The 55,453-nt window shown below is 69.4% G+C and carries 62 protein-coding genes and 3 pseudogenes (2 of these 65 cut by a window edge); 27 read left to right on the top strand and 38 right to left on the bottom strand.

The genetic code is table 11. From position 1 onward, the window contains the following. The 10 genes from LE181_RS02015 to LE181_RS02060 form a co-directional block, all read right to left on the bottom strand. Positions 1–382, bottom strand: partial view of a phage major capsid protein gene (locus LE181_RS02015; protein ID WP_225659353.1) — the 5' end (the start) only. 590 nt of this gene lie to the left of the window's left edge; only the first 382 of its 972 coding nucleotides appear in the window; its start codon is at positions 380–382; its stop codon lies off the left edge, out of view. A gap of 12 nt (positions 383–394) precedes the next feature. After that, a complete protein-coding gene (locus tag LE181_RS02020) occupies positions 395–904 on the bottom strand; it encodes a hypothetical protein (RefSeq protein ID WP_225659127.1) in 510 nt (169 codons plus the stop codon). Between the two features lie 108 nt (positions 905–1,012). Beyond that, the gene (locus LE181_RS02025) at positions 1,013–1,795 is read right to left on the bottom strand and encodes a VG15 protein (RefSeq protein WP_225659128.1); all 783 of its coding nucleotides are present in this window, start codon (positions 1,793–1,795) and stop codon (positions 1,013–1,015) included. Next, positions 1,792–3,186 carry a phage portal protein gene (locus tag LE181_RS02030; RefSeq protein ID WP_225659129.1) on the bottom strand — a complete coding sequence of 465 codons (1,395 nt, stop codon included), beginning with the start codon at positions 3,184–3,186 and terminating at the stop codon, positions 1,792–1,794. The genes LE181_RS02025 and LE181_RS02030 overlap by 4 nt, the downstream gene beginning before the upstream one ends. A 20-nt stretch (positions 3,187–3,206) precedes the next feature. After that, positions 3,207–4,946, bottom strand: a complete 1,740-nt coding sequence (locus LE181_RS02035) for a terminase large subunit domain-containing protein (RefSeq protein WP_225659130.1) — start codon at positions 4,944–4,946, stop codon at positions 3,207–3,209. A gap of 27 nt (positions 4,947–4,973) precedes the next feature. Then, the gene (locus LE181_RS02040) at positions 4,974–5,399 is read right to left on the bottom strand and encodes a phage terminase small subunit (RefSeq protein WP_225659131.1); all 426 of its coding nucleotides are present in this window, start codon (positions 5,397–5,399) and stop codon (positions 4,974–4,976) included. A gap of 301 nt (positions 5,400–5,700) precedes the next feature. After that, positions 5,701–5,994 (bottom strand): HNH endonuclease signature motif containing protein, encoded by a 294-nt coding sequence (locus tag LE181_RS02045; protein WP_225659132.1) that lies wholly within the window; start codon positions 5,992–5,994, stop codon positions 5,701–5,703. Between the two features lie 548 nt (positions 5,995–6,542). After that, positions 6,543–7,448 (bottom strand): class I SAM-dependent methyltransferase, encoded by a 906-nt coding sequence (locus tag LE181_RS02050; protein ID WP_225659133.1) that lies wholly within the window; start codon positions 7,446–7,448, stop codon positions 6,543–6,545. A 25-nt stretch (positions 7,449–7,473) separates the two neighbouring features. Beyond that, positions 7,474–7,668, bottom strand: a complete 195-nt coding sequence (locus LE181_RS02055) for a hypothetical protein (protein ID WP_225659134.1) — start codon at positions 7,666–7,668, stop codon at positions 7,474–7,476. A 784-nt stretch (positions 7,669–8,452) separates the two neighbouring features. Continuing rightward, a complete protein-coding gene (locus LE181_RS02060) occupies positions 8,453–9,085 on the bottom strand; it encodes a hypothetical protein (RefSeq protein ID WP_225659135.1) in 633 nt (210 codons plus the stop codon). Between the two features lie 154 nt (positions 9,086–9,239). Here LE181_RS02060 and LE181_RS02065 point away from each other — a divergent pair, with 154 nt between their 5' ends. After that, a complete protein-coding gene (locus LE181_RS02065; RefSeq protein WP_225659136.1) occupies positions 9,240–9,692 on the top strand; it encodes a hypothetical protein in 453 nt (150 codons plus the stop codon). Between the two features lie 28 nt (positions 9,693–9,720). On the opposite strand, the gene LE181_RS02070 is transcribed toward LE181_RS02065, so the two are convergent. The 8 genes from LE181_RS02070 to LE181_RS02100 form a co-directional block, all read right to left on the bottom strand. Further along, the gene (locus LE181_RS02070; RefSeq protein ID WP_225659137.1) at positions 9,721–9,915 is read right to left on the bottom strand and encodes a hypothetical protein; all 195 of its coding nucleotides are present in this window, start codon (positions 9,913–9,915) and stop codon (positions 9,721–9,723) included. Then, on the bottom strand, positions 9,912–10,211 hold the full coding sequence (locus LE181_RS02075) for a WhiB family transcriptional regulator (RefSeq protein ID WP_225659138.1): 300 nt from the start codon (positions 10,209–10,211) through the stop codon (positions 9,912–9,914). The genes LE181_RS02070 and LE181_RS02075 overlap by 4 nt, the downstream gene beginning before the upstream one ends. Positions 10,212–10,418: 207 nt before the next feature. Then, positions 10,419–10,826 (bottom strand): hypothetical protein, encoded by a 408-nt coding sequence (locus LE181_RS02080; RefSeq protein WP_225659139.1) that lies wholly within the window; start codon positions 10,824–10,826, stop codon positions 10,419–10,421. Continuing rightward, positions 10,823–11,800 carry a mucin-2 gene (locus LE181_RS02085; RefSeq protein ID WP_225659140.1) on the bottom strand — a complete coding sequence of 326 codons (978 nt, stop codon included), beginning with the start codon at positions 11,798–11,800 and terminating at the stop codon, positions 10,823–10,825. The genes LE181_RS02080 and LE181_RS02085 overlap by 4 nt, the downstream gene beginning before the upstream one ends. A 69-nt stretch (positions 11,801–11,869) precedes the next feature. After that, on the bottom strand, positions 11,870–12,289 hold the full coding sequence (locus LE181_RS02090; RefSeq protein WP_225659141.1) for a hypothetical protein: 420 nt from the start codon (positions 12,287–12,289) through the stop codon (positions 11,870–11,872). Next, complete coding sequence (locus tag LE181_RS02095; protein ID WP_225659142.1) at positions 12,286–13,182, bottom strand: YqaJ viral recombinase family nuclease; 897 nt, start codon at positions 13,180–13,182, stop codon at positions 12,286–12,288. The genes LE181_RS02090 and LE181_RS02095 overlap by 4 nt, the downstream gene beginning before the upstream one ends. Beyond that, entirely contained in the window at positions 13,179–13,301 is a 123-nt protein-coding gene (locus LE181_RS32045; protein WP_263868314.1) for a hypothetical protein, read from the bottom strand. The genes LE181_RS02095 and LE181_RS32045 overlap by 4 nt, the downstream gene beginning before the upstream one ends. Further along, positions 13,298–13,612 (bottom strand): helix-turn-helix transcriptional regulator, encoded by a 315-nt coding sequence (locus tag LE181_RS02100; protein ID WP_225659143.1) that lies wholly within the window; start codon positions 13,610–13,612, stop codon positions 13,298–13,300. Before LE181_RS02100 ends, LE181_RS32045 begins: the two co-directional genes overlap by 4 nt. Before the next feature lie 221 nt (positions 13,613–13,833). On the opposite strand from LE181_RS02100, the gene LE181_RS02105 reads away from it, so the two are divergent. The 4 genes from LE181_RS02105 to LE181_RS02120 all read left to right on the top strand — a co-directional run bounded on the left by LE181_RS02105 (position 13,834) and on the right by LE181_RS02120 (position 17,281). After that, positions 13,834–14,400 (top strand): helix-turn-helix domain-containing protein, encoded by a 567-nt coding sequence (locus LE181_RS02105; RefSeq protein ID WP_225659144.1) that lies wholly within the window; start codon positions 13,834–13,836, stop codon positions 14,398–14,400. Between the two features lie 114 nt (positions 14,401–14,514). After that, positions 14,515–15,033 carry an ImmA/IrrE family metallo-endopeptidase gene (locus tag LE181_RS02110; RefSeq protein WP_225659145.1) on the top strand — a complete coding sequence of 173 codons (519 nt, stop codon included), beginning with the start codon at positions 14,515–14,517 and terminating at the stop codon, positions 15,031–15,033. Then, on the top strand, positions 15,003–16,532 hold the full coding sequence (locus LE181_RS02115) for a tyrosine-type recombinase/integrase (RefSeq protein WP_225659146.1): 1,530 nt from the start codon (positions 15,003–15,005) through the stop codon (positions 16,530–16,532). Before LE181_RS02110 ends, LE181_RS02115 begins: the two co-directional genes overlap by 31 nt. Before the next feature lie 275 nt (positions 16,533–16,807). Beyond that, a complete protein-coding gene (locus tag LE181_RS02120; protein ID WP_225659147.1) occupies positions 16,808–17,281 on the top strand; it encodes a nuclear transport factor 2 family protein in 474 nt (157 codons plus the stop codon). Positions 17,282–17,506: 225 nt separating this feature from the next. Here LE181_RS02120 and LE181_RS02125 read toward each other — a convergent pair whose 3' ends face one another. Next, a complete protein-coding gene (locus LE181_RS02125) occupies positions 17,507–18,151 on the bottom strand; it encodes an NADPH-dependent F420 reductase (RefSeq protein ID WP_225659148.1) in 645 nt (214 codons plus the stop codon). 51 nt (positions 18,152–18,202) lie between these two features. Next, complete coding sequence (locus tag LE181_RS02130) at positions 18,203–19,015, bottom strand: inositol monophosphatase family protein (RefSeq protein WP_225659149.1); 813 nt, start codon at positions 19,013–19,015, stop codon at positions 18,203–18,205. Between the two features lie 114 nt (positions 19,016–19,129). Here LE181_RS02130 and LE181_RS02135 point away from each other — a divergent pair, with 114 nt between their 5' ends. Then, a complete protein-coding gene (locus LE181_RS02135; RefSeq protein ID WP_225659150.1) occupies positions 19,130–20,101 on the top strand; it encodes a LysR family transcriptional regulator in 972 nt (323 codons plus the stop codon). A 112-nt stretch (positions 20,102–20,213) separates the two neighbouring features. Here LE181_RS02135 and LE181_RS02140 read toward each other — a convergent pair whose 3' ends face one another. The 3 genes from LE181_RS02140 to LE181_RS02150 form a co-directional block, all read right to left on the bottom strand. Next, positions 20,214–20,696 carry an NUDIX domain-containing protein gene (locus LE181_RS02140; protein ID WP_225659151.1) on the bottom strand — a complete coding sequence of 161 codons (483 nt, stop codon included), beginning with the start codon at positions 20,694–20,696 and terminating at the stop codon, positions 20,214–20,216. A 99-nt stretch (positions 20,697–20,795) separates the two neighbouring features. Next, complete coding sequence (locus LE181_RS02145) at positions 20,796–21,032, bottom strand: NUDIX hydrolase (protein ID WP_225659152.1); 237 nt, start codon at positions 21,030–21,032, stop codon at positions 20,796–20,798. A gap of 5 nt (positions 21,033–21,037) precedes the next feature. Then, a complete protein-coding gene (locus LE181_RS02150; protein WP_372458216.1) occupies positions 21,038–21,736 on the bottom strand; it encodes an ATP-binding cassette domain-containing protein in 699 nt (232 codons plus the stop codon). A gap of 751 nt (positions 21,737–22,487) precedes the next feature. Between LE181_RS02150 and LE181_RS02155 the strand changes: the two genes are divergently transcribed. Continuing rightward, a complete protein-coding gene (locus LE181_RS02155; RefSeq protein ID WP_225659153.1) occupies positions 22,488–23,360 on the top strand; it encodes an alpha/beta fold hydrolase in 873 nt (290 codons plus the stop codon). Between the two features lie 69 nt (positions 23,361–23,429). Here the strand turns inward: LE181_RS02155 and LE181_RS02160 are convergent, their stop codons facing one another. Continuing rightward, a complete protein-coding gene (locus LE181_RS02160) occupies positions 23,430–24,017 on the bottom strand; it encodes a TetR/AcrR family transcriptional regulator (RefSeq protein ID WP_225659154.1) in 588 nt (195 codons plus the stop codon). A 118-nt stretch (positions 24,018–24,135) separates the two neighbouring features. After that, positions 24,136–24,531: pseudogene (locus tag LE181_RS32050) on the bottom strand (transposase); the annotation flags it as partial. Between the two features lie 19 nt (positions 24,532–24,550). Between LE181_RS32050 and LE181_RS02175 the strand changes: the two are divergent. From LE181_RS02175 to LE181_RS02195, 5 genes are all read left to right on the top strand, one after another. Then, on the top strand, positions 24,551–24,757 hold the full coding sequence (locus tag LE181_RS02175; protein WP_225659365.1) for a hypothetical protein: 207 nt from the start codon (positions 24,551–24,553) through the stop codon (positions 24,755–24,757). 294 nt (positions 24,758–25,051) lie between these two features. Further along, positions 25,052–25,282, top strand: coding sequence for a hypothetical protein (locus LE181_RS02180; RefSeq protein ID WP_225659157.1), 231 nt, complete (start codon positions 25,052–25,054; stop codon positions 25,280–25,282). Between the two features lie 19 nt (positions 25,283–25,301). Next, on the top strand, positions 25,302–25,847 hold the full coding sequence (locus LE181_RS02185) for an NUDIX domain-containing protein (RefSeq protein ID WP_225659158.1): 546 nt from the start codon (positions 25,302–25,304) through the stop codon (positions 25,845–25,847). Between the two features lie 559 nt (positions 25,848–26,406). Continuing rightward, positions 26,407–29,004 carry a DEAD/DEAH box helicase gene (locus LE181_RS02190; RefSeq protein ID WP_225659159.1) on the top strand — a complete coding sequence of 866 codons (2,598 nt, stop codon included), beginning with the start codon at positions 26,407–26,409 and terminating at the stop codon, positions 29,002–29,004. Positions 29,005–29,320: 316 nt separating this feature from the next. Further along, a complete protein-coding gene (locus LE181_RS02195) occupies positions 29,321–29,890 on the top strand; it encodes a GNAT family N-acetyltransferase (RefSeq protein WP_225659160.1) in 570 nt (189 codons plus the stop codon). A gap of 409 nt (positions 29,891–30,299) precedes the next feature. Here LE181_RS02195 and LE181_RS02200 read toward each other — a convergent pair whose 3' ends face one another. From LE181_RS02200 to LE181_RS02215, 4 genes are all read right to left on the bottom strand, one after another. Next, positions 30,300–31,565 carry an MFS transporter gene (locus LE181_RS02200; RefSeq protein WP_225659161.1) on the bottom strand — a complete coding sequence of 422 codons (1,266 nt, stop codon included), beginning with the start codon at positions 31,563–31,565 and terminating at the stop codon, positions 30,300–30,302. Continuing rightward, positions 31,562–33,583, bottom strand: a complete 2,022-nt coding sequence (locus LE181_RS02205) for an ABC transporter ATP-binding protein (protein WP_225659162.1) — start codon at positions 33,581–33,583, stop codon at positions 31,562–31,564. Before LE181_RS02205 ends, LE181_RS02200 begins: the two co-directional genes overlap by 4 nt. Further along, positions 33,580–34,044, bottom strand: coding sequence for an NUDIX domain-containing protein (locus LE181_RS02210; RefSeq protein ID WP_225659163.1), 465 nt, complete (start codon positions 34,042–34,044; stop codon positions 33,580–33,582). The genes LE181_RS02205 and LE181_RS02210 overlap by 4 nt, the downstream gene beginning before the upstream one ends. 400 nt (positions 34,045–34,444) lie before the next feature. Continuing rightward, a complete protein-coding gene (locus tag LE181_RS02215) occupies positions 34,445–34,606 on the bottom strand; it encodes a hypothetical protein (protein ID WP_225659164.1) in 162 nt (53 codons plus the stop codon). A 385-nt stretch (positions 34,607–34,991) separates the two neighbouring features. On the opposite strand from LE181_RS02215, the gene LE181_RS02220 reads away from it, so the two are divergent. Both LE181_RS02220 and LE181_RS32565 read left to right on the top strand, forming a co-directional pair. Beyond that, positions 34,992–35,513, top strand: a complete 522-nt coding sequence (locus LE181_RS02220) for a DUF6417 family protein (RefSeq protein WP_225659165.1) — start codon at positions 34,992–34,994, stop codon at positions 35,511–35,513. Positions 35,514–35,646: 133 nt separating this feature from the next. After that, positions 35,647–36,015 (top strand): annotated as a pseudogene (locus LE181_RS32565) (methyltransferase domain-containing protein); the annotation flags it as partial. A gap of 146 nt (positions 36,016–36,161) precedes the next feature. Here the strand turns inward: LE181_RS32565 and LE181_RS02230 are convergent. Further along, positions 36,162–36,326 carry a hypothetical protein gene (locus LE181_RS02230; protein WP_225659366.1) on the bottom strand — a complete coding sequence of 55 codons (165 nt, stop codon included), beginning with the start codon at positions 36,324–36,326 and terminating at the stop codon, positions 36,162–36,164. 163 nt (positions 36,327–36,489) lie between these two features. Here LE181_RS02230 and LE181_RS02235 point away from each other — a divergent pair, with 163 nt between their 5' ends. The 3 genes from LE181_RS02235 (at position 36,490) to LE181_RS02245 (ending at position 39,840) form a co-directional block, all read left to right on the top strand. Beyond that, entirely contained in the window at positions 36,490–38,307 is a 1,818-nt protein-coding gene (locus tag LE181_RS02235) for an MFS transporter (protein WP_505016584.1), read from the top strand. Between the two features lie 770 nt (positions 38,308–39,077). Continuing rightward, on the top strand, positions 39,078–39,362 hold the full coding sequence (locus tag LE181_RS02240; RefSeq protein WP_225659166.1) for a hypothetical protein: 285 nt from the start codon (positions 39,078–39,080) through the stop codon (positions 39,360–39,362). 169 nt (positions 39,363–39,531) lie between these two features. Continuing rightward, a complete protein-coding gene (locus LE181_RS02245) occupies positions 39,532–39,840 on the top strand; it encodes a hypothetical protein (protein WP_225659167.1) in 309 nt (102 codons plus the stop codon). 1,265 nt (positions 39,841–41,105) lie between these two features. Here LE181_RS02245 and LE181_RS02250 read toward each other — a convergent pair. Next, complete coding sequence (locus LE181_RS02250) at positions 41,106–42,044, bottom strand: helix-turn-helix domain-containing protein (protein WP_225659168.1); 939 nt, start codon at positions 42,042–42,044, stop codon at positions 41,106–41,108. A 171-nt stretch (positions 42,045–42,215) separates the two neighbouring features. On the opposite strand from LE181_RS02250, the gene LE181_RS02255 reads away from it, so the two are divergent. The 4 genes and pseudogenes from LE181_RS02255 (at position 42,216) to LE181_RS02270 (ending at position 45,059) form a co-directional block, all read left to right on the top strand. Then, entirely contained in the window at positions 42,216–43,121 is a 906-nt protein-coding gene (locus tag LE181_RS02255; RefSeq protein ID WP_225659169.1) for an alpha/beta hydrolase family protein, read from the top strand. A 202-nt stretch (positions 43,122–43,323) separates the two neighbouring features. After that, positions 43,324–43,812, top strand: a pseudogene (locus tag LE181_RS02260) (helix-turn-helix domain-containing protein); the annotation flags it as partial. A gap of 11 nt (positions 43,813–43,823) precedes the next feature. Further along, on the top strand, positions 43,824–44,060 hold the full coding sequence (locus LE181_RS02265) for a hypothetical protein (RefSeq protein WP_225659170.1): 237 nt from the start codon (positions 43,824–43,826) through the stop codon (positions 44,058–44,060). Between the two features lie 288 nt (positions 44,061–44,348). Then, positions 44,349–45,059 carry a hypothetical protein gene (locus tag LE181_RS02270; RefSeq protein ID WP_225659171.1) on the top strand — a complete coding sequence of 237 codons (711 nt, stop codon included), beginning with the start codon at positions 44,349–44,351 and terminating at the stop codon, positions 45,057–45,059. 178 nt (positions 45,060–45,237) lie between these two features. Here LE181_RS02270 and LE181_RS02275 read toward each other — a convergent pair whose 3' ends face one another. The 5 genes from LE181_RS02275 to LE181_RS02295 form a co-directional block, all read right to left on the bottom strand. Next, complete coding sequence (locus LE181_RS02275) at positions 45,238–45,699, bottom strand: hypothetical protein (RefSeq protein ID WP_225659172.1); 462 nt, start codon at positions 45,697–45,699, stop codon at positions 45,238–45,240. A 381-nt stretch (positions 45,700–46,080) separates the two neighbouring features. Beyond that, a complete protein-coding gene (locus tag LE181_RS02280) occupies positions 46,081–46,488 on the bottom strand; it encodes a TipAS antibiotic-recognition domain-containing protein (protein WP_225659173.1) in 408 nt (135 codons plus the stop codon). Between the two features lie 168 nt (positions 46,489–46,656). Beyond that, entirely contained in the window at positions 46,657–46,794 is a 138-nt protein-coding gene (locus LE181_RS02285) for a hypothetical protein (protein ID WP_225659174.1), read from the bottom strand. Between the two features lie 1,115 nt (positions 46,795–47,909). Continuing rightward, entirely contained in the window at positions 47,910–48,785 is an 876-nt protein-coding gene (locus LE181_RS02290) for a helix-turn-helix transcriptional regulator (protein ID WP_225659175.1), read from the bottom strand. Between the two features lie 153 nt (positions 48,786–48,938). Continuing rightward, positions 48,939–49,700, bottom strand: a complete 762-nt coding sequence (locus LE181_RS02295) for an SDR family oxidoreductase (RefSeq protein ID WP_225659176.1) — start codon at positions 49,698–49,700, stop codon at positions 48,939–48,941. 540 nt (positions 49,701–50,240) lie between these two features. On the opposite strand from LE181_RS02295, the gene LE181_RS02300 reads away from it, so the two are divergent. From LE181_RS02300 to LE181_RS02315, 4 genes are all read left to right on the top strand, one after another. After that, entirely contained in the window at positions 50,241–50,483 is a 243-nt protein-coding gene (locus tag LE181_RS02300; RefSeq protein WP_225659177.1) for a Tn3 family transposase, read from the top strand. A gap of 108 nt (positions 50,484–50,591) precedes the next feature. Beyond that, a complete protein-coding gene (locus LE181_RS02305; protein ID WP_225659178.1) occupies positions 50,592–50,816 on the top strand; it encodes a hypothetical protein in 225 nt (74 codons plus the stop codon). A gap of 202 nt (positions 50,817–51,018) precedes the next feature. Beyond that, entirely contained in the window at positions 51,019–51,807 is a 789-nt protein-coding gene (locus LE181_RS02310) for an alpha/beta fold hydrolase (protein WP_225659179.1), read from the top strand. Between the two features lie 352 nt (positions 51,808–52,159). Further along, entirely contained in the window at positions 52,160–52,543 is a 384-nt protein-coding gene (locus tag LE181_RS02315; protein WP_225659180.1) for a hypothetical protein, read from the top strand. A gap of 140 nt (positions 52,544–52,683) precedes the next feature. On the opposite strand, the gene LE181_RS02320 is transcribed toward LE181_RS02315, so the two are convergent. Together LE181_RS02320 and LE181_RS02325 are read right to left on the bottom strand one after the other, a co-directional pair. Next, positions 52,684–53,430 carry an MBL fold metallo-hydrolase gene (locus tag LE181_RS02320; RefSeq protein WP_225659181.1) on the bottom strand — a complete coding sequence of 249 codons (747 nt, stop codon included), beginning with the start codon at positions 53,428–53,430 and terminating at the stop codon, positions 52,684–52,686. 107 nt (positions 53,431–53,537) lie between these two features. Further along, positions 53,538–54,512, bottom strand: coding sequence for a GlxA family transcriptional regulator (locus LE181_RS02325; RefSeq protein ID WP_225659182.1), 975 nt, complete (start codon positions 54,510–54,512; stop codon positions 53,538–53,540). A 216-nt stretch (positions 54,513–54,728) separates the two neighbouring features. Here LE181_RS02325 and LE181_RS02330 point away from each other — a divergent pair, with 216 nt between their 5' ends. Together LE181_RS02330 and LE181_RS02335 are read left to right on the top strand one after the other, a co-directional pair. After that, complete coding sequence (locus tag LE181_RS02330) at positions 54,729–55,118, top strand: hypothetical protein (protein ID WP_225659183.1); 390 nt, start codon at positions 54,729–54,731, stop codon at positions 55,116–55,118. Between the two features lie 14 nt (positions 55,119–55,132). Further along, positions 55,133–55,453, top strand: partial view of an NACHT domain-containing protein gene (locus tag LE181_RS02335; RefSeq protein ID WP_225659184.1) — the 5' end (the start) only. Its footprint extends 3,006 nt past the window's final position; only the first 321 of its 3,327 coding nucleotides appear in the window; it begins with the start codon at positions 55,133–55,135; its stop codon lies beyond the right edge, outside the window.

Genomic DNA, 55,453 nt, shown 5'->3' on the forward strand with positions numbered 1-55,453 from the left:
GGATAGCCGCGCGGTCGAAGGCGCGGCCCAGTGCAGTGGGTAGATCGTGCTGGAGCTGTTCGTACAGACCGGCTGCATTGGTCATGGCGACCTCATGCGACACGGCAACGAGGACGGCAACCTTCTTGCCTCGCATCTTGCGCATGCCGATGCCGCTGCTACCCAGCGGCTTGGCGCCACCTTCGTCTACCCAGTCGGCCATGGGCACGTCGCCGGGGATGGGGATAGCGGTCGAGGAATTGAGGGGAAGGGGAACCTTGCGGGCGAGCTGCATGACGGCCGAGTTCTCCACCGCCTTGGTGAAGATCGGCCCGGTGATCTCCGGGGGGAGGAGCTGGGCGGGGACGCTTCCGGTCTGTATGGGGGCGACGGCGGTGGAAATGAGCGAACGTCCTTAATGGTGCAGGGAGTTATGGAGGATTCCGGCGAACATCTGCGCTGGGTCGGCTGCGGCCCGCTGGCCGGAGGAGCCCTGAGTCGGGTCCGGCTGCATCAGGGGCCGACCGGGGCCCGCGTCGGCGGGCGCAAGGTCGGACAGGAAGGCGTCGGCGTCCGCCTCCAGCTCCTCCCGCGTGGTGCCGATCAGCCGTGCGGCTTGCCCAGGTGTCAGCCCCTTGGCGTGGGCGACCTGCGCGCGGACAAGCTCCGCGCGCGCCTGGTCGGCTAGCCGTTCGGCCGCCTCGGCTCGTTCGGTGAGTCGCTGGGATTCGGACTTGCCGGCTTCCTGGAGCTGCTGCAGCTCGGCTGCAGCGGGCTCTAGTTCGGCGAGGCGCGCGGCGCGGCCGGCCAACTCGGCGGTAAGGCGCTCAATCTCCGCACGGGCGGCGGCGGGGTCCTCCCACGGATGCGGGTCAGCGCCCACGGAGGTCTCGTCCGGAACGGCGGTGGGGTCAGGATGGGACATGGGTGATGGCCTCCGGGCGGGCAAAAAGCCCCGTCACTGGGGCAACGGGGCTTGATGGGAGAGACAAAAGCGGGGCGGAAAGAGGCCCTGGGAACGGGACAGTGGGTGTCAGGCAGCCTGGCCGGGACCGCGGCCGCGGCCGTACTTCGCATCGAAAGCACGCCGGAAGGCTCGAAGCTTTTCGGTGCCGTACACGCCGTGCGAGGCGTCGTAGTACAGCTCTTCCCACTCAGCGACCTGGGGTTCGTCCTCGGACGCCCGGCCGCGGAAGACGGGTTCGGCCGAGCAGGCGCACCGGTCGTGGTACGGGTCGCCACTGCTCGTGCTGACCGCCCGCTTCCGATCGCCGTACAGGAGTCCGCGGATGGCAAGGAGGGCGCAGAAAGCGCAGCAATTCCCGCCGGTTACGCGCACCCATCCGACGGCTTCAGGGTCCGCGCGGGTGGCCTGCTCGATCGTGCGGCGGCCGGCCTGTGCGGCGAGCCGTTGTACGGCGGCAAGGTCGCGTTCCTGCTGCGTGCGGCGCCACGCCTCCACCGCCTCCGCCCCGTCCTCGTCACGCGGTCGGGATGCGGCGGTCCGGCGCACGGCGCTGCGGGCGGCGGTGATCTGCGCAACGGGTGGCGGGGCGGCCACCGTCGCGGTGAAGGAGCCCTTCACGTCGGCGGCCCGGCGGGCTTCGTCGTAGTAGTCGGCGGCGAGGGAGGCGGAGGCCAGGCCGTATGTGTGGACGATGCGCCCGACCGTTGCGGACCACGCCCGCTCGCTCTCCGGGTCCGGTGTCACGGCTTGGTGGCGCGCCCATGCCGTCAGGTACTCCGTCCGCAGGACCCGTGACAGGGCTTCTTGTCTGCGGCGGTGTGCGTCGGCGAGTGCCCGAAGGATCTTCATGCGGCGGCCCGGTCGTCAGCGGTACCGGTGCGGCCGTCGCCGGTGAAGGTGCGGGCGATCTGGTCCAGGGCGTCCCGGCCGACGCTGCGGGCCCGGTCGGCGGCGATGCGCTGGCGCTGGGCCCGGTCGATGCCGGCGCGCTCCAGCGTGATCTCCGAGTCCGCGGGCAATATGCCGGCGGCCACCAACTTGGTGGTGGCGTCGGCCTGGGCGGCCACCGTCGGGGTGGAGGGGTCGCGCCATTGAACGTTGACGGCAGGTACGGGTGCGGTGGCGCCCGTGAGTTGGAGGGCGAGGCGCATCGCGCGCGACCACGGGCCGGAAAAGCTCCGTTGACGTCGTTCGGCTTTCTTGATCAGCCGCGCCTCGGCGCTGCGGATGGCCTCGGCGCTCGCCGGGTTGTCAGTGGTGTACCCCAGCATGTGGGCGGGCAGGGCGGTCACGCCGGCGACGAGCCGGGCGTAGGTGTCGACAATGCGGCCGTAGACGCCCGGGTCGTAGGCCGGGAACTGTCCGACCTGCGGGACCTGGCCGTCCTCGTCGCGCTCCAGGGCGAGGTAGCGGCCGATGTAGGTCTCCCACGCGCTCCGCTGCGTGCCATCCGGCCCCTGAAAGCTCCCCTCGGAGGCGCCGAGGACGTACCGCTGCGGGGCGGCGAAGAACTCGCGGGCGATCTCCTGACCCAGGAGGGTCCGGCACGCGGCGTCGGTCAGGGCGCGCACCTCTTCGGTGATCTCGGACGAGCCGCGGCGGTCGGCGATCCGCTGCCTGTTGGCGAGGCGGATCACGGGGACCACGCCGAGGCTGTGAGGCTTTCGGTCGGCAACCGTCCACCCGGCCCCGGAGCCTTCCAGGTAGACCGTCTGGTCCGGCAGGTAGAGAGTGGCGGACCTCTGGGAACCCGCGCTGATCAGCCGCAGGGCCGCGCGCACAGTGCGCGTCCTGGCGTCGTAGTCCACGCTCATGTGCTGCGGCGACTCCACCGACACCAGCGGATCGCCGTAGTCGTCCACGCCAACGGAGAGGTAGCTGTGGCCGTAGACCAACGCGTCCTGGTGGGCAAGCTGCGATTCCACAGCTAGATCATTGGCGTCCCAGATCGCGTTCAGCGCGTCCTCCGCGCCCTGGTCACGTGGGCACCGGACGTCGTCAATGTCGAGGCGTTCGTCCAGGGCGTCCACGATGATCCGGGGCCAGCCGGTGACGGTCCGGATGGACTGAAGCGCCGGCGGAATGGCGATGCCCAGGTTCGCCATGCGGGACAGGCCGGTGAAGTAGTCGTCCAGGGTCCGCAGGCGCCACATGTCCTCGGTGGCCGTCGCGGACAGCAGGGTGACAGCGTCGCGCTCGGCGTCCGACAGGGACAGGGAGGGCAGGGCAGGGGCGGGCAAGGGGATTCCTCCCCTCGCACTCAGCCGAGGACGATCACGCGTCCTTTACCGCGCGCCCGGGGGCGCTTGCCGTATTTGCTGCTGGTGATCACTAGGCGGCGCAGCATGCGCGCGCCGACCATGCACACGGCGAGGTCGATCTTCCGGGAGGACGCTCGGTGTTCCTTGCCGATCGTGATGCCGAAGGCGTTCGTGCGCCGCCGCGCGTTGCGGACGTGGGTGCGCATGATCTTGTGGCCGTCGTGGGTCAACTGGCGTTCGAGAATGTCGACATGGGCGCGTTCCACAGCGTGGGTGAATTCCTCCTGGCGGCGCCGGTCGCCGCCCATGTCCCACTCAACGGCATGCCGGCGGGAGCCGGTGGTCGTGGCGTGGGCCAAGAGCCGGGCGCCGTAGCGGTCCGCCCACGTGTCGATGAAGCGGTCCCAGTAACGGCGGCCGTCGTCCTGGTCCTCGCCGGTGCCCGGGTCGGCGAAGAACGCGAGCACCCGGAACCGGGCGAAGGCGTTGTCCACCACTCCGTCGACGTCCTCGCGCGGGACGTTCCACACGTCGGTCTGCGGCGGGCGCTGCCACACCCCAAGGGTGGTGACGTGGCCGTCGGACATGCGGCACGCCACCAGGCCGGTGGCGTCGTCACTCTTGGAGCAGTCGAGGAACAACACGACCTCGTCACCGTCGGACAGGACCAGGTCGGGGCGGGCGCAGGCATCCCACTCGTAGGGCGCGCACCACGCGTCCTCGGCGGCCGTGACCTGGTTGTACCAAAAGCGCCTGGACCGTGAAGCGGGGTTCCGAACGTCGAGGATGGACGCCACGATGCGGTCGATGTCCAGCCAGGTGGCATCCCCGCGGACGGCTTTAATGACCTTCGGCGCCCACGCGGCGTTCAGCTTCGCGCCGGGCGGGGCCTCCAAGGAGTCGTAGAGAAGACCGGTGTCCACGGCGCGGCCGGCCTGGGCGTCCTCCCACGCCTCCCGGGTCCGCTCCGCGACGCTGTCCTCCCCCGGCTCGTAAGCATTCGTGATGGCCAGGCTGCGCGCGGACCCGTCGGCGCTCTTGGTCGCGTTCCTCTCCAGGACGGCCGCCATCTCATGACCCCCGTTGGTCGACAGCCAGTGATGCGGCTCGTTGATCAAGCTCCACGATGCCCTGGAGCCCTCCAAAGCACGCGGCGACGAGGTCACGGCCTCGATCCGGGCGCGGCCTTTGTGAGCGTAGATGACCTCTTTGCCGAGGTCGATGGAGTACTCCTCCATGGCCCTCTGAGTGAAGAGCCCGGGAAAGATCATCATGGTGTTGCGGGTCTGCGCCTGCGTGACCGCGGCGAGCATCACCCAGGGCTCCGGATGAGGCACGCCCAGGGGCTGGCCTTCCGGTACGCCGGAGGGGTCATGGGGACCGGCGGCGCGCCCCGACGGCCGGCACGGGCCCACGAATTCGACCGCCGCGTAGGTCGCCGCGAGCGGGTCCTTCCCGTGCCCCTTCAGCCGCTGGAACACCGCGTCCCGGTAGAGGAATCGATTCGTCTCCGGGTCGATGGCGTAGTACCAGAGCGTGAAGCGTGCCTGTTCCGGGGTGTACCTCCAGGGCATACCGGCGGAGTGCTGGAGGTACTCGGCGGTCCACGACAGGACGTGCCACCCCAGGGAGAACTCCGGCAGCACGAATCGGCCGTCCTCGCCGCGGCGCCAGGTGGGGCCGATGATCACCGGTTCGATGATGTCCGGCGGGAGGTCCTCGTCAGCAGGGGCGGTCACGGTGGCCACCCCCTTCCGGGGTCAGGCTCAGGTGCCGAGGGCAGCCCGGTAGTTGGCGATGGCGGTCACTCCCGCCGGGGTCTCCTGTTCAGCCGGGGCGCGCTCCAGCTCGATTCGCACCCGGCGCCGGGCGCCTTCAGTGGTGAGGAGTTCAGTCATGGCGGAGGTGACGGCGGCGAAGAGCTGGGCGGAGAATCGACCGGTGTCAAGGTTCCGGCTCATGGCCTCGGCGACGTACCGGGCGGTGGCGACGTCGGAAGGCTCGTAAAACTGGGACTGCCCGGAGGTTCCCAGGGAGAGGTACCAGTCACGGGCGATGGCGTGCCAACTCGGCTCGGGCTCGGGCCACTCGACCGCGCCGGGTGCGGACGCAGCGCGAACCGGCTCGGTGACGTCCTTGTTGCGCCGACGCCGTTCAACGGAACGCTTCGGTACGGGTCCGCGGGAACCCACACGATCACCTCCGATAGCTGCTGCGCGCCTGGGAAAAGGAGCGGGAAACCGCCCGCCGGACGCCCCGGTTGGCCGGCCGCCGTGGCGGCGGGTTACTCGTCGGCGGGCGGTTCCCGCGCGTTGCCACACGACCTCGGCAGACCACTCCGAGTAACGGCGGGGTGCGTGATGCACGGGCAACGAGTCGAGGGGCCCCGGTTGACGGGCTCGGAAACCCGTACAGACGGACAGGTGCATTGCCCATCGCCCTGGGTCGGAGCCGGGGAGGGGGGTCACCCCCCAGGGGTGGACGGCAGGCCCATCACTCAGGGTGATCAAGGCGGCCGGGGTGGGGGTCGTCGGGGCGGCGCCGGCCGGGGCGGCGGGCGCGGCCGGCAGCGCCTTCGGCCGCGCTCTTCTGGGCGTGGCAGGGGCCGCATACGCCCTGTAGAGCCCGGTCACGGTGGTCGTCGGTCATGGCCTTGACGTGGTCGACCTGCGTCGACCGGCGGACGCCACAGATGCGGCACACCGGGTCGCGGGTGAGGATGCGGGTCCGGATGGTGGACCAATTGGACGGTAGCCGCGCCTTACGGTCGCTCGCCTGCCAGGCCATCGATACTCCGTTCCAGGCGTGCGCTGCCCTGCGAACCTCACCACTGCACGCCTGGGGTTGAAGCCTTCCCTACCGCCAACCGTGCGCCCAGGCTGATGCCTTGGAGCCTGCGTCGGCTCCATCTACCGGGTCCATCCGGAAGGAGTCGCCTTGCCTATCCTCGGCCAGTCCAACTGGCGTTGGTGCAACAAGTGCTACGGCCTGTGGTTTAACGGATTCCCTACCAACGGACGGTGCCCAGCTGGAGGCGCCCACACCGCTTCGGGAAGCGGTGACTACCTTCTCCCCGTCCTCGACACGCCCCACCCGGTGGCAGCCGCCAACGAGGAGAACGAGAGCGACGACGGAGCGGAGTCCTAGGCGCTGCGGGGACTGCGCGGGCTTTCAACCCCGTTCGGCTCACCCCCGGAAGGCGGGGGTCGGTTACTAATGGGCGGCGCAGTCCCTGGTGGTCCCGGCCGGAGTCGAACCGGCTTCCCCGGGTACGGTGCGGGAGCCTCCATGGTGGCGGGTCCTAGCAGTCCCGGCGGGGCCGGGATGGCGGTGGGTCAAGGGGTCGACAGCGCGGCCGTGGCCTTGCGGGGGTCGCCCTTGACGAAGGTCAGCACGTACTGGTGGTGGCGACCGTGCTTGCGGGACGCGCGCCACTGGGCGCCGAGCCGCATGGGGACGGTGCCGAGGGTGTTGACCAAGATCGCGTCGTTGTAGAGACGGGCTCCGGCCGCTTCGTGAGCGGCGATGGTGAGCGGCATCAGGCCGCGGGCGGTGCCCGTGCTGTTGCGGACCTCGCCCACGACCCAGGTGGCGAACCTGTGCGGCGCCAGGCAGCGGACGGTCTCCGCGATGATCGCCCGGTACGCCTCGGCGAACTCGCGCCACCGCATGGCAGATAGGTCTGCCGGGTGGTCGCTGTAGCGCTCAAGGTCGTGGTACGGCGGGCAGGTGAAGACGTAGTCCGCGTGGGCCGTCGGGAGTTCGGGGAGTTCCTCGAGGGCGTCGCCGTGAATCCATCGGGGCTCGGTGGCGAGCAGGTCGCGGGTTCGCCAGTCGGCGGCGGCTTCCTCGTTCGCGTCGATCTGGACGGGCGACAGGTCGATACCGGTGTACCGGAAGCCGCCGTTGGCGGCGACGAGGCCGCGCACGGAGCCGCCGGCGAAGGGGTCGAGGATTTGCCCGCCGTCCGGGCAGTACCAGGTGTAGGACGCTTCCGCGAGGACGGGGTCGAAGGTGGACAGTCCGCCGTTGACGTCGGCGAGCCTCCGGCCGAAGGAGCCAGCCGTGTTGAACGTGGTGATGTCACGCCCTCGTCGGCTGTGCAGCCCGAGGTCTTCCCAGGCGCGGCGGCGGTCTCGCCATGGGCCCAGGTCTGTCCGGAGGATGGAGAAGGGCTGTATGCCCGGCAGGGTGCGCCCGGTGGAGACGGGGGCGGCGTCGATCAGAGCGAGCTGTGACACGGGGCGCGACCTTTCGTGCGGGCGCTCACGCTGCCGTGGTGCCCCGCTGAGTCACGTAGTCGCGGACTTCGCGCAGGTCGACCAGGGACCGGCCGGCCTGGTCGTAGCCGTTGTGTTGGACGTGGCCGCGGCGTATCCACTGGCGGACGGTGGCGGGCGTGACGTGGAAGTGGTGGGCGGCGGCGACGGTGTCGCAGATGACGGGGGTGGTTGGGGACACGTGCGTCTGCCTCCGCCTGGCTACGCGAAAGCCCCTCCGGCCCGGGGGGGGAGGGGCCGAAGGGGCTTTCTGGCTTGTTCATCCCGGTATGCGGGCATACGGGGGGTGCTGCGATTGAGTGTGACACGGTCCGCGGGAATCCCCAAACACACATGGGCGCCCCGCGGTGGCGCCCATGCGCCCTGCCTTCCAGGCCAGGTTCGACCACACCCTTAGAGCATGAGTGACAGCGCGCTTTGGGTGGCGGGGCTTACTGCCGCTACCGCTGTCTTAGCCAGTTGGGTGACAAGCCGGGGGCACATCCAGGCAGCGCGTGTACAAGCCGAGGCCGTCGCAGAGACTCAGGAAGCCGCACGACGCCGCGATGCCCGGCGGGACGCTTACCTCGCTTTTGTCGAGGAAGCACACCGCATGGGGGTCGGGTACCGAGAGGTCCCTAGTCTCTTGCAGATAGAAGATGCTGCACGACGGAAGGACTCCATCGAGCAACACCGGCGTCAGCTACGCGAAGAGTTCGGTCGCTATAGGCACTGCGCAGCACTTGTTGAACTGGATGGGCAGGCAGAGATCATCGAAGCCGTTCGCGCAGTATCTGAAGCCTCGCGAGCGGTGTACATGGCACTGGGTGACATAGCCAGAGGAACGGCAGCGCCCTCCGCGTTCTTCCCGTTGATCAACTCCTACTGGAGAGCAGTGACAGCGTTTGTGGAACAGGCGCGAACGGAACAGCCTTGACACTGCTGGCCGGGACGCTTTGTGCAGGCGTGAGATGTGGCTGCTCCGTTCAAACCGCTAGGGCGAGTGCAGCGCCTAGATCGATCGCGTCCCAGGTCGTTCCGCACCACCGGCACGTGACGGTGGTCGCGCCGGGGATGTAGCGCAGGACGGCGCCGCACGCCTGCGTGTGGTCGTCGGGTGCGGAGGCGGGGCAGTACCCGATGCGGCGGGGGCGTTTGGCAGGGTCGAGGAGGCCGGTTGCGTCGCCGTGCAGGTCGGCAATTTCGCGTGCGAACTCGTCCACGGCCGGGTGCTTCTCGACGGCCCAGGGCAGGTTGGTGCGCAGCGCTGCCGCGGCCTCGACGAGCGGGTCGGTCCGGTAGGCAGGGGGCGGCCAGTCGAGGTGGTCGTGCCAGTCGGCCAGCCAGCTGTCCAGGGTGGCCGTGGCGGCGGTGATGCGGTCGAGGATGCCGAGGCGGAGCGGTGCCGACGGTTCCGTGGCGGCGCGCCCCCGGGGCCCACTGGACGCCGGACCAGTGCCGGGGGTGAGCAGTCCGTGAAGGTCGTGAATCAGGTCCGGAAGCTGATCAAGGTGGGCCGTGATGCGTCGTTCGCAGGGGCGGCATGCGTACCGGTGCAGCTCGTCGGCCCACAGGGGACGAGCACAGATGGTGCAGGCGGGACCAATTAGGTTGGTCATGATCCTCCTCGAAGAGAATGACTTCAAACGCGTTAACGGAACGTGGATTAACTTTCAGGAACGCGCTACACGCGCCACCCGGCCGGGCGGTTTGAATCGGGTATTTCTGCACCTGCACCCTCGGGCGCATAGCCTCACATAGCAGCATCCATAGATGCGACGAGAGGATGGATATATGCGGCGTGTGGGCTCTGTGGTAGCAGGTGCGGTCAGTCTCGTCGTCGGCCTCGCTGGCCCCGCATGGGCGGGGCAGGTCGACAGTGCCGAAGCTCAGGCCAGTTGGGCAGACTCCGCCCACATCAGCTTCACTTGGGCCGACAGGAACTACTTCCACAGCGGAAGGCTCACCGTCTCGGACAACACCTGCGACGCCCGAGTGGCTTACGCGAAGGTCTGGATTCGCCTCGGCAATGGACAAGAGTTCAACCTCGGAGAGAAGTACAACCGAGGGGAATGCAAAAGCACAATCACCTTCCGGAATGTCGGATACAAGAACGCAGAGGGCATTCAGCGCGTTTGGCTTGAGATCTGCCGCCAGGTCAAATGGGGAGGGGATCAATGTGAAAACGGGAAGTACTTCGCGAGCAATCCCTACTATCGACCTTGACCCGAAGGAACCCCTGACCATCTCTCCCTTAGTCGGCAGTTTGGGCGATAGCTTGTTCGGGAGTGATCTCTCCGGTGCATAGGGCGCGCAGCACGGTGACGATCTCCGTGCGCCGACGAGTGGTGCACAGGAGGGTGTCGGCGATGTGGGCGGCGGTGGCGAGCCGCTCGTAAAGGTCGTCCAGGCGTTCGTCAGTGATGGTGGTCGCGGTGTACCGGGTCATGCAGCCGCCTTCGTGTGCGTGGCGAGTCGGCGAGTGGTGGGGCGGTAGTTCTGTTCCGCCTCGGTGCGCCCGCCCCAGATCCCCCACTCCCGGTGGTCGCGGGCCCAGGCGGCGCAGGTGGTGCGGATGGCACAGCGGAAGCAGATGGCCTGGGCGGCGGCCACGCGCGCGGTGGTTTCGGCCGGCTGCTCCTGCCGGTCCGGGGGGAAGAAGTGTTCAGGTTCGTCTGTGCAGGGAACCCGGTATTCGTCGCTGCGGGGGACGTAGGGCGGTGGGGTGATCTTGATCAGGGGCACAGGGTGCTTTCCGGGTCGGTCGCCAGGCAGGGGTTGGCGGGAGGCTTCGAACGGCTGGACGGGCCCCTGGAGCGTCTTCACGGGTGCCCGGCGGGAAAGGGGTGCCGTGGCTGTGTCGCGAGGTCAGACGGGCCGTTGTGGCTGTTCGTGGCTTTGTTGGAGCCGCTGAGGCGGTTGGGAGTGGAGAGGCGGGGTGAATTACAGGTGTCAGGGGCGGAGTTCCTTGGTGACGTGTCGGCCGGTGGCGGCGAGGAGTTCGGCTAGGGGGCGGCGGCGGGTGGTGGGGTCGGCGGCGCGGATGCGCTGGGCGCGGACGGCGGCGAGGTAGGCGGGGATGTCGTCGGGGTCGGCGTCGGGGATCTCCGGGGGCTGTCCGGGTCCGTGGATGTGGCGGGACCGGCCGGCGCGCAGCTCGCGCACCTTGGCCGTGATCTCGCCGACGGCCACGAAGGCTTTGCCGCTGTCCACGAGGGCAACGACGGCGGCACGGGCGTCGGCCAGGTTGTAGGGGGCGAGGACGTCGTGCCAGGCGTCGGGGGTGTACTCGTCGAATCGCTGTCCGGGGCAGATGGCGCGGACGTAGCGGGTCAGGGCAACCGTTTCTTCAGGGGTCACGCGGTCAGGGCTTTCTGTGTGTCGGTCTCGGCGGCGCCTTCGGCAGCCATGCGGGCGCGGGCGCGGTCCAGGGCACGAGCGAACTGGTCGTCGCTGGCCGTTTGATGCCGGTCCACGAACGGGCCGGGCAGGGGCGCGGCGGGTGCGTCCGCGGGGGTGTCGGGGAGGGCATCCCAGACGCGCAGCAGGTAGCGGATGGTCCTCGGCGGGTTGGCGGGGTTCCATGCGCGGCGTGCAGCGTCCACGAGCCGGTCGGTGGGGATGCGGTCGAGGTGCCGGTGGAGTGCCTCGCGGTCGGCACTGTCGGTCCGCCACCCCACGTGGCACCCGGCCGCGGTGAGCTGGTCGGCAAGGGTCTGCGCGAAGGCAGGGACGCCGGCCGCCTCCGGCCCGGCCGCTGTGCGCTGTGGGGGGTGAAGGGGGGACTGTTCTATCCCGTCAGGGATAGAACTCGGGTCGGGACGGGTCGGGTCTACGTGCGCGCCCGCGAGGCGCCCGGCGTGACGCACCTCGTTGACCTGCGGCGCAGCCGGAGAACGGGGGGTCGAATCGGCGTCGTTTCGCGTCCGCTTCGGCCGTGATCCGGTGGCAGATCGGGCGCGGTTCGCATCCGGAGCGACGGCGGTTTTCGCCGCGCGTGCCTGCCTCTGCCGCTCGGCGGCCCGGTCGCGGTCGGCGTGGACGCGGGCCCGGGAGGGGTTGGAGGCGAGGAAGTCGTGGACGAGGTAGTCGCCCGGGTCCGGCTGCGGGCAACGTGCGCACTCGTGACCGGCGGTGTGCAGGAGCCCGACGGCGGACAGCTTGCGGATCTGCGGCGCGGTCCCGTACTCACGCACGATCGCCCCCGGGACGACGCCGTCCGTCAGGTGCTGTCCTGCATACGAGATCACTCGCACGAGCAGGCCGGCGGCGGCGTTGCCCGCCCTGATGATCTTCGGGTGTGAGTGGAAGCCATCGTCCAACCGCGCCCACATGATTCTGTTCCCTCCCCTGGTACTGACTGACTGCATGCCGTCCGCCGACCCCCGCGCCGGCGGACGTGTTCACGCCGCGGGTGCTGTCTCCCCTGGTGTCGCGGTGATGCGGTAGACGCTGATGCGGTGGCCGTGCGTCGCCGGCGACGTGCTCGGCACCGTCCGGCCGGTGGCGGTGATTGCGCCGGACGCAGCCAGGCCGCGCACCGCGGCGCCGAGGAGGCCGTGGGGCAGGTCCGGGAGCTGAGGGCGGAAGTCGTTCGCGGAGAACTCCTCAGCCATCAGGCCGTGGTCGAGGATGAGCGCCTGCACCAAGGTGAGTTGATCGCGCCCGGCCGCCGCGCGGATGCGGGCGAGCATGCGGTTGGCGCGCCGCTCGGCACGGAACTGGTCAAGGTGCACTGCGCCCGGCCGGGCGCCTTCCCCAGCCGTGATGGCGGCGTCGTCCCGAACGGTGTGGACGGCGGCGGCCTGCGTCGAGCTGGTCATGATGCCTTCATGTAGGTGCGGTTGGGGATGAGGGAACGGGTGGTGCCGTCGGGGCGCACGGACCGGGTGGCGACCGTCTGTCCGGCCGCGCGGCAGTGGCGGGCATCGCCCATCACAGCCAGGACGGCGGCAGCGAGGTCCGTTTTCCGGGCGGCGGCGCGCTGGGAGGCGAGGACCGCCGACCGGTACGCCTCGGCGAGGTCCGGGGCGATGTCGACATCGCCCACCGGGTCCGGCAAGTGCCGTTCACCAGGGGACGCGGCCGGGGGCTCATCCGACGGCGGCGGCTCACCCGCGGCGATGCTGCGCAGGAACTCGGACGCCGCTTCCCTCAGCGCCTCCGCCTCGGCGGCGTCGTAGGGGACGGTGTATTCGCGGTAATCCTGTCCGGCCACCAGGACCGCGACGTGTGCGACGTCGAGGCCGAGGGTGTCGAGCTGCCAAAGGACCTGGCACCGGTAGTAGACGGGTACGCCGTCGACCCAGTCGTCTTCGTGGCGGCTGGTCTTGATCTCCAGCAGGGCCGCCGGCCCGCCGTCGGCGGGGGTGATGATGCGGTCCGGGGTGGCGCGCTGCCAACCCCTGTCCCGGTTGGCCCACGTGCCCGTGGCGTGGACAGCGAGGTCCGGGTGGGCTTCCGCGAAAACATCGGCGATCACCGGCTCCAGGCGGGTGCCCCACTTCATGGCGGCCGGCGATGTGACCGTCTTCGCCGGGGCGGCCCCGGCCTTCCGGTGCCACAGGGACGAACGGGTCCGCCAGGGCGAGAGCCCCACGACGGCCGCAACCTCAGTGGCGGTGATGACGAGACCCGAGCGGGCGCGGTCCCACTCGGCCGTGCCCGGGACGAAGGTCCCCAGGAGTCGGGCGGCGGATATCTGCGGCGCGGTCATCGGGCATCACCACCGCGGTGCCGGCCGCCCCGACGGCCGGGCGCACCCTCGTTGCGGACGAGCCACGCCGCGGTCGCACCGCCGACGAGCAGGAATCCGACGATGGCCCAAGCGCTCATGCCGCCCACCGCTCACCCACACGGCGGCCGGACCGGTCGCGCCGCGCCGCCTGGTTGAGCGGGTTCAACTCCGGGTTCGACCGGGAGTCGGCCGCCTCGCACGCGTCCAAGTAGGCGTCGAGTTCCGCGAGCCGGTAGACAACGTGGCCTTCCATGCGGAAGGACTTCGGCCCGCGGCGGCGGTGGCGCCAGGTGCGCAGGGTCGGGATGGCAACGCCGAGGTAGGCGGCGGCCTGCGCAGTGCGGAGTACGGCAGGCCGGATGGCGTACCCCCGGGCCGCGGATGAGCCGTTGACGGCAGCAGTGATCACAAAACCCCCCTGGGTTCAGCGGGGACCTTGTTGCACCCCGCGCCATCAATTTAGACAACGAAGTGCAACGAAACAAGCGATCAAAGCCATTCGATTGACATCGTTGGACTCATGGCGTTCCATGGCGTTGCGGCGCGTTCCCATGCGTTGCAGATCCAAAGAGGGGGGACGTACCTTGGCTAGGACCAGGGAAACCACGGGCCAACGACAGGGCAAGGATCGTGAACGACGTGTCACAAGAGCGCTGGCAGCGACTCGGCACCGCCCTGCGGCAGGAGCGGGAGCGTCAGGGGCTGAGCCAGCAGGAGCTTGCCAACCGCGCCGGCGTATCTGTGGGCAGCGTGAAGAACGCCGAGAAGGGGGTGGCTCCGAAAGGCCGGCGGCCGTACACCCTGACGTCTATCGCGGATGCCCTGGACTGGGCGCCGAGTTGTATCGACGACATTCTGTCCGGCAAGCCTGCCCCGACCTCTGCCCGAGAGGTGCCCGTGGTGGAGGTGACGCCCGTCATGGGCGGGATGGACGACGTGGCCCAAGCCATGTACGGCGCGCTCAAGTTCCAAATGGCTTGCCAGCAGCACGGAGCCCCGCCGCCGGCGATCGCAGATTTTGAGGCGGCCACGCAAAGGTTGTTCGCTGCCACCATCCGCGCGCAGTCGGAACGCCCGCGGCTGACCCAAGAGCATTTCGAAGCGGTTGCGCATTCCCCCAAGGGTGACGGTGGGCCCGAGAGCGACCGCCGCGCGGTGGATGAAGCCATCCGCCGGTTCGACAGCGAAAACCTGTAACAGGTCCCACCTCCACCCGTTTCAAGCGAATCTCTCCATAAATGCCACTTGCACGTATCTGTGCAGCCGATTCATGATCGGACGGCTACTTCTCAGCTTGAAATGGGGGGACGAATGACGACCCATGCCTTCAACCAGAAGGCTTCCACGCCACAGTTTGCTCTGGACGGCCCCGTGTGCGCCCGCGTACCGGAAGCCTCCAACGGGACCTACTCCCCGTTGGAGCGGGCCGAGCAGCTCGGCCTGCATGTCCGGTACACAGAGCTTTCCGACTCGTGGGCATGGTGGGTTCCGTCCCGTCGTCTGATCATCCTCTCCACTCGGCTTACCGCCGTCCAGGAGCGCTGCGCGCTCGCCCACGAGCTGGAGCACGCGCAGCGCGGCGACGTCGACTGCCGCGTGGTTGAGCACCCCGCCGCCCGCATCTGGGGCCGCCGACAGGAGCGCCGCGCCGACGAGGCCGCGGCCCGCCGGCTGGTCTCCACCGCCGCCCTTGAGGCCGCGATGCGCTGGGCGCACTCCTACGAAGAAGCGGCGCAGGAGTTGCACGTCACGGAACACATGCTCCGGGTGCGGCTCCGCCTTTACAGAAACGAACTTGAATGCCCGGATACATTGAGGATCGCTGGCTGACCAAGAAGAAGGACCCGGTCACCGGCAAGCGCAAACGGACTGCCCGATACGGCATAGGCAAGCGCTACAAGGTGGCCGATATACCCGGCGTCGCGGACTGCTCGTTCAACCTCCTTGATGACGCCAAGACTTGGCTTTCCACTTCGCAGACCGACAGCAAGCGCGGCACCTTCATCGACCCGCGCGACGGCAATGTCACGCTTCAGTGGTACGTCGAGGAGAAGTGGTGGCCGACCCTTCGCGTGCCGCCGGGGACAAAGGAGTCCATGCGGCCCCGCGTCTTCAACCACATCCTTCCGCACGTGGGTCACTTGCTCCTGAATCAGATCGGCTCCGACGAGATCAAGGAGTGGCAGACCCGGGCCGAGGAGGACATCGACGTCAACACGCTGCGGACGACGTGGCGCCACTTCTCCAGCATCATGCAGGCCGCGAAGCAGGCGAAGCGCATCGCCGTGAACCCCTTTCGCGACCCGGACCTGAAGCCCCCGAAGGCGCCGGAGAGCAAGGCAAAGGCGTGGCCGCTGGAGACAGTCGTGGCGGTACGGAGGGCGCTGGCGGGCCGGTACCGCGTGCTCGTGGACCTCGCTGCCGGTTCGGGGATCCGGCAGGGCGAAGCGTTCGGCTTCTCCCCGGACGACATGGACGGCGACGTCATCAAGGTGACCCGGCAGATCGTCAAGGTCGGCGGCAAGCTCGCGTTCGCCCCGCCGAAGGGCAACAAGACCCGTGAGGCCCCCTGCCCGCCCGAGCTCGCCGAGGCCGTCAACGCGCACATCGCCGAGTTCGGCACTGTGGCGGTGACGCTGCCGTGGGTCGACCCGGCCCGGCCGAACCTGCCGTGGGACAAACGCCCGCTGGTCACGGTGCGCCTGCTGGTCACCACCACGCGCACGGGCGGGAAGAGCGGCGGTGCGATCAACCGGTCCACCTTTGACGAGAAGCACTGGAAGCCTGCCCTCGTCGCGGCCGGTGTGATCCCAGAGCCGGAGATCACCGTCATCCCGCGGCCCGGTCGGCCGACACTGCGTCGCGTGAAGTGGTCCATGCCGCGGGAGGAAGGGTTCCACGTCCTCCGCCACACGTTCGCGTCGGTCGTCCTGGCCGCCGGCGAGACGATCGTTCAGCTCGCGGCCTGGCTCGGCCACAGCGACCCGGCGTTCACGCTGCGGACCTACGTGCACTTCATGCCGAAGTCCGGCGCCCGGGGCATGGCCGCCCTCGGCTCGCTGCTGGCGTTCGCCGTCCGCGCGGCGGTACAGGGGCAGGCCGGGACGGGGAGCGCTCCGGCGGATTCTCCCCAGATTCTCCCCAGGGGCCAAAAAGAAGCCCCCTCTGAGTCTGTTTTCGCAGGTCAGAGGGGGTTAGAGGTGGACGAGTCGGCCTGTACGCCGGGTTCTGTCTCGCGGGAGCCGCTGACCTGCTCTCACCTGCCGGATCAGCTCGGCCCCCAAAGCCGGTGCCGCCAACCATCAAATTGTCATGAGACGACACGGTAGACCTGCCCCGGTGAGGTACCGGCCGAGGGTTCGGTCTATTCGCCAGATCGTCCAGGCTGGTGGCCGTCTGCCCCTGGCTCTGCACACGGAATGGGAGTGGTTTGTCGACGACTTCGGGCTCTGGCTCAACTTTTGTGGACTGGTCACACTGAGCCACGGATCGGCAGGTGGGGGCGGCCACGGACGGGCACGGCTCTGGAGAACATGAGACCCGGAACCGGCGCCCAGCTCGGGTGAGGCGGCCTCAGCCAGGGGCGACCTGATATGAGTTGATTATGAACGCAGAAACTCTTGACTCGATGGAGCGCCTGCTCGCAGAGCGGGCTTGTGAACGGCTGGTAGTCGAGTTCGTCCACCGGCTCGACCTCGGGGACCCGGGCTCGGTGGCGGACCTTTTCACGCAGGACGGTACCTGGGAATGGCCCGCCGGCGACCGCCTCATTGCGGGTCACGACGCCCTGCGCACCTACTTCGGCAACCGGCCCGCAGACCGACTGTCACGCCGTATATGCACCAACATCCTGGTTACCGTGACCTCTGCGGACACCGCCGCCGCCACCACCTACTTCACCACGTACCGTGTCGACGGCTACAGCGGGGGCCTCGTACCGCCGCGGCCCCCGGTTCAGGTGGGGCACTACGAAGACACTTTCCGCAAGGTGGACGACACCTGGCTGCTCACCACGCGGACTCTCTTCCTCTCCTTCGCCGGCCCCACGGAACGCCTCGACGGGCCCGGTCAGTCATGAGAACGGCTCCCAGTCGACCGGCCGTCAAGGATGCACCACGGGGAGTGACACTCCACAGAACTTGAGCCAGAGCCCGACTTCGGGAGTCGCCTCGTGTGGAGCCGGCGTGATGAATTTCGATGAGTTCGGGCGTCACTTGCAGCTCAGCGGGCGTTGTCCGTGCCAGTGCCCAGCTGCCTCGCCCGAGCCCGCTACTGGTTTTGGTCCGAACCCGGTCTTGATGGGTCAGCGGGCGAGGGAGACGGCGAAGGGCTTGAAGCCGTGTCGGCGCAGGACATGAGGAACCATGAGGATCAGGGCCTCGGTGGCGCGGGCTGTGGTGATGCCGCCGAGGTCCTCAATCCATGCGGGCTGCCAGCCCAGGTCGCCGAGCAGACCGGTAACGGTCTTCTTCGCGTTCTGGTCATCGCCTGAGAGATAGGCGGTCGGTGGGGTGGCCAGGGTTTCGGGAGCGGTCATGACCATGAACAGCATGGTGTTGAGGGTCTTTACCACATGGGTGCTGGGGAGGGCGGCCTGGAGTTGCTCGGCGAGGCTGCTGCCGGGATAGCACAGGTCGCCGGGCAGGCCGTCATCGGCGTCGCGGGTGGCGTTGGAGACATCGATGAGGAGCTTTCCGGAGAGCTCGGTGCGCAGGCCGGCCAGGCGGTCCAGGGACGTGTGGCCGGGCGTCGCGTTGATCACGATGCTCGCGGTGCGGGCGGTAGTGCGCTGGTCGGCGAAGGCGATCTGCGGGGCGATGCCAGCGGCAAGGGCTGCGGTCTCTTCCGGGTTCCGGACACCGAGGGTGACATGGTGTCCGGCTGCGGAGAGCTTGTCGGCGAGGTTGGCGCCGACGCGGCCGGCGCCCAGGATGCCAATGCTTGTCATGCGGTGATGCTCCTTGCGGTATCGGGGTGGGGAAAGAGCGGAGACGTCCGGTCAGGTGATCGGTGACAGAACCTTGAGGGCGGCGGTGTGGATGCCGGGGGCGGCGGCCAGGAAGTCGCGGCTGCCCGTGTTCCAGGGCTCGCCCGCCAGGTCGGTGACGACACCTCCGGCCTCCGAGACCAGCAAGGCGCCGGCGACCAGGCCGGAGCGGACGTCGGAGAACTGCCAGAAGGCGTCCGTGCGTCCGGCGGCGACGTGGATGAGCTGCATCGTGGCGGGAACGGACACGCGCACGACCAGGCCGTTGATGAGCATGGCGGTGACCGAGTCACCGATCCGGCGGAAGGTGCGCTCGTCCTCGCCGGGCCTGGCCTGGCCGGTGCCGATGAGCGCGGCGCCCAAGTCGGTCTTGGCGGACACCTTCAGGGGACGGTCGTTGAGGCGGGCACCGCCGCCGGCGACGGCGGTGTAGGTGTCGCCGGTCAGCGGCAGATGGACGACGGTGAGTACCGGCTGGTTGTCGCGGACCAGGGTGGCGGTGACGGCCCAGTCCTCCATGCCGTGAACGTGGTTGATGTTGCCCTCGGCGGGGTCGACGACCCACCACTCCCCCGACGGGAGCGCACCGCCAGCCAGCTCGTCCTCGGCCCACCGCGACCCTTGCCGGGCCCGCAGCAGCGGTTCCCGCAGCACGTCCAGCACCGCGTCGTCGTTGGCGTGGATCTCAGCGACGACCTCGTCCAGACTCACGCCCCGGGCGTGTGGGGTGTGGCGCTCGCGCAGGGTGATGCCTGCGGTCTTCACCGTGGTGGTGACCTCGGACAGGAGCGTCATATCGGCGGCGAAAGGCATGGCTGTGCTCATGGGGGCTCCCTGAGTTCGAGGTGTGCGGGCGGCTTGTCTCGCGCCTGCACTTCGAAGGTAGGCACCCCAGTCATTAACAGCAAGTGCATGCTATTCACTTATAGAGTTACTGGCATGCAACTGGACCTGAACCTGCTCATGGCCCTGGACGCACTGCTGGAAGAGGGCAGCGTCGCCGGCGCAGCAGCACGCCTCCACGTCACCCCACCGGCGATGAGCCGCTCCCTGGGCCGCATCCGCAAGGCCACCGGTGACCAGATCCTGGTCCGCACCGGCCGCAGTATGGTTCCCACCACCCGTGCGCTGGCCATGCGCGCCCAGGTCCACTCCCTCGTGCAGCAGGCCCACCACCTTCTGTCCGCGCAGCAAGAACTCGACCTCCCAGCCCTGGACCGGGTGTTCACCGTGCGCTGGCACGACGCCCTGACCGCCGCCTGCGGCACCGCCCTGATCACAGCCGTCCACCGCCAGGCCCCCGGCGTCCGGCTGCGCCTGTCGGCCGAACCCGGGACGGACGACGCCGAGCTGCGCCGGGGTGAGGTCGACCTCGAATCGAGCTCCAGCGCTCCGACGCTCCCCGACATCCGCCACCGCCTCGTCGGCAGCGACCGGCTGGTCGTCGCCGTCCGACCGAGCCACCCCCTCACCGAAGGTCCGCTGAGCATCGAGCGCTACGCAGCCGCCGAACACCTCACCGTTTCGCGACGCGGAAGCCTGCGCGACCCGATCGACGACGCCCTGGCCTCCCGTGGCCTCGAACGACGTGTCGTCGCCGCCGGGCCCACCGCTGCCTTCGCGCTGCAACTCGCCCTCGACACCGACCTGATCGTCACCCTCCCCGACGCGGTCACCCGCGCAGCCCGGGACCAACTCGGCCTCGTCATATTGCCGCCGCCACTCCCGCTGCCCGAGGTCCCCCTGTACCTGCTGTGGCATCAGCGCTACGACGACGACCGCGCCCACACCTGGCTGCGAGACCTGGCCACCGAAACCGTCCAGGCACTCTTCGCATCGCCGACCGCCTCCCCCTCACCCACCGGACTGGGCAGTGACGGATCCGCCGGGGTGCAAGCCTGCGGCAGCTGATTCCCGTTCTCGCGAACATCACCTATTCACGCAAGGTGCGACTCTCCATCTCACATCGAAACGGAGTACCTGGCCGGCGCAGGTGACGCAGGCCACCTGCGCCGCACGGGCGTCACGGCGTGCCGCGAACCAGGTACGCGGCGCGGCCCGTCGCCCGGGCGCGGTGCACGGTGTCGAGGAGCTTCACGCGGTACGAGTCGGCCTGGGTCACCCAGCTCTCCCACTCCAGGGCCCGCACGTGGTCGTGCTCTTCCGGGTCGAGCCGGATGGATGTGAACTGCTCCCAGGTGATGTTGCCGCCGTCGAAGACGCAGACGATCTTGCCGATCGGCCAGCCCTTCACGCCGGGGTGGATGAACTGCATCAGGAGCAGGTCCATCGGGCCCCGTACCCGCAGCCCGGTCTCTTCCTCCGTTTCCCGGGCGGCTGTGGCCCTCGGGTCCTCTCCGTCGTCGGTGTTCCCGCCCGGGAACTGCCACCCGGTGCCCTTGAAGACGGACCGGAGCATGACCGGCCGGTCCGGGCCGACCGTGAGCAGTACCGCCGCCGCCAGGGTGACCTTCGGCACCGTCTTGACGTACTCGGCCGGGCTCATCGGTAATTCTCGGTTCCCCATCCCTCTTTCCCTCCCTGTCCGACCCCAGGGTCCTGCCGCGGTGTGGCCGCGGCAGGACCCACATCACCTCGCCGGCGCTCAGGCGACGTCTCCTGCGTAGACGCCGACTCTGCACCGCTTCTGGCCCAGGGCGATGAGCGCGGGCAGCCGCTCCTCGAACCACACCGGCAGGAACCGCAGGCCGGCGAGCTTGTCCACCGGCACCCACTCGACGGCGACCTGCGGCCCGTCGGGCTCGGTACCACCGAGGGCATCCGGCTCGGCGACGATGTCGCACCAAACGACGAGCCCGTTGGCCGAGTTCCGGATCTTCATGCGCCTCACCTTGACTGAGTCGGGACCTTCGTCGTCCGGGTGGTGGTGGTGGTGGTGTACTGGGATGCCTGGAGCTCGTACAGGCCCCGGTAGTGCCCGTCCTTGATGGCCATCAGCTCGCTGTGGGTGCCCGACTCGATCAGCCGCCCCTTGTTCAGGACGTGGATCACGTCCGCGGTGGCGGTGGCCGCGAGCCGGTGGGTGATGAGGAGGACGGAGGTGACGCCGTCGTCGGTCAGCTCGTGCAGCGACTCGAACATCTCGATCTCCGCACGCGGATCGAGCGCGGCCGTGGGCTCGTCCACGATGTTCAGCTCCCGGCCCCGGTACAACGCCCTCGCGATGCCGACGCGCTGCCACTGGCCGCCGGAGAGCTTCACCCCGCGCTCGAAGCCCTTCATCGCGATCGAGTCCCACCCGTTGGGCAGCTCCTCGACGACCGTACGGATGTCGGCCCGCTCGGCCGCCGCCTCGACGTCGGCCTGCACGAGGTTCTTGGAGCCGTCGCCGATGTGCACGTTGGCCTTCACCGTCATCGGCCACGCCTGCACGTTCTGGGCGAGCAGCGCGACCTTCCCGAAGACGCTCTCGCGGTCGGCGTCGCGGATCTCCACGCCGTTGTACGAGATGCGGCCGGACGTCGGCAGGTACAGCCCGGCCACGAGCGCGGCCAGCGTCGTCTTGCCGGAGCCGTTCTCCCCCACCAGCGCGATGACCTTGCCCGGGAAGGGCGCGGGGGTCTTCGTTGGATGGGCACCACTGGGAGGTGTCGGGAAGCACCTGGCCGCTGCGGGTGGCCGCCGCCACCTGCAGCGGGCGTCGAGGGCTAGGTCGGGCTAGGCCGTTTCTTTCGGATCAGCGTGCTGACCAAGCGCAGGCAGCGCACCCCGGCCCGGGCCGGGCCCGTGGCGATCCTGGCGAAGAATGCGCTCCTGGCGCCGGGTCATCCCGGCCCCGTGCAGATCGACGGTCGCACGGCTGATGGTCCCGGTTCAGGCCGGGTCCATCAGATGGCCCCCAATGTGGGCGAGCGGCCCGCGCCACGGTCGGGGTGTGCTGCGGCTCCGGGTAGGGAGCGGTGGTCCAGCCATCGGGCTCCTCGAGGAGGTGCCGGGTTTCGTCGTACGTGTCCCGGCTTGCTACTGCTGGTGGTCGGGCAGCCCGTGGAGGAGAAGTAGACGAGGATCCTCGATCACATCGATGCCGTCATATCTCCCTCCGGCGCAAGGACTCGTGCTCGACGAGCCACGCCACCGCCTCCCGGCGGGATGAGCCGCGCAGGGCGCCCTGAGAAGCAGATCCCCGGCCGTGCGGCTTCTCACCGACAGTCAGGTGCCGTACCTGGCATCCGAATTGAATAGAGCGTTCGTTCTAGTGGTGCTAGTGTCTAGTTAGAACGTTCGTTACAACGGCGGCTCTCGGAACCAGCCAGTCGCCCGTCACCTGGGAGGAACAGTGGAGATCAAGCACATCACCGTCAATGGCCTCGACCTCGCCTACGTCGAGCAGGGCGAGGGCCCTCTGGCACTGCTGCTGCACGGCTTCCCGGAGACCCCCGGCATGTTCCGGCACCTGATGCCGGAGCTCGCGAAGGCCGGGTACCACGTGGTCGCCCCATACATGCGGGGATTCGCCCCGAGTCAGGTGCCGCCGGACGGAAGCATGCTGATGAAGGACCTGATCGCGGACGCCAACGCGCTGCACGAGGCGCTGGGCGGGGGCGGTGACGCGATCATCGTCGGGCACGACTGGGGCGGCTTCGCCACCTGGGGCGCCGCCGCCCTCGCGCCGGAGCGCTGGTCGAAAGTCGTGGTGGCCGATGTCCCGCCGGTGCGGTTCTACGAGCGCCGGGCCGCGGTCCCCGAGCAGATCCACAAGAACAGCCACTTCTACTTCTTCCAGATGGCCATCGCCGATCAGCTGGTGCCGGCGAACGACTTCGCCTACATCGACTGGCTGTGGGACCACTGGAGTGGCGACATCCCCGGCTTTGACCCCACCCAGGACCGGGAAGAGGGCAAGGACGCCCTGCGCGAGCCGGCCAACCTTCAGGCGGGACTGGGCCTCTACCGGCAGAACTTCCCCTCCGAGGCATTCGGCACCGACGCCTGGGAAATGGGTCGTCTGCTGGCGGAACTGCCCACCCAGCCGACCCTGTACCTGCACGGCAGCGAGGATCCCGTCGTCAACGAGGAGATCCTCGCCGACATCGTCGCCGCCCTGCCCAAGGGGTCGGACGGCGCGCTGCTCCAGGGCGTGGGCCACTTCCCGATGGTCGAGGCCCCGGAGGAGGTGAACAAGCGGATCCTTGCCTTCCTTGGCGAGTGACCAGTCCCATGCCAATGCCCGCACCGCCTTCGGGCAGTGTGGGCAGCGGCATGCGTGACGACGGGGGCATCAGCTCACAGGGGGTGTGCCGTACGAGCCGACCAGGCGGGCCAGTTGCCGGCCCGTCGCCCACAAGGGCTCCTCGCTGCGGATGACCTGCGCCGTCACTTCGGCGCCCTCCAGAGCGCTGATGATCGTGGTCGCCAGATCCTGGGCATCGCCAGCAGGGATGCCCGAACCCAGCAGCTTGTCGTGAACCAGCTGCTCCCAGCCACGCAGCGCGGCTGCGCACACTCGCTGGATCTCGGAGTCGGTGCCCAGCGTCTCCAGCGCTGCCGCAGTGATCGGGCAGCCATCGACCCAGCCGGACACCCGCAGTGCTTCGGCGAGCTGCCGGGCGCAGGCTTCCACGGCCGCGGCCGGCTTCTCCTCGCTGTCCAGCGCGGCGCGGAGCAGCGCCGAGAACTCCTGGTCGCCGTGGGCGATCGCGGCGACCGCGACGGCCTCCTTGCCACCGGGGAAGAAGTGGTAGACCGAGCCGAGCGTGGCCTGCGCCTCGCCGGCGATCTGCTTGATGCCGGTGCCGACATAGCCCTGGCGCTGCAGAAGGCGCGAGGCGGCGATGACGATCCTGTCCCGGGTGCTGGTCTGGCCCATGCGCACAGCCTACTGGTTAGAACGCTCGCTTCAGGGAGCCTGCCGCAGGGGCTCACAGGAGACGCCCTGGCCGCCCGGGACCTGGACCCAAGCATGTGACTCATGACGAGTCACATGTCAGGTGTTTGTTGTCGCCGTAGCCGTAGGTGTGGCAGAAGCACCGCTCAGGCGCGGGGTCCGCGTCCGGCCGCAGCCACGGGGAGACGTCGACCGCGAGGACCAGGCGGCCGTCGGCCGCCTTCGGCAACGGCACCTACACCTGGCCCGTCGCAATCGGCCCCACATCCAGCCGACTGTGATTGAGCCTGGTGTACAAGGCGCCGTGCCCGCGGCGGTGTTCCGGTACGAGCGCGAGGCTGACCAGGGTCTTCATCGGTCCGTCCACACACAGCATGGCGTCGGTGAGCTCGAACAGTGCGTCCGCACGCGTGGTCAGGCACGCGTACAACTCTGACCGGAAGGATGGTGCAGCCCAAACGGCTCCCGCAGAACATCGATTCGACCCGGCGACGATAAAGGGCAAGGTCAGGGCAATGTTCCTGACGTACGGGGCGGATGCGTACCTGCGCGACGGCGAGTACGACCGGGCGGCAACGACTGCCGCCAAGGCGCTCACCATGGCGAACCACATCGGCGCGCCGCGCTGCGTCGAGCTGGTCCACGGGCTTCTCCCGCGCTTCCGGGGGCACGACTCGGCCGAAGGTGTCGGCGAACTCCTGGACCTGGCCCGCGCGAGCTGACCGCGGCAGGACCCGCATCACGCCGCCGACGAAGGTGACGGACGTCGCCGCCGGCACCGTGCTTCACATCACCTTTCGTCGAGGGGGTCGTGCGAAAAAACGCGCGTCCCTCTCGACGGCACCCCGGCAGGCGCTTCCGCCCCACCGCCCCCACGGCGCCGTTACGGATTCTCCCTCGAAGGTGGGAAGCCCGCCGGATGCGCTTCCCGACCGCCCGCGGCTAGCACTAGGGTTCGGGAGCCCTACGGATTCCCGGCCATGACACGGGCATTCATGTCGGAAAGGGGCGGCGTTATGACCGGCTATTGGTACCGGTGCGATAAATGTGGCATCACCTGGGACGAAGGCTCGAAGCACGAGGCCCAGGCCGACCGCGACCGCCACCGGCACGAAGCCCACGGCGGAGGAGCCCCGGACGGCGACGCCGTTCACGCGCCCGACCGTACGTCCTGGCCACCGCCCAGCATCCTGATCGCCGCGCTCACGCTCTTCGCTCTCTTCCTGCTCTTCGGCAACCGCCACTGAGCCCTCTCAAGGAGTCCTGTTGCCTGCCAGCCCCGCCCCGTCCGGCTGGTCCCGCGTGGACCGCACGACCGTCCTCGATGGTGGCCGGTTACGCGTCCACCAGGACTCGGTCGTCCAGCCCGATGGCGCCCCGGGGACCTTCCGGGTTGTCGAAGTCCCCGACGGCGCCGCCACGATCGCCGAGGACGACCACGGGCGCATCGCGCTCGTCCGCCAGCCCACCTACGTCCACGGCACGGTGCTGACCATCCCCGGCGGCGCCATGGAACCCGGCGAGGCTCCCGAAGCTGCGGCCCGCCGCGAGCTGGCCGAGGAAGCGGGCGTCACCGCCACGACCTGGCGCAAGCTCGGCGACATCGCGCTCATGAACAACAACGTCTGCCGCCTCCACCTGTACGCCGCCACCGAGCTATCCCTCGGCGAACAACAGCTCACCGGCACCGAGACCGGCATGACCCTCGAGTGGTGGTGCCTGAACGACGCCGTGGCCGCCGTTATGGACGGCAGGATCTTCCTGTCCGGCGCTATCGCCGCGATCCTCATGCATGCCCGCGGCAGGACGTGAAACACCTCGCCGGCGCAGGTGACACCACCACCTGCGCCACACGGCCCGGGCGCGCCCTTGGCGTCGGGTCGCCCCATTCCACCCGCGCCTGCGCCGCCGCCCGGCGCCGGAAGTCCCCCAGCTCCGCTCGCTCGGCATCGCGCGGCGCCCGCATGTAGGCGAACACCTCGTCTCCGTCTCGGGCTCGCGCTACCCGCCGCCGTGGTCCGCCGCCTGCTCGGCGTCTATCGGAGCACCGCCGACACCTGGAAGCACATCGGTGGACGAGACGACACCTACGCCGCTCATGTCGCCAGCCGAACGGCAGACTCCTGGCACTCTGCCGACACCGGATTACCGCACCCGAAAGGCCATGCCGCAAGTTCCATAGCCGGAGCCAACCGGCACATGGGAGCGTCGAGCGTCCCTTCGGCTTGTTCGGCTTGGAGGTGATGGGGCCGGTACTACGCTCCTCTTCGGGTCGGGAAAAGAGAGTCTTCCGCAGCTGGTTCCCGGGAGGTTGTCAGTGAGTGGTGGTCAGGAGCGGATCCGTTTCAAGCGCCGTGTAAAGCAGCGTCCCGTGCCGGACACACCGGAGGCGCTCTTCGGCGAGCTGCCACGCACGCGCGACGGCCACGGCGCGTTGTGGTCCCATCAAGCAGACATCCTGCGCGACTACATGGACCACCGTGACAAGGCGGATATCGCCCTGGAGCTCCCGACCGGCTCCGGCAAGACCCTGATCGGCCTGCTGATCGCCGAATGGCGCCGCCGCTTCTTCGGACACCGGTCGGTCTACGCCTGCCCGACAAAACAGCTCGCTCACCAGGTGTGGGAGGCAGCACAAGCTCAAGGTGTCCCTGCGTCACTGTTCATCGGGCGATCGCGTGACTTCGACGAACGCGACCTTGGCCGGTACGAGGCCGCCGAGCTCGTGGCCATCACGGTGTACAGCCACGTCTTCAACAGCAACCCCGTATTCGCAGGCACCCAAAGTCTGCTCTTCGACGACGCGCATGCGGCAGAGAACTACGTCGCCGATGCGTGGGCCTTGAAAGTCCACAGGGACACGAGCCAGTTCCGGGGCATCCTCGACGTCTTGGTCGATGACCTGGACCGTCACCTGATGACCCGGCTCACGGACGAACAGGGCGAGGACACCGAGGTGCGGCTGCTGCCGGTGGCTACCGTGGCCAAGCACACGGAAGCCCTGGACAAAGTCCTGATCACCATGGACGGCCCCAACAAGTTCCGGTTCGAGATGATCCGGCAGCAGCTACGCTCGTGCCTGTTCTACGTCAACTCTCAGAGCTGGTACATCCGGCCGATGATCCCGCCGACCTTCGACCACGCCCCGTTTACCAGCCCCGCGCAGAGGATCTACCTCTCCGCCACGCTGGGAGATGGCGGAGAGCTCGAGCGGGCTTTCGGACGCGCCCCGATCACCCGCGTTCGGGCACCCGAGAACTGGGAGCGGTCAGGGAGCGGACGCCGCTTCTTCGTCTTCCCCGATCTCGCCGGGACCGACGAGGCGATCTTCGGTCCCGCTACCCCCGAGCCCGAGTCCGCAGACGAAACAGCCGCGGACGAGGCCGCAGTGCAGGCGGGTGACGAGGGTGGTCCGAAGGGCGGTCTCGTGGGCCAGTTGGTGCGCCTGCGCGCCAAGAGCGTGCTCCTGACGCCTGATGACACGACGGCCAGGAAGACCGCTGACGCAATGGGAGTGCCAGACTCCAAGCGGTACCGCCCCGGCGCGACCGCGGCCGGCTTGCGGCCGTTCATCAACGCCGACCAGGGCATGCTCCTGGCTCCGAGCCGGTACGACGGCATGGACCTGCCCGACGAGGCGTGCAACATCATCCTGATGCGGGGGTTGCCGGAGAGCGTGCACCTTCAGGACCGGTTCCTCACCACCAGGCTCGGTGCCAGCAACGTCGCCCTGGAGCGGGTACGCACCCGAGTCGTGCAGGGTGCTGGCCGCTGTACCCGGGGACCGCGGGATTTCGCGCTTGTCATCGCGGTAGGCCGAGAGCTGCAGCGATTCCTCTCCCGCGCGGACGTCCGCGCAGGCATGCCGCCCGAGCTGCAGGCGGAGATCGCCTTCGGGCGTGAGAACAGCGAGGTTCCCGCAGCCGACCTCGTCGCGCTCGCACGCAGTGCGCTGGACCGCGACGACGTCTGGCAAGAGGACGCGGAACCAGACCTCACAGAGCGGCGCAACGAGGCGACCAAGGAGGTCCCGCCATACGTGTCCAAACTGGAGGCCAGTGTCCGGCGGGAGATCGACGCCTGGCAGGCCGCGTGGCAGCAGGACTGGGATCGCGCCTCCCGCGAAGCCGTCGAGGTCCTCAACCGTCTAACCGGCAAAGAACTGCGCTCGTACCAAGCCTTGTGGGCCTACCTGGGCAGCGCCTGGGCGTCGCTCGACGTCGACTCGCCGGCCGCCGCCGGGCGTTCCCGAGAACTACTGCGTCGCGCTCACGAGGCCGCGAGCCGCACTACCTGGCTCAGGGAGATCGCAGGGACGGGTACCGAAGCGAGTGTCTTGGACGTACTCGATGCCGACGGCGTCGATGGCGTCATGGCCGCCTTCAGGCGCTCGCCTCTGAAGAGCACGGCCAAATTCAACCAGCTCACCAACAACATGATCCGTGACCTGGCCCGTCCCGAGGCCACCGGATACGAGCAGGCGCTCGTCACCCTGGGCCAGCTCCTCGGCGCCCGCTCCTTCAAGCCCCTGGGCGACGGGCGCACCGATGCCGCGTGGATGTGGCCGTCGTCGTGGCTGACGATCGAAGCCAAGAGCGAGCAGAAGCCCGACGGCGGCATCAGTCTGAAGTACATCCGGCAGGCGAACACCCAGCTCGATCTCCTCGCCGCCGACGAGGGCCTTGATGATCCGATGCCCGGCAGCATCACTGTCATCGTGTCCCCGCGCAGCATGGTCGTCGACGACGGTGTGAAGGTCGCCCGGGAACACCTCTACCTGGCCTCCCCCGAGGTGCTGGAGACAGTGGCCCAGCGTGTCGTCCGTGCTTGGACTGCGATCCGCGGCGCCGCACCCGCTGGTGTCGAAGGCGAGGACCTTCGTGCCGTGGTCGAAGAGGCACTGGCCTCTCACCGCATCCTGCCTTCCCACGTATTCGACGATCTCAGCCTGGACCGTATCCGCCGATAGCGGGCCATTCCCCAGTCGTCCGAAGGCCGACCGGAACGAGGTTCTTCTTGTCAGCTCGTGAAGAACGCCGGACGACCCTTGCCAAGGGCGGCTCGGACACACCAAGCCGCCCTTGAGCAGCCATTGCGCAACTTCCGATAGCCGGAACTAGCCGTGCGGCGCTAGGAGCGTGGGGCAGTAGACAACTCCTGGAATGCCGCGCCTCGTGGTGGAGTGGGGCTGTCGGGCGCTGCAGTTGAAAAGGCGTGGTCGTCGGGCAGTCGTGATGCGAAAATCAGTCCGCATCTTGATCCACATCCGCGTCCCGGAGGTCCGCATGGACGTCGCCTCGCTGCTGCCGTTGACCACGGCCCGGTTGTCGCTGCGTCTGTTCACTCCCGGCGACGCCGACGACCTGTACGCCTACCAGAGCCTGCCGAGCGTGGCGCGCTACTTGTACCGGCCTGCGCACACGCGTGAGCGCAGCGAGCAGGTTGCCGCCGAGCGTGCGGCGCAGACGGCCTGGCGCGCCGACGGGGACAAGCTGGCGCTCGCTGTCTGCCGGCGCGATGAGCCCGGCGTCCTTGGCGAGGTGAGTCTCGCCCTGGCTGGTGCCCGCGCCGCCCAGGCCGAGATCGGCTGGACTCTCGACCCACGTCACCAGGGGCACGGCTATGCAACCGAGGCGGCTGCGGCGCTGGCCGGGTTTGCCTTCGGCACGCTGGGCGTGCACCGGCTTTACGCACGGCTGGATGTGGAGAACACCGGGTCTGTGCGGGTCTGTGAGCGCCTCGGGATGCGTCGGGAGGCGCACTTGGTCGAGAACGACCTCGACGGGGATCGCTGGGGCAGCGAGTACATCTACGCGGCGCTGGCCGCGGACATGGGTGGTCAACCAGGCAGTTGAGCCCGCCGCCTCCTGTTTCGTGATCTGGCCCGCGTCTGATGGTCCGGCTGCTGATCTACGGCCCACAACCTCCGCAAGATCTTCCGGCACACCGGAACCGCCGGGCTGGCCGCCGCCCGAGCCTGACGGCCCGGCCGGAGCCCCCTGAACAACGGCCCACCGAGCCCACCACTGCGGCACCAAGCCCGAACAAACGGCCGCGACCGGCCATCAGCCGATCCAACAACCGCTCGTCGGCTGGGCCATTACCGACCCACGCTCCTAGGTGCTCCACGCGTACGTCACCCAGGTAGCCCGGTTGCCAGCGTGGCGAGTTCGGTCTCGTCCGAGGCCCGGTAGCGGGTGCCGGCCGCCCACAGCTGGTCCCAGTACGCGGCCGGATCGTCGATCGTCACGTGCGTCTCCTTCATCAGGTGGTGGCGGGCGGCCTGGCTGGGGTCTGACGCATGGTGCGAAGGGAGGAGGCGAGCAATACGAGGAACGGGGTGGTCAGGGCGAGGGTGCCGAGGGCGAGGCTGTTCCACAGGCCGAGCCAGGTGCCGGCCGCCCCGGCGAGGAGGGCGGCGAGGGGGCGGGTGCCGTAGGTGATCCACTGGCCGGTGGCGAGCATCCGGCCCTGCATGCCCTGGTCGCACACGACCTGGCGGATGCTGCGCTGCGTGGAGCCCTGCGCGGTGGCGCAGGCCAGCTGTACGAACAGGCCGGCGGCGATGCTCACCTGGCCGCTGCGTCCCGGTGCGGCGAGCAGCAGCGGCACCTCGGTCAGCGGGGTGATGGCCAGCGCGGTGAGCATCACCCGCGTCGGCCCGAACCGGGCCACCAGCGAGCGGACGGCCAGTGCCCCGGCGACCCCGCCGAGTGCCGCCACACTCAGCAACATTCCCAGGTCCGTGGCCGAGTAGTGCAGTTCGCGGAGCAGGTACACGCTCCAGAGGGTGGTCAGGAAGGCGAAGACGGCGGTGTAGGCGGTGCCGGTCAGCAGCAGCGGCCGGATCGTCGGATGGCGCGCCACGTACAGCACGCCCTGCCTCATTTCGCCGAACAGCGAGCCCTTCGCCGCGGGCCGGACGGGTGCCGGTTCAGGGGCGCGGATGCCGGAGAGCAGGAGGGCGCAGGCGAGGTAGGAGGCAACGTCGAGGTAGACGGCACGGGCGGCACCGAGGACACCGACGACGGCGCCGCCGAGCTGTGCGCCGGCACTGTCGGCCAGGGAGGCCACCGCGCCGACCTTGGCGTTGGCCTCCAGTAACCGTTCGCCGGGGAGCAGGGAGGGCAGGTAGCTGATGCGTGTGGTGGAGCCGAGGAGACCGGCCGTCGAGCTGACCAGTGCGACCATGAACAGCACCCCGAGCGACAGTCGGCCGGTGGCGTCGGCCACGGGGATGGCGGCGTACGCCGCTGCGGCGACGAGGACGGCGCCGATCATCATGGGGCGTTTGCGGTGCCGGTCGGCCAGTGCCCCGGCGGGAAGCGCCACCAGAAGTGGCGGCAGGCGCTCGGCGAACGCGAGGAGCGAGACCTCCCACACCGTCGCGTGCAGGGAATCAACGGCGACCAGCGTCAGGGTCACCGAGGTGACGCCGCTGCCGACGAGGTCGACTGCGCACGCGGACCAGTAGCGGAGGAAGTCCCGGTGCCGCCACAGGCTGCTGCTTCCCGCCGGGGCCTCGTTCATCGGGCTTCGCTCCCTTCCTTGGCGTCGGCCGGCCGGCGCTGTCCGGGCAGGGCGGTGTCCTGGAACTGGGCGCGCTGCATCTCGTACAGCTCGCGGAAGACGCCCGCCGTCGGGTGGTGCAGCAGTTCCTCGAAGGTGCCGGACTCGACCAGTTCGCCCTTGGCCAGGACGTGGATGAGGTCGGCGTGGCGGACGGAGGCGAGCCGGTGGGTGATCAGGACGACCGTCTGTCCGGCGTCGGCGAGTTTGCGGATCTGGTCGAAGACCTCCAGCTCCGCTTTCGCGTCGAGGGCGGAGGTCGGCTCGTCGACGATGAGGATCTCGGCGTCACGGTAGCGGGCGCGGGCGATGCCGAGGCGCTGCCATTGGCCGCCGGAGATCTGGTGCCCGCCCTTGTAGCCCTTCGACAGCAGTGTGTCCCAGCCACGTGGCAGCTCTTCCACGACGGTGTCGGCCCCGGCGCAGGCGGCGGCCTCGTCCACTGCCGTCTGGTCGACCGGGCGCTCGGGGCGGCCGATGGCGATGTTCATGCGGCAGGTGAACGGCCACCGGTGGAAGTCCTGGCTGACCATCCCGATCCGCGACCACAGCTGTGCGCGGTCCAGGGTGCGGGCGTCGATGCCGTCCCACAGGACGCTGCCCTCATCGGGCTGGTACAGGCCGGCCAGCAGCTTCGACACCGTGGTCTTGCCCGAGCCGTTCTCCCCGACGAAGGCGACGATCTTCCCGACCGGAATGCTGAGCGTGACGTTCTTCAGCGCCGGCCGCTTCGCCTCGGCGTCCTTCCGGTCGACGTCGTTGTCGTCGGGGTAGTGGAAGGTGACGTCGTCGAAGCGGATCAGCGACAGGTTCCCGGGCGCGGGCGCGCCGCCGGTGGGGATGGTGTACTTCGCGGCCTCGGTGAAGAGCCGTTCGAGGTCGGCGACGTAGGCGGATTCCTCGTAGAGGTTGTTGACCTGGAGTACGAGGGTGGTCAGGCTCTGGCCTCCGCTGCGGATGGCGAGCACGGCGGTGCCTGCGATGGACAGGGACATCACTCCGGTGGCCAGCAGGCCGAGGAGCGAGGCGTAGGTGAGGGCCGCGGCGACGCCGGTGAGGGCGGAGGCGACGAGGCGGACGCGGGCGCGGCTGGCCGCGAGGCGGGATTGTTCCGCCTCGGACGCCTCGGACATGCCGCGGAAGTGCTGCAGCAGGAACGGGCCCACGTCGTGCACGCGGATCTCCCCGGCGGGCCCGGTGCGCATGAGGGTCTGGGCGAGGAGCCGGCCGGCGCGGGAGTGCTGCATCCACCGCAGGTAGCTCGCATACCGGGCGCGCGCGTTGCGCAGGGAGGCCCAAGAGCGAGGGACGGTCATCAGCACGAGCAGCGGAAGCAGCACCGGGTGCAGGACGGTGAGGACGCCGGCGGCGGCGACGAAGGAGACGAGGGAGCCGACGACGCCGGTGCACACGTTGACCATGCGGCGCGCGGCACCGGCTCCGTACTGAGCGGAGTCCATCAACCGGTTGAAGTCGGCGTCCTCGATCGCGGCGAGTTCCACCTTCGCGACATGCGCGAGGTACATCTCGGTGGCAACGCGCTCCACCTTCGGCTCCAGCCGGCCGGTACCCGCTGTGGAGGCGGCGTTCGCGAGGGCGCCGACGATGCCGGTGACGGCGACGCCGATCACTGCAGGAATCGCGGCCTGGACCCGGTGGCCGATCGACCCATTGCCCAGGACAGTGGCCAGGACGCTGTTGACGGCGACCAGGCCGATGGCCTGGCTGATGCCGCGGACCAGCTCGCCGGCGCCAACGGTCCACAGGGCCCGGTGGTCGGCCCGCCACGCCAGGCGCACGGTGAAGGCGACCATGCGGGGCAGCTGGAGCGCCATGGTCCACAGCGTCATCTCGAAGTACGCCTTGTGGTGGTCGGCCCAGCGAGCGTTGTACAGCAGGGGCCCGCCGAACAGCAGCTTCTCCGACGCCGAACCCTCGGTCGCCTCGGCCACCGCTGTCTCGGTTCGCTTGATCTTCACGCCGCCCCTCCGGTCGTCCAGCCGTGCTCGGACAGCAGGGCACCGGCACAGAACTGCCTCAACACGGCGGCGGTGTACGGCACGCAGTCCGCCGGTGGCCGCGCGGGGTCCGCCCACACCAGGGCCGAGCACTTATCCGGCTCACAGATGGACGGTTGACCAGTCCAGCGCTGGGTGGTGAACACCATCCCCATGCGGCCTTCGCCCTCGGGGCTGCGGTGGTGGATGGCGTGGCAGAACTCCAAGTCACGGTGCGCGATCGTGACACCCACCTCTTCGGCGACCTCCCGAAGGGCGCCGGCGGAGACAGGCTCGTGCTTCTCCAAGTGCCCGCCGGGCGGGCACAGCAGCCCGGAGGCGTAGACCTGCCCGGCCCGGCGGAGGAGCAGGATCCGCCCGTCGTCGCGGACCATCAGCACCATCACATCGACCACGAGCCGGTAGCGCGGCGGCTGCCTCATGCCCACCTCCCCATGGCCGTCCCAGCGCGACGGCTAGGCCCCGCCTGGTCGTGTTCGAATCGCAAACGCACCTCCGTGGTTTTCCCGGGTCGATCCTGGTGGTGATGCACTACGCCTCCTCGTTGACGAGCGGATCGGACGAGTGATCGGAAAAACGGCCCCCGGACGGGTGCGGTCACGGCCTCCTAAGGGCGTTTCGTCGTGCAGAAATTCGAGTGACCGTCAACCGGTCCGTGATCGCTGGGCCAACGGGTCGGCGAGTGCTGTGCGATTCACTCGGGCGTGGCCGCTCACCCGATCCGGGCATTGCGTTGCTGACGGAAACGACCGGCCGCCACTCCGGTCCAGTGGTCGCCGGGCCGGGCTGGCGGAGGCTTTGCAGACGACCGGGTGACACCCCTTACGTTGCCGTGGCGATCGGGGGCTTGGTGGTGGCCTTCGATGACTTCTTCTTCGCGGGCGGCGTTCGCGCGGCCGGCAGGGGCGCCGTACCGCCGAGTGCCTCGTAGAGCCGGTGGGGGTCGGTCCAGCCGCCGAGCCTGGGCGGTACGACCCACCGCACATCGCGCGCGTGCTCCGGACGGTCAGCGGCAGCTCGATGACGGTGCCCGGCCGCAGCAGCCGCGCACCACGCCCCCGCAGGTCCCATCGGTCCGCCCAACCGCGTTTGATGGAGATGGTCCAGTGGGCGGCGATGAGCTTGCAAGGACCGGGCCGACGTCGGACCCGAGTTCTTCCCATGCCCGTTGACCGAGCGCGGGACCGACCCGGACCGCGTCCCATGTCACACCGCACGGCACGCGGATCCCCCCGGGTATCGAGACCACAGCTCGGCCGTAATGCCGGGCTGCCGCTTGCTGTTCCTCGAACACGTATGGGAAGGACATCCGTGGGCGGCCCAAAAGACCCGGAGTACGAGGCCCTACAGGCCTGCGCGACACCGGAGCATGTCAGCAGCACGGTTGGACGACCGACGACTGCGGCATCACCCTGAAGCTCGTGGACCGCCTCCGGGCAGCCGCCTTGTGCGAGATGGCCGACCTCTTCGTCTTGGCACGTTGCCGGGCCCGCCGCAGTGGGCTGCCCGGCTCACACTTGAAAGGCACGACGCGCTCGTCTACCTCCCCGCCCGCCGATCGGGCACCCCCGGCGTGGCGTCGGTGACCGACCGGCCCGCAGGGACCCGCGAGGTGACGCTGCGGCCCAAAGCCATGGAAGTGCTGCGCCTCTACCTCAGCCTGGGCCACCGTCTTCGCCAGCCACCCGCACTCGGCCTGGAGGAAGCGGTCCGTATGGCGCAGCGGGACGACACAGGCAACGCCTGGGCCCTCCAGGCCACCGAGCCGCAGCTGGATTCAATCGCGTACGCGATGTGGCTGGAGGCCCCCGCACACACGGTGGCGCCCGCGAACCGGCTCGCCCGCGACCACGATGCGCGCTACCGGCCGTCGACCGCTGCACCCGACTGACGTGTATCGGCCAATGTCCCGGGAAGGGCCCTGCACGCGTCACCGACCGCTCACCCCGGAGCCGAGGAAGGCGCGGTGTGGGCAAGCACGGTGACGGCAATAGCGGTGCGGAGGGCGACAAACAGCAGTCGCCGTGCGACCCATCGCAGGTCGACCTCCTGGAGCTCCATGCCCACGGTCATGCTGCAGGCCCTCGACGTCCTTGACGCCTACGACGGGCACCGCGTGTTTCGAGGCCGCTGCCGGCACCGGCTACAACGCCTCGTGGCTCTGCCATCGCCTCGGCGACGAGCACGTCACCAGCATGGACATCGACCCCGGCATCGCCAAGCAGGCCGAGACCAACCTGACAGCGGCCGGATTCAGCCCGCGCGTGCTGTGCGGCGACGCAGAACAGGACCGCCCGGCCGGGGAGACGTACGACCGGATCCTGGGAACGTATTCCGTCCCCGACATCCCGTACGCCTGGGTGGAGCAGGCACCCGGCGGCCGCATCGTGACCCCGTGGGGCGGCGGCATCTTCCACTACTCCTTCGCCGTCCTCGACGTCGAGGACGGCCAGGCTCACGGCCGGTTCGCCGGCAACCCCGCCTTCATGAGCACCCGGGTGCGCCCAGCCGTCGGAGGCCTCATTGCCGACGCCTACCATCACAAGGACGAAGGCATCCCCGGCCGCACCACGATCAGCCCCCGCAGCATCGCCAACAACCACGGCGCCTCTTCTGGATCGACCTCATGGTCCGCAACGCCTGGCACCACGTCGGCGAGGCCGGCGACGGCTCCGACGAGGCCCACCCTGTGGCTGTTCTGCACCGACCGCTCCTCCTGGGCCACGGCTGAATACGTCCCCGGCCACGACGAGTACGAGACCGAGCAGGACGGACCTCGGCGGCTACGGGGGCTCGGCTGCGCCCCGGCGCGGCCCCCGCGGGCTCGTCCGCCCGTGTGGGCCTGGGCGGGACGGGTGCGGCGGGGCGTGGGCAAGTTATCGCGTTGCACGGATGCCGGAGGGGTCTTTACCCTGTTTGAGTTCCGCCTGTGCCCGTTCCGGGGCCCGGCGCTGTGTTTCGAGGTGACGACTTATCTCCCAGGCCAAGTAGCCGTCCGCAGTTCCCCACGTTCTGAGGCTTCGAACGTGTCCGGGGGCGGACGTCGCGCTGGCCTGAGTTGCGTCACCCGCCCCGCATTTCCCTGTCATTTTCCGGGTGCAGCTCTGCCGACTGCCCTGGGTTTCGTGTTCTCTGGCCCCGGCGCGGCTGACGGCAGGGCTCCCCCGATTCCTTGCATCAGGAGTCCCACAGTGCCTTCCCCCGCGCTCGGCAACGAGCCGCAGCACACCGCCGAGCCCCCGGCTCACGACGTACCGGACCGGTCGCCGACGACGCCCCGGACCGCCCGGATCGCCCTCGTGGTCGTTCTGGTCGCCGAGCTCATGGACATCCTCGACCAGTCGGTCGTCCTCACCGCCCTGCCCGCAATCCAGGCGTCGACCGGCGCCGGGCCAGCCGCGGTGCAGTGGCTGACCGCCGGCTACTCGCTGACCGTCGCCGTCGGACTGATCACCGGCGGCAGGCTCGGCGACATCCACGGCCGGCGCAAGATCCTCCTCATCGGCACCACCGTGTTCACCCTCGCCTCGCTGCTGTGCGGCATCGCCACCGGACCCGGTGTGCTGATCGCCGCCCGCGTCATCCAGGGCGCCGGAGTCGCCGTAATGATCCCCCAGGTCCTGGCCACCCTCCACGTCACCTTCGACGGCGAGAACCGCAGCAGGGCCTTCGGTCTCTACGGGGCCGTCCTGTCGCTGGCCTCCGTTCTGGGGCCGGTACTGGGCGGCGTGCTCACCCAGCTGGACCTGTTCGGACTGTCCTGGCGGCCGATCTTCCTGATCAACGTGCCTGTCGGCCTGGCCGTGATCATCCTCGGAGGGAAGTTCATCCCCGAGTCGACCGCACAGAATGCCAACCGCCTGGACCTTGCCGGAATGCTGCTGTCCGCACTGGCTGTGGTTCTGATCATCTTCCCGCTCACCGAAGGCCACAGCCACCACTGGCCCTTGTGGTGCTTCGCCATGCTCGCCGGCGGGCTGGCGGTGCTCGGGGGCTTCCTGCGCCACCAGCAGCGCCGGCAGGACGATGCCCCGCTCGTGGCACTGTCCCTCTTCCGGGGCAAGCAGTTCTCCGGCGGCCTGACCTCGCAGCTGATGCTCGGCCTGCTGTGCGGCCTGTTCTTCACGACCTGGACTCAGTACCTTCAGCGCGGCCTGGACATGAGCCCGCTGATGGCCGCCGCGGCCTTCGTGCTGCTGGCTCTCGGCGAGCTGGCCGGTGCGACGACCGTGATGAAGACCGCCGGGCGCTTCGGGCGCCGCCTGCCCCAGGCCGGAGCCCTAATCGCACTCGGCTCGATGGTCGCCTACGGGCTCCAGGCCGCCAGCCGGCAGGCCGACCTGACCCTCCTCGCGATGACCGTTCCGGTCATGCTGATCGGCTTCGGCCTCGGCATGGTCGGCGGACCGCTCGCCGACCTGTCGCTCGCCAAGGTCCCGCACGAGGACGCCGGTTCCGCCTCGGGCCTGTTCAACACCGCAATGCACCTGGGCATCGCCCTCGGCACCGCGCTGACCGCCCTCGTGTTCTTCTCCACCACCGGCGGCTCACCCGACAGCGCGATCAATCGCGACGCGTTCACCGGCACCCTCTGGTGGGCCGGTGGCACCCTCGTGTCGATGTGGGCCCTGATGTACTGCCTGCCCAAGCACACGAAAGCGCGCTACGGGTCGTTCAACGCCTGACCCGCGGCGCCCGACGGCCCCCACCAGACGATCACGAGGCGGAGGCCAGGACATTCGCCACCAGCGGGAGCAGCCCCGCCAAGCCCGTGGCTGCGCAGGCTGACCGAAGGAGCCGGAACTTGGTCTTCGCAAGCCGGGACAGGATGCCGACCTACTGTGGTCGAACGTCGTCGCGTACAGCCTCCCGGATCTCCTCCGGCGTCAGCTCCGCCCAGCGCGAGAACGACGTGCCCTGGTCGGCGAGCTTGCGGCTGCCACTGGCTCGACGTGGCCGGCGCGTGAGCTCCGGTGGATGATTTTCCGCATGATGATGCAGCCTCCCCGACGAGGCATAGACCCTGTCGTGCCCACAGTCGCGGACGTCCTGGTGCCGCATCGACGCTTGGTTGTCCCTGTATGCGCCGAAGGCTCTGGCAGCACTCAGGCCCCCGGCTTCGTGGCAGTCCATTCGGGAAGCCGAGTCACGCCTGGGATTCCCACTTCCTGCAGATCTCGCTGAGTCGCTGCGGTGCCACGACGGGGATACGTCCCTTATGGGTGTGCTCCCCTGCGGTGGCCGACTACGCCGCCAACCGTGTCGCGCTCGACCGCCTGCTCGGCCCGCCCCGGCTGCACGAGCCGCGGCCGGCCGACCCGGACGAGTGGGGCGCCTACGGCCACGGCATCGAGCGCGGCCCCAACGGCTCCGTCCACATGTCCGCGGCAGAGAAGTGGGCCTACGAGAAAGAGATCGCCGACCGGATGGCGCAGACCGCGACGAGATACGCGCCATGTACCGGGAACACACCCACTTGCAGTGGCTCGCCGCCGAGGACGCGGCCCGCGGGCACATCCTCACCCGCGAGGCCGAGGCCGCCGGCGTCGACCCCCGCTCGCTCTTCTCCAGCCCCGCCCACGTGGCGTACGTCCGCATGTCTGAAGACCTTCGCCGTCTTTGGGACGAGGTCTCGCCGAGGGTGACTCTCGCAGAGTTCACCGAGCAGGTAACCGGCGTCGCCAACGATGCGGCCGAGACCGCCCGGCACGCTGCCCATGACCAGCGCCGCAAGCAATAGGGGGCGTCTAAGGGATTCCGCGCGAAAGCCGTGCGCGCCCACCGGGGCACCGTCGCCCGTCCGTTGGCTCAAGAAGCGAACGATTAGGGACGCGCCCCGCTCACCTGTTCGCCTGCTTTTGTGCCGACTCCCTCGGGAACAACGGTCGTAGCCAGCACTCGGGGGAGCTATGGGCGCAATCATCAAGGCATCTGAGCGTATCTTCCTGTCCTTGATCGTGGGTGCCTACGTCGTGAGTATCGTAATGATCACCGGAGGCGTTGTTCTGGTAGCTCTCGGAGCCACTGGCCACACCGAGTTCATTCTCTTCGGGCAAACCTTCCAGTCCGCTAGCGTTGGTGTCACCGCCTTCTTCATCGGTGCTGTCATGGCCGTCATGCTCATCCGCAGCACGCTGCGTGCGCTGAGCTCGCTTGCTCATGCAGAACCGCCGTTCGCATTCAGGGGCGATACACCGGCTGGGGGAAAGCGCCGATAGTCGCCGTGCAGGGCCCTGCCTCTAGTGATCCCTTTCTGCCTCGCCGGTCCCGCCGCTCGTCAGGAGCACCGCCAGATCGCCACCGGTCGGGACCACCCGGGGGCCGCGCCGCCCATTAGTCACCGACTACCGCCCCGCATCGGGCGGGTGTGAGCCGAACGGGGTCGCAAGCTCGCACTGCCCCCCCCTTCCTTCCCTTTCACGGCCCGCCCTCGGCGGGCCTTTTCATGCCCGTACATGAGCCCGGAGGGCCCTTCCGCATGTCCGAGACGCCCGCCGCCCCCGAGGCAGCAAGCACCATCCCCACCCCGACCGCCCCGGAATCCACTACCCCGGAGGCTCCGGCCGCCGACCCTTCGGCGCCCGACGCGGCCATCGAACAGCAGCTCGCCGCCGCGCTGCAGCGCGCGAGCGCCGAGGCCGAGCGCGCCCCATGTAGCTGCAGGCCGCGCTCGACGCCGTACATAAGGCGCTTGACCCGGATGCCCAGGATGGCGAGCAGGACCCGAGCGCGCTTGCCACCGCGGTCGCCGAGCGCGACCGACAGCTCACTGACGCTGCCACGCAACTACGCACGGCGCAGGTAGAGCTCGCCGCCTACAAGGCCGCCGACGCGCAGGGCGCCCGTGCCGACCGGCTGCTGGACAGCGCGCTTTCGTCGACGACCTGCGCAACCTCGACCCGGCCGACGAAAGGCTCGGCGAGCGACTCGCCGCAGCGATCACGGCCAATGTCGACAGCGACCCCGACCTGTACCGCGCCGCTCCGGCCGGCCCCGCCCGGGGCGGCGCGGAGTTCACCGGCGCGCCGGCCGCGCCTGCCAAGCCGGCCAACCTCCGCGACGCCATCGCCGCCCGGCTTGGCGCCTAACACCTAGGGGTATTGACCACGAGCGTTGTTGACAGTGATCGGGATCCAACCAGGCGCGCCAGTCAGGTTCTCTCCGACGAGGAGCCAGTCGCGGTGTGGGACGGTGTCGTCGAGCGGAGGCTGGGCGTAGAGGTCGCATACAGGACGGTAGTCAGGGCCTGTCGCCTTCCTGGCCAGGTGCGGCGAAGTCCATGTATCTGCCGGGAAAGCCCTGGATCACCGACGAAGGCTAACGTGCCTTCGCCCCAACCGAGTTGGTCCGGACGAAGGCACGTTGCGACAGCAGCGGCGAGGTGGTGGTCGCCGGGGCAGCGCCGGTCAGGGGTGGCCGGCGGGGCTGTGAACACCATGCGGTGCATCGTTCCCGCCCTCTCCTGGTGGTCGCTGCTCCGCCGTCACGGGTGACGGCTGGTCGGCGGCGCGGGGGGCGTCTCGCCGGGCACCGGCTGCTGGACGTTGCCCGTCCCGTCAGGGGAGCGATCGGCTGGCTCGGGGACGTGGTCGGAGGCCCAGCTGGCCAGGATGCGCAGCGCGTCTTCGGAGTCGCTGCCCGGCTCGGCGCTGTAGGCGAACATGATGAGGCCGTCGGCGGGCAGGTCGAAGGATTCGTAGGCGAGGTGAAGAGTGCCGACCACGGGGTGGTGGATGGCTTTGGCACCCTGGTGGTACTGGCGGACGTCGTGGCCGGCCCAGCGGGTACGGAAATCGTCACTGCGGGTGGACAGCTCACCAATGAGGTCGGTGAGGTCCTTGTCGTAGGGGTCGCGGCCGGCCTGGGCGTGCAGGAGAGCGACCAGGTTGTCGGCGGCGCTTTCCCAGTCGCCCCAGAACTGGCGGGAGCGGGGGTCCAGGAATATGAACCGGCCATGGTTGGGGGTGACGCCCCCGGCAGCTTCGATCATCGGAGCGTACAGGGCACGGCCGAGGCTGTTGGCGGCCAGGACGTCACCACGGCCGTTCAGGACGAACGCCGGGCAGGCCATGGAGTCCAGGACGTGCTGCAGGCTCGGCCGCACCGAGGCGGCGGCTGGCCGGCGTCGGCGTCGACGTCCCGGACCGGCGGCGCGAGCAAGATCCTCCAGATGGGTGCGGTCGTCCTCACTCAGCCGCAGCGCCCGAGCGAGGGCGTCAAGGACCTGGCCCGACACTCCGGACAGGTCACCGCGCTCCAGCCGCGAGTAGTACTCGACGCTGACCCCAGCGAGCTGCGCGACCTCGGCGCGCCGCAGTCCCGGCACCCGACGGGGGCCATGGGCGGGCAGCCCCACCTGCTGCGGGCTGATCCTGGCGCGGCGGGAGGTCAGAAACTCCCGGGTCTCGGCTGCATTGTCCACGGTTTCCAGATTAGGGCGACATCTCGGAGCCATCCGGGAAGGAGGGGTGCCCTGCCAGTACACCTTTCACCAGTAGCTTCTCCCTAGCCCGAAAGTTACGTTCTTATAGCCGAAGGAAATACCAGACGATCTCACCAAGAAACAGAAAGAGAAAGAGAAAGAGATACTGTGATGGCAGATATTCCGGAGATGGTCAAGGGTCTGGCGAAGGGCCTCAGCAGCCCGGTGCGTGCGCCGATCCTGCACACGCCGGACGAGTACGGGATGGCGTACGAGGACGTCACGTTCCCGTCCCTGGATGGCACCTCGCTGGAAGCGTGGTGGATCCCCTGCCCGGGCTCGGACAAGCTGATCATCGCCAACCACCCGATGCCCATGAACCGCTACGGCTTCCCCTCGCACCTGCCCCCGTGGCAGTTCGTCCCTGGCAACACCATCGAGGTCCACTACATGCGGGAGTACCAGCACCTGCATGAGGCCGGCTACAACGTGCTGACCTACGACGCACGCAACCACGGCCAGAGCGGCGACGCCAACGGCTTCATCTTCACCTGGGGCCAATTCGAGTCCCGCGACGTGGCCGGCTCGCTGCGGTACGCCAAATCCCGCCCCGACGCGGCCACCATGAAGGTGGGCCTGCTCAGCCGCTGCATGGGCGCCAACGCCACGTTCATGGCGATGACCCGGCATCCGGAGCTCTTCGAGGACGTGCACGCCCTGGTCGCCATCCAGCCGATCTCGATGCGCGCGATGGTCGAGCGCAACCTTGAGGCGATGGGGATCGCGGACCAGTTCGAGGCCGTGGACCGGGAGGTGGAACTGAACCTCAGCTTCACCATCGACGAGGTGTCGCCGATCGAGTACGCCAAGAACTGCCAGGTGCCCACCTTCATCACCCAGGTGCATGACGACGCACTGACCAAGCCCTCCGACGTGCAGGCGATCTTCGACGCCGTTCCCGTAGGCGACAAGAAGCTGTTCTGGATCGAGGGCAGCACCCGGCGCTGGGACGGCTACAACTACGTCTCCGAGCACCCCGAGCAGCTGGTCGAGTGGTTCGACAAGCACGTGAACTGAACCCATGGCACCCTCGGGCCGCCTGAACGGCCCGAGGGTGACGCACGACGGCGCAAGTCTCCACCGCCGCTACAACAGCGACGCAAACAACCCGGTTTCACGCGTCTCGTCTGCAGCCCTCACGAGGCCCCCGGGACGGGGTCAGACGGCTTGATCGAGGTCGGCGGTGGCGCCCAGCCCATACATCACCGCAGAGGTCTTCTTGTCCCACCCCAACGCCCGGCTGTCCGTCCACGGCAGACGGCTCCTCATCGACCGAGTCCGAGCCGGCAGGCCCGTCGCCCATGTGGCCGCCGAGATGGGCATCTCCCGCGCTACAGCCCACAAGTGGGTCCGCCGCTGGAAAGCCGAAGGCGACGCTGGCCTGCACGACCGCTCCAGTCGGCCACGGACCACTCCCCACCGCACCCCCGCCGATACCGAGACCCGCATCTGCGAGCTGCGGCGCGAGCGAAAACTCGGCCCAGCGAGGACCGGCCCGATTCTGGGACTGCCCACCTCGACCGTCCACCGAGTCCTGACCCGGCACAACCTGAACCGTCTGCGCTGGCTGGACCGACCCACCGGCCAGATCATCCGCCGCTACGAGCGGTCACGCCCGGGTGAACTGGTCCACGTCGACATCAAGAAGCTCGGCAACATCCCCGATGGCGGCGGGCATCGGATCACGCCCCAAGCAAAAGCTCGTGGCTACTGGACAACATGGCGTTCGACGACGTCGTGAACCCGGTCGGCGGCGGCGCCACCCTGACGTACAGATACACCCGTCTCGTCACCGAGCGCGGCGCGAGCTTCCGTCCGCTGGGGACCGAGTACGGCACCGAGCAGGCCAAGCGCGCCCGCGCGACGGTCGACCTGACGGTGCTGGGCGGCGCCTTTGAGATTGACCGGGTCCTCGCCAACCTGGGCCATCCAGCCATGCAACAGAGGCGTGGCTGAATTTCATGGTGGGGCGAATGGGACAGGGCCCTACTCGGGTGTTGTTTGGGGGTGTGAGCGGGGTCCGGCTGAGTATGTGTGCTCATGTGTGCGTCGTCGTTCCGGCCGTACCGTTCGGGGGCGAACGCGTGACCGATGCACGTGGACGCGGTCCTTGAGAGGAAGTTGGATTCCGTGACGATGCCGCCGCCCCAGCCCCCGCAGCAGCCGTACGGGGCGCCGCAGCCGCCCCAGTTCCATCCCCAGCAGCCGGTGTACCCGCAGCCGGGAGCGTGGGGTGCGCCGCCTATGGCGCCCGTGCCCCGGCGGCGCCTGGGGCCGCTCGCGATCACCGCCATCGTCGTGGGGTCCGTGCTCACGCTGGGCGCCCTGGGGCGCATGGCCCACACCGGCTCGGGCCACGACACCGTGCCCCGGGCATCGGCTTCTGATCCCGGACGTACAACCGGCGGTGAGCCCTCGGCCCCGACGAGCTCCTCTTCCGGACGGTACCGGCTCACCCTGCCGTCCTCCCTCCTGGGCGGGCGCTACACCCTGAACGAGGACATCAGCCGGGAGGTGGACCAGGGCATCGTGAGCGGAGCGGGTGGCAGAAGCAGCGCCGACGAGCGGGAGATCAAGGGGGCCGGCGCCTGGTACTCCGCTGCCGCTGCCCCCGACGGGACGCAGCTGCTTCTCGTCTCCGGCTTCTACGGCGACATCGTCAACCCTGCAAGCTCACTTGCATCGACGTTCGCCGGTATGAACGAGACGCCGGGCGTCACGGTCACCTCACCGCCCAGGGAGGTCACCCCGCCCGGCGCCGACCAGGCTGTCACCTGCGAGAGGTACGAGGTCGTCCGCTCCGGCACGACCCGCTCCACAGCCGTGTGCGGCTGGGGTGACCACAGCACGGTGGGCACCGTCTCCGCCGTCGGCTCCGCCGCCTCCGCCGGCTTCGACGAACTCGCCACGCAGACCCTCGCCATACGCAACCAGGTCCGCACACCCCTGACCTAGGGCACCGACGGGAGCCCGCTCCCTTTCACCCACCAGACGAGCCTCAAAACGGGAGGCTGCGCCAGGCGAGCCGGGGTGTACGCGGGGTGCTGGGCGGGAATACCGGCCCGTGGTCAGCCTCAGCCGAACCGGTAGTCATGCACACTTAGCCGCCCGAAGCCCCGTTTGGTCAATCCTGTCACCGCTTCTGTGAGCGCCCGCGCACCTTCCGCAGGATGTCCTCGCCAAGCAGCTCACGTTCCCCGTCCGGCCCGAAGTTCTGCGCCTCTACCGCTTCAGCCAATCTCCTGGCCTGGTCAGCGTCGAGCAGGTCGACCCTCTGCGCCGCAAGTCGTAGAGCGTGGTACTGCTCGAAAGGGGTGTGCGAGTGCGTGATGGCGGCAAGGGTGGCGCCGCCGGTGTGCTTCGGCTTGTTCGGGTAGTTGAACTCCGGCCAGTCGCTCGCGCTGAACGTTCCGTCACCGCGGAGCGTGACGGTCGCGAACGGGTCGGCCTTGTAAGTGCCGACCATGTCCTGGTTGGTGAGACCGGCCGGCCGGTCGCCCTCGGTGCCGCACTCGAAGTAGCAAGCGCACCCGGTGCTCGTGACCGATGTGGCGACTACCAGCGCACATATCGCCACAACCGCACGCCAGCGCATCTCGGCCCCCTCGAATCGCTTCAAAAGCCGTGCGGACCAAGCATCCCAAGCCTGCGTTTCCGCACGTCACCTGGGGTACCTCTCCGGAACAGCGTTGCGCCGAGTGTTGAGGGCGGCGAACCTGCCGCCGCGGTGAGCCTGTGCGTCCCCGGCCGGCGGGCCGGGGACGCAAGAGGGTGTCATCGGTGTTGGGTCCATCAGATCGCGCTGGTGATGAGGGCGCTGCCCGCGCCCCCGGCCATGCCGCGGACGAGTCCGTGGCCAGCTGTGCGGGGGGCTGTCGCAGCCCCCGGGCCTGAACCCGATCCACCCCTCGGCGGGTGCGCCCGGCCCCCGGTCCGGGCGCACCCGCCCATGCATGTCCTGGCCCGTGTCGCCCGACTACGCCGAAGCCTCGGCCCCTGCGCTGGGGGCGAACCCGCTCCCCTGCTCGGCGAACACCTTGATCGCGGCGCCCAGGAACTCCACCATCCCGGGGTGGTAGGAATCGTGGAACGCCCTCATGGCCTCGTCCTCGGCGTAGAAGAGCGACATGCCGACGTAAGCCTCCCTGGAAGGGGTGTAGAACCGGCAGGCGATGTCGAAGTGCCTGCGGACGAGCTCCTGGATCTGCTGGTCCCCGGGCAGGGAGCCGCCGTCCAGGAAAGCCGTGAGCTCCCGGTACAGGACGTCCCAGTCCTGGTGGACCCGCTCCCTGTCCACATGTTCCCAGCCGTTGGTCCCGGCAAGGCTCTTCGCCTGCTCCTCGGCCAACGACCGGCGACACTCGTCCTCGTAACTGTTCCCCACGGCACCGGTTCCCATCGTTTCGTCACCTCTCCGGTGGATCCCCGAGAGGCCACCGACATGTCGACATCGACCGGCCGCCGATGATCAACTGCTGGTCCAGGCCGAACGGTGACACACACCCACCGGGTCGGCAAACCATTTCTTGGACCCTCCGGCGCTCCGTCCCGGTCAGCCGGCCGTGGAAAGGCGCGGCTCGAACGGTGAGCCGTCGGAGCGGGGCGTCCAGCCGCTCGACCGCGCGGCCCGGATTCCCGCGGCGACCTCGCGCGGCAGGACGAGCTCGGCCGGCACCGGGTCCGGTTCCATGACGGCCGGTCTACCGGTCTCCACGACGAGTGCCGTCCCGGGGCGGGCCGCGTCCTCCACCCGCGTAGCCCAGGGTGCCGAGGTGCTATCGCAGCACCGGCGTTCCTGCTCACCCGCCAGCGGTACTCGACACCGTCGACGACGACTCGGCGGGAACCCTTCTTTCGTCGGTGTCCCTCTCTGCCCCTCCGCGAACGGCCGACCGCTCGCCACATTGCCCCGCACCCCGACGCCGCCCGAAGTGATCCGAAAGAGAGGGCCTAGTAGCGCAAACGCTGGCGGCTTCGGTCGGCGTCCGACGCGGAGTCGTGTGCCTCACGGCAGTCCCTCCTGCGCCGACTACGGATGCCGCCGTACCGAGTGCCTCCGTGCCGCGCGCAGGGCCCGCTCCCGCCGTGAGGCCGAGCGAGCTGCAGGCCGCCAGGCCCATGTCGGATCCGCGCCAGCGGCTGCTCACGGGGCCCAGCTGCGCGAGGCCGGTATGTCCGCCGGCGACATCGCGGTGTGGCCCGGCGTCGCCGACACACTCGTACGCAGGCTCCTCCGGCCAGAGGAGGGACACCGGCCGCCCAGAATTCTCCGCCCCACGGAAGAGGCGCTGCTCGGCTTACCAATGCCCATTACGCGAACGGGACCCCGCGTGCCCGGCCACGCCCCGGCTGCCGACGAGGCAGTCCGTATGCAGCAACTCGCCCAACGCGGCTGGCCCGCCACCTACCTGGCGCGGCAGCTCGGCACAAGCGTCCACACACTCTCAGATATCCGCAACAAGCGCCGCCGTCACATCAATCTGCGCCTGGACCAGATGATCCGCCTGCTTCACAGCGACCTCATGAAAACGACCCCGGCCAACCGCCAAATCCCCCGCAGACACTCCCATCGGGCCCAGACAGCAGCCTCCCGCACCACTGCAAGCGCCTCGCTCCGGACCAATCCCCTCGACCTCCTGCATTGCGGCCGCGTCGGCCTGGCGGTCGCGTCGATCGTGCCGAAGTCCGAGCGATGCGCCACGACATGCTGCGCCCGGTGCCGAGCACGCCGAGCGAGCAGAAGACAAGCTAAAGGATCTTCAGCCCCCTGGGGCCGGGGGCGTTGTGTCAGTCGTTGCGGAGGTGTTACCGGCCGGGGGCGGTGTGCGGGGTGGGGGTTGGCGCGTTCCAGGCGAGGAGCATGCGGAGGGCGTCGTGGGAAGGAGTGCGGGGTTCAGCGGCGTAGGTGATCAGGGCCTGGTCGGGGTCGTCGGTGGCGCGCAGGGTCTCGTAGGTGAGCTGGAGATCGCCAACGAGGGGGTGGTGGAAGTGTTTGGTGCCGGACGTTTTGTCCTGGACGGGGTGTTCGGCCCACCAGCGGCGGAAGTCCTCGCTCTTGACGGACAGTTCGCCGATCAGGCGGGCGAGGTGCGGATCGTTCGGGTACCGGCCGGCTTCCCATCGGAGATAGGCGACGTTTTCGCGGGCGCAGGCGGTCCAGTCGGAGTAGAGGTCGCGGGAGGCGGGGTCGAGGAAGGTGATGCGGGGAATGTTGCGCTCGGCGGGTTCCAGGGCTGCGTAGTCGCCGAGCAGGGCACAGGCGGCCGTGTTCCAGGCCAGGACGTCCATGCGCCGGCCCATGACGAGCGCCGGGACGTCCCGCAGCTCGTCGAGCAGCCGCCGCAGCATGGGGCGTACCTGTTGCCGTTCGGACCGGGGCCGGTCGTCATGGCGGGTGAGGGGCCGGGACTGGGCGAGGCGGTGCAGGTGCCGGGTCTCGTCCTCATCCAGGCGCAGAGCGCGGGCGAGGGCGTCGAGGACAGCCGGGGAGGGATTGGCTGCGCGGCCCTGCTCCATGCGGATGTAGTAGTCGACGCTGACGCCGGCGAGCTGGGCGATCTCCTCGCGGCGCAGTCCGGCGACCCGGCGCCGGCCGCCGAAGTCGGGCAGGGCGACGTCCTCGGGGCGCAGCCGGGAGCGGCGGGTGCGCAGGAACGCCCCTAGATCGATCGTTGTGCTCATAGGGCGAATTGTGCCCTGTTGCCTCGGCGGTGAGCCTGGCCCTGCCAGGACCAGGCTCACCGGGCGAGTGCGGCACGACGGCCGCCCGGGGCCTCCCAGCCGCAGCGGTCGGGGCGCGATGACGGTCGGAAGCGCGATGACCGCCCGGGAAGGTCAGACCTGGCGGGTGGGCAGGATGATCGACTGGCGGAGGTTGACGTGCCGGGGGCGACTGACGGTGTAGCAGATGACGTCGGCGATGTCCTCGGAGGTCAGGGCGGGGATCGCGCTGAACATCCCGCCCAGCTGCTCGCGCAGTACCGGGTTGTCGATGTGCCCGCTGAGTTCGGTGTCGGTCAGACCCGGCTCCACGGCGCTGACGCGGACGTCGCGCGGCCCGAGCTCGGTGCGCAAGGCGGCGGACAGCTGGGTGACGGCGGCCTTGGTGGCCCCGTAGACGGCGTAGTCGGGGAACAGGACGTGAGAGGCGATGGAGGAGATGTTGACAAGGTCGGCGGTGCGGCCGGCCGCGGCGGTCGCGGTGAGGTCGGGGGTGAAGGCACGGATGACGCGCAGGGCACCGGTGAGGTTGGTGTCGATCATGCGGGTCCACTCGTCGATCCGGCCGTCGGCGAGAGGATTGGGCAGCATGACGCCGGCGTTGTTGACGACCAGGTCGACCTGGCCGTAGGCATCGTGGACGGCCTTGGCGGCGGCGTCGACCGAGGCCGGGTCGGTGATGTCGGTGGTGACGGCGAGAGCCTGGCCTCCGGCGGCGGCGAGTTCGGCGGCCAGCCCGTCCAGTCGGTCGGCGCGCCGGGCGAGCAGGGCGACGCGGGCGCCATGGGCGGCGAGGAGGCGGGCGGTGGCCGCGCCGATGCCGCTGGCGGCTCCGGTGACGACGGCGGTGCGCTCGGCGAGGGCGGGGTAGTTCATGGATGCTCCCGGATCTGCCGCACAGTCCGGCCCCGGCGAGGCCGGACCGGTGCCCGGACCGGGGATGTCCCGGCGGGCTGGGTGCGGCGGCTGTTACGGATCACACTGCGTCCGGCCGGAACGGTGATCCAGAGCTCTGTCTTTCCTGGGAAAGCCAGTACTACCCTGGAGCACCCGGCCAGCCCTGTGCGGCGCGCCGCGGCCGGCAAGCTCTGGTGGTCGCCGTCGGTCCCGCACCGGGCTCGTGCGCCTCCCCGCGGACTTCGCCTCGATCATTCCAGCGTCATGCTCGGGGCCCACAGGTCCGGCCGCTCTGTGATGCAGGAGGTCCTGGCCGATGAGCAGTGGGCAAACACGCTTACCGCCGCGGACCGCCGGGGGCTCTCCCCACTGTTCTGGACCCATGTGAATCCGTACGGACGGTTCGAGCCGGACGTGAACAGCCGCCTCGACCTGGACCTCTCCATCCGGGCAACGGTGCCGGGCCCGCGTACCCCGCAGGGAGAGGCAGCCGCAGCCCCGGCGTGACAGCCGGACTGCTTGTGTCCGGCCTGGCGCAGGAGTGATCAGGAGGGCGGATGGGCGCACCCCGACGCGCTCGGCCTGGCCTTGAACGCTGTGGTGCTGTTCAACAGCCTCTACATCGACGCCACAGTCAAGCAGCTGGTCTCCAACGGCTTCCCCGTCACCGACGAGCTGCTCGCCCGCCTCTCACCGCTCCAGTTCGACCACATCAACTTCTTGGGCCGCTATGCCTTCGTCTTCTTGGCCGCTATGTCTTAGTCCGGCCGCAGGCTCGTACGGACACCCCTTGCGCGGACCGAAGATCAGGCTCTGGCGTAGGTGCAGGGCAGCTGCCTGGAACGTTCCGATCCGCAGCCGTAGGGAGAGGTGGCCGAGCAGCGCGGCCAGTTGCGCCTCGGCCTTGTCCGACGCCTCCTCCACGGTTCGCCCGAAGTCTGGTGGTGCACCCATCGGCCGCAATCCCCGGAAGGGGCTTTTCCCATGCCCACGCATGTGCCCGTTCTCGGCGTGTTCGCCGTCTCGGTGCTACCCCAGTTCGTGACGGCGAAGGGCCGGGGGTTCCTGTCGACCGTCACCCTTGCGGCTCTGTAGGCGCTCGTCAGTGCCTCCTGGTACATGTGCTCACCTGGGCCGTCGGCCGAGGGCGCGCGTTGGTATCGCGGCCCATCGGCCGCCCTTGCGTACCAGCAGTATGAGGTTGCCCTGCACGACCGGTGGCGACGAGGCTGACGGTCGCCCCGGCTTCACCACCCACTCAGGCCAAGATAGATCCCACGCGGGAGCGAGGAATCCGATGACGCACGCGATGACACCGGACGGAACCCGCATCGCCTACCAGCTCCAGGGCCAGGGGACGCCGCTGGTCCTGCTGGCGGGCCAGGCCAACAACCACCACTGGTGGGACGCGATTCGCGCCGACTTCCATCCCGCTCGCAGCACCCTCACGCTCGACTACCGCGGAACCGGCGACAGCGACAAGCCCGGCACCCCCTACAGCACCGAACTGTTCGCCCAGGACGTCGTCGCCGTCCTCGACGAACTCGGCATCTACCGGGCCGACGTCTACGGCACGTCCATGGGCGGACGGGTGGCCCAGCAGCTCGCGGCCCGGCACCCCCACCGGGTGGGTGCCCTGGTCCTCGGCTGCACCTCACCTGGCGGTCCGCACAGCGTCGAACGGGGCAACGACGTCCGCCAAGCCCTGGCGCAACCTCAGCCTGGAGCCGCGCGACAGGCCCTGTTGGAGCTGATGTACACCCCCCAATGGCTCGCCTCCCATCCCGGCCCTCACCACACCCTCGGCGACCCCGGTATGCCTGCCCACGCCCGGCGCCACCACCTCGCGGCCAGCAAATTGCACGACGCCTGGGACATCCTGCCGGACATCAGCGCACCCACCCTGGTCGTCCACGGAAGCGACGACCTGCTCAACCCCACCGCCAACGCACACCTGCTCACCGACCGCATCCCCAACGCCCGACTCCACCTGATCCCCGAAGCCCGGCACGGCTACTTCGAGGAGTTCCGCACCCACGCCAGCCCCCTCGTCCTGGACTTCCTCACCACCGCGTACAAGCCGTAAGAACAGCGCAGCCGACACTCGGACACCCTGCACCCGGGTGGTGGGGAGGTGGCTTCATGGCCCGAACCCGCCCGAGCGCCCCCGCCGATCTCACTGTCTCCGCCCGGCCGGAGAGCCCAGTTGTCTGGCCGCGGCCTGATGGGCCACAGGGCCTGGCGGTGTCGGCGTACGGGCCGGTGGGCCGGGTTCAGAAGTCGTGTCGCTAACTCCGTTTTCAATCTTCCATGGAGTTCGCGCGGTGGCCAGAACATCACTTTCAGCTTTAAATCATCTTAATGGCCTATCTCTATCGGAACGGGGGCAGATTATCGACAAGGGAAGGATCTGAAATCGGTGTCCTCAAGGGGGATTCATGCCGGACCAGCAGGCGGGCGACGCGGTCCGCGCGGGAAGCCCGGACTCGGCGGTCGACCGGGTAGCCGACTTCTACGGCGCCTACATCGACGCCGTCGACGACGGAACCGATGACCTGGGCTCGGAGCTTCGCGCCCACTACCTCACAGAAGATCTTCGTCAGCGGCTGGCTGCCTGGGAGGAGGCCAACCACGCCGACGGCGTCCTGCGGGCCCAGGCTGTCCCCACCCACTGGGAAGTGCGCTACCACGACTCCGGTGCCGGGCATCTGTTCACCACGGTGACGCTCACGTGGGGCACCGGCCCGGACGCCGGGCACACCCGGCTGGCGGTGCAGAGCGACCTGAGCACCAAACTCATCTCGGACATCGAGGACGGCTGACGAAGGCCCTGACGCGGGCTTGGGGCGCCTTACCGTCCGCCGTCTGCTGGATGCCAAACGAGGTAGAGACACAGCCTCTCACCTGGGGTTGCCGATCGGCGCCGGGAGGTCGTCCCGGTGCCGGGTCGCGGAATGGTGCGTCACTCACTGCGCGTGGTGAGGCGTCCGGCGGCTTCGAGTCGTGCGAGGCGGTTGTGTTCCTGGTCGGCCCACCGGCGTACCCGGCCGGGGTCCAGTGGGGTGCCGTGGCCGACGTGGAGGGTGGTGGGGTTGAGGGCGAGCATGTTGCGGAGGCTGGTGAGGTTCTGTCGGGGGTCGTCGTGGAAGGGCGGGTTGGCGGGCTTGCCGGGGACGAGGCCCATGAAGGAGTTGGCGATCAGGTCGCCGGCGACGAGCTCGCCGTCGTCGGTGAGGACGGATATCGATCCGGCGGTGTGGCCGGGGGTGGGCATGATGCGCGCTGCGAGGCCGAAGTCCTCCAGGCGTGTCTCACCGCGGATGAGCACGGCGGGTTCGAAGGGCTCGGCCCGGGCATGGAGCTTTTGATTGCGGTCCATGAGACGCCCCATGGGTCCGGTGGGCAGGTAGGGTTCGCGGACCCGGCCGGAGCGGTACGGTCCGAGGTCGGCGATGTGGCCGGCGATGGGCGCTCCGGTGAGCCGGTGCAGTTCGGCGGCGGAGCCGAAGTGGTCGATGTGCCCGTGGGTGATGACGATCAGCGAGACGTCGGTGGGGTCGACGCCGTGGGCGGTGATCTGGTCGTGGATCTTCTGGCCGCTGCCGGGTGTGCCGGCGTCGACGATGACCGGCCGGCGGCCGAGCAGCAGGTAGGCGTTGATGTTGTGCCGGCCCATGACGGGGATCGGGACGACCTTCGTGCGGGACACGGTTCTCCTCCGAGGTGTGCTGGTCGATGCCGCGTGTGCGGGCGTGGCGGGGCTCGGCCGGTGCGCGAGCGCGCCCGGTGGCCGGCAGGCGGTGTGGGTGGTGTGGGTCAGAAGCGGCGGCGGTACTCGGCCGGGGTGGTGCCCAGCCGCCGACGGAAGACGCGGTGCAGTGTCTCCACGGAGCCGAGGCCGCTGGCGGCGGCGATCTCCGGCAGGCTCCGGTCGCTGTCCTCCAGTAGTCGCCGCGCGGCCTCCAGCCTGGCTGCCTCCACGTAGGCGGCCGGTGTCGTGGAGGTGCGCTGATGGAACAGCCTGGTGAAATGGCGCGTGCTCAGGTGCGTGCGGGCCGCGAGGGCGTCGAGGGAGAGGTCCTCGGTGAGGTGTTCGGCGATCCACCTGCGCAGCTCGTCGATCCGGTCGTCCGAGGAACTCTGGACGGAAAGCGGCACGCTGAACTGGCTCTGTCCTCCGGAGCGTTTGACGTACATCACCATCATCCGGGCGGTCGCGAGCGCGAGGTCCTGGCCGTGGTCCTCGGCGACCATGGCCAGCGCCATGTCCATCCCCGAGGTGACGCCGGCGCAGGTCCACACCCGCCCGTCCCGAATGAAGATCGGATCGGGATCGACCCTGACGCCGGGGTGTTCGGCGGCCAATCGGCCCGCGGTGAGCCAGTGGGTCGTGGCGGGCCGGCCGTCGAGCAGACCGGCGGCAGCCAGCAGGTGCGCTCCCGCGCAGACCGATCCGGTCCGCCGGGCCTCGGGGGCCGCACGGCGCAGCCAGTCGGTGACCTCTTCATCGATCACCGGCTCCACGCCGCCGTCGACGAGCTCGATCGCCCCCGACACCAGCAGGGTGTCGATCGGGCCGGCCACGTCGTCGAGGGCCAGGTCGGCCATCAGCCGGACGCCGCTGGAGGTCGTCACCGGGGCGCCGTCGGCCGTCGCGATCCGCACGAGATAGCCGGACCGGTCAGCTCCGGCAACCCTGGAGGCAACGGAGAACACCTCGGCCGGCCCGGTGGCGTCCAGCAGCTCGATGCCGGGAAAGGCGACGATCACGACGCGGTGCGGTGGGAACATGCCCTGATCATTCCGCCCGATCAGTCATGGCCGCAATGACCAGGATCTGTCACATCAGGCCATCGAGACGGATGGCCAGGCGGTAACGCCGGCGGGTTCGCATCGCTCACCCCTACGGGTTGTCCCGGGCCAGACATACCGACCCGGCACCCGCGCCGCCCTACGCTCGGCCGCGACGTGCACGAGCGAAGTACGGAAGTACGGGGGAGAACACCCGTGGACCCCATCGCACCCGAACTGGTTGTGGCTCCCGGCTACGGCACCGCCGGTGCCGCAGGGCAGCAGATCTGGTTTGCGCTGCGCAACCTGGTCGGACGCCGGCCGGACCCGGAGGGGACGCCGGACGGCGAGGGCGAGCCGGTCGCGCTCGACGAGGCGGCCCACAGCGTGGACCGCGCCTGGGAGCCGGCCGAGGCATTGGCCGAGCGGGGCCGGCAGGACCCGGTGTTCGCCCGTGCCCTGGAGACCTGGCGGCGCGGAGCCGAGGCCCTGCCGGAGCTGCGGACCGGCACGGGCGAGGTGCGCGACGAGATCTCCGGCGGGACCTTCCAAGGCGCGACTGTCCAGGCACGGGACATCAACGGGCCCCTGAACCCCGGCCGTTAGGCACGGGGCGCCGCATGCCGGGGGACGAACGCGACGACGGGGTCCGGGTGCACAACGAGATCTCCGGCGGCCGGTTCCACACCGTCGTGCAGGGCCACCGGGTCGAGGTGCACTTCACGAGCCCCCGTCCCGAGGAGCAGCAAGGCCGGGGCGGACCGGGCCGGGCCCTGCCGGCGGTCGTCTGCGCCGCGTTGGGGCTGGTCCTGTTCCTCGCGCCGCCACCGGCCGCTCGAGGCTTCGTCCCCCTCGGGGCCGCGCTGGCCGTCACCGGCCTGGTGTGGTCCGCGGCCGTCCTCCTGGGGCTGCCCGAGCGGTGGCAGGGCCGTCGTGCGCCG

Source organism: Streptomyces sichuanensis (genome assembly GCF_020328095.1).
Taxonomy (GTDB): domain Bacteria; phylum Actinomycetota; class Actinomycetes; order Streptomycetales; family Streptomycetaceae; genus Streptomyces; species Streptomyces cinnamoneus.

Coding starts and splice junctions, on each gene's coding strand:
- LE181_RS02020 (WP_225659127.1), bottom strand. CDS start 904: ATGTCCCATCCTGACCCCACCGCCGTTCCGGACGAGACCTCCGTGGGC.
- LE181_RS02025 (WP_225659128.1), bottom strand. CDS start 1,795: ATGAAGATCCTTCGGGCACTCGCCGACGCACACCGCCGCAGACAAGAA.
- LE181_RS02045 (WP_225659132.1), bottom strand. CDS start 5,994: ATGGCCTGGCAGGCGAGCGACCGTAAGGCGCGGCTACCGTCCAATTGG.
- LE181_RS02060 (WP_225659135.1), bottom strand. CDS start 9,085: ATGACCAACCTAATTGGTCCCGCCTGCACCATCTGTGCTCGTCCCCTG.
- LE181_RS02065 (WP_225659136.1), top strand. CDS start 9,240: ATGCGACGAGAGGATGGATATATGCGGCGTGTGGGCTCTGTGGTAGCA.
- LE181_RS02070 (WP_225659137.1), bottom strand. CDS start 9,915: ATGACCCGGTACACCGCGACCACCATCACTGACGAACGCCTGGACGAC.
- LE181_RS02085 (WP_225659140.1), bottom strand. CDS start 11,800: ATGTGGGCGCGGTTGGACGATGGCTTCCACTCACACCCGAAGATCATC.
- LE181_RS02090 (WP_225659141.1), bottom strand. CDS start 12,289: ATGACCAGCTCGACGCAGGCCGCCGCCGTCCACACCGTTCGGGACGAC.
- LE181_RS02095 (WP_225659142.1), bottom strand. CDS start 13,182: ATGACCGCGCCGCAGATATCCGCCGCCCGACTCCTGGGGACCTTCGTC.
- LE181_RS32045 (WP_263868314.1), bottom strand. CDS start 13,301: ATGAGCGCTTGGGCCATCGTCGGATTCCTGCTCGTCGGCGGTGCGACC.
- LE181_RS02110 (WP_225659145.1), top strand. CDS start 14,515: ATGACGACCCATGCCTTCAACCAGAAGGCTTCCACGCCACAGTTTGCT.
- LE181_RS02115 (WP_225659146.1), top strand. CDS start 15,003: ATGCCCGGATACATTGAGGATCGCTGGCTGACCAAGAAGAAGGACCCG.
- LE181_RS02120 (WP_225659147.1), top strand. CDS start 16,808: ATGAACGCAGAAACTCTTGACTCGATGGAGCGCCTGCTCGCAGAGCGG.
- LE181_RS02125 (WP_225659148.1), bottom strand. CDS start 18,151: ATGACAAGCATTGGCATCCTGGGCGCCGGCCGCGTCGGCGCCAACCTC.
- LE181_RS02130 (WP_225659149.1), bottom strand. CDS start 19,015: ATGAGCACAGCCATGCCTTTCGCCGCCGATATGACGCTCCTGTCCGAG.
- LE181_RS02135 (WP_225659150.1), top strand. CDS start 19,130: ATGCAACTGGACCTGAACCTGCTCATGGCCCTGGACGCACTGCTGGAA.
- LE181_RS02140 (WP_225659151.1), bottom strand. CDS start 20,696: ATGAGCCCGGCCGAGTACGTCAAGACGGTGCCGAAGGTCACCCTGGCG.
- LE181_RS02145 (WP_225659152.1), bottom strand. CDS start 21,032: ATGAAGATCCGGAACTCGGCCAACGGGCTCGTCGTTTGGTGCGACATC.
- LE181_RS02160 (WP_225659154.1), bottom strand. CDS start 24,017: ATGGGCCAGACCAGCACCCGGGACAGGATCGTCATCGCCGCCTCGCGC.
- LE181_RS02175 (WP_225659365.1), top strand. CDS start 24,551: ATGTTCCTGACGTACGGGGCGGATGCGTACCTGCGCGACGGCGAGTAC.
- LE181_RS02180 (WP_225659157.1), top strand. CDS start 25,052: ATGACCGGCTATTGGTACCGGTGCGATAAATGTGGCATCACCTGGGAC.
- LE181_RS02195 (WP_225659160.1), top strand. CDS start 29,321: ATGGACGTCGCCTCGCTGCTGCCGTTGACCACGGCCCGGTTGTCGCTG.
- LE181_RS02200 (WP_225659161.1), bottom strand. CDS start 31,565: ATGAACGAGGCCCCGGCGGGAAGCAGCAGCCTGTGGCGGCACCGGGAC.
- LE181_RS02210 (WP_225659163.1), bottom strand. CDS start 34,044: ATGAGGCAGCCGCCGCGCTACCGGCTCGTGGTCGATGTGATGGTGCTG.
- LE181_RS02220 (WP_225659165.1), top strand. CDS start 34,992: ATGTCAGCAGCACGGTTGGACGACCGACGACTGCGGCATCACCCTGAA.
- LE181_RS02240 (WP_225659166.1), top strand. CDS start 39,078: ATGTACCGGGAACACACCCACTTGCAGTGGCTCGCCGCCGAGGACGCG.
- LE181_RS02245 (WP_225659167.1), top strand. CDS start 39,532: ATGGGCGCAATCATCAAGGCATCTGAGCGTATCTTCCTGTCCTTGATC.
- LE181_RS02255 (WP_225659169.1), top strand. CDS start 42,216: ATGGCAGATATTCCGGAGATGGTCAAGGGTCTGGCGAAGGGCCTCAGC.
- LE181_RS02265 (WP_225659170.1), top strand. CDS start 43,824: ATGGCGTTCGACGACGTCGTGAACCCGGTCGGCGGCGGCGCCACCCTG.
- LE181_RS02270 (WP_225659171.1), top strand. CDS start 44,349: ATGGCGCCCGTGCCCCGGCGGCGCCTGGGGCCGCTCGCGATCACCGCC.
- LE181_RS02275 (WP_225659172.1), bottom strand. CDS start 45,699: ATGCGCTGGCGTGCGGTTGTGGCGATATGTGCGCTGGTAGTCGCCACA.
- LE181_RS02285 (WP_225659174.1), bottom strand. CDS start 46,794: ATGGAACCGGACCCGGTGCCGGCCGAGCTCGTCCTGCCGCGCGAGGTC.
- LE181_RS02290 (WP_225659175.1), bottom strand. CDS start 48,785: ATGAGCACAACGATCGATCTAGGGGCGTTCCTGCGCACCCGCCGCTCC.
- LE181_RS02295 (WP_225659176.1), bottom strand. CDS start 49,700: ATGAACTACCCCGCCCTCGCCGAGCGCACCGCCGTCGTCACCGGAGCC.
- LE181_RS02310 (WP_225659179.1), top strand. CDS start 51,019: ATGACGCACGCGATGACACCGGACGGAACCCGCATCGCCTACCAGCTC.
- LE181_RS02315 (WP_225659180.1), top strand. CDS start 52,160: ATGCCGGACCAGCAGGCGGGCGACGCGGTCCGCGCGGGAAGCCCGGAC.
- LE181_RS02325 (WP_225659182.1), bottom strand. CDS start 54,512: ATGTTCCCACCGCACCGCGTCGTGATCGTCGCCTTTCCCGGCATCGAG.